The sequence below is a fragment of the Gilvimarinus gilvus genome (genome assembly GCF_030518155.1).
GTDB lineage: Bacteria > Pseudomonadota > Gammaproteobacteria > Pseudomonadales > Cellvibrionaceae > Gilvimarinus > Gilvimarinus gilvus.
On the sequence record NZ_JAULRU010000797.1, the window covers coordinates 230,687 to 288,357 of the forward strand.

53 protein-coding genes, 1 other RNA gene and 1 pseudogene (2 of these 55 running past the window's edge) are annotated in these 57,671 nt (G+C 50.6%); 13 read left to right on the plus strand and 42 right to left on the minus strand.

Annotated features, from left to right (window positions below; translation table 11 throughout):
* The 21 genes from argJ to rsmI form a co-directional block, all read right to left on the minus strand.
* Positions 1–531: the 5' end (the start) of a bifunctional glutamate N-acetyltransferase/amino-acid acetyltransferase ArgJ gene (gene argJ, locus QWI17_RS21230; RefSeq protein WP_302724526.1), read on the minus strand. Its footprint begins 690 nt before the window's first position; 531 of the gene's 1,221 nt are visible here — the first part of the coding sequence; its start codon is at positions 529–531; its stop codon lies beyond the left edge, outside the window.
* Between the two features lie 11 nt (positions 532–542).
* A complete protein-coding gene (gene secA, locus QWI17_RS21235) occupies positions 543–3,278 on the minus strand; it encodes a preprotein translocase subunit SecA (protein ID WP_302724527.1) in 2,736 nt (911 codons plus the stop codon).
* 90 nt (positions 3,279–3,368) lie between these two features.
* A complete protein-coding gene (locus tag QWI17_RS21240) occupies positions 3,369–4,301 on the minus strand; it encodes a M23 family metallopeptidase (protein ID WP_302724528.1) in 933 nt (310 codons plus the stop codon).
* Positions 4,302–4,473: 172 nt separating this feature from the next.
* Complete coding sequence (gene lpxC, locus QWI17_RS21245; protein WP_302724529.1) at positions 4,474–5,385, minus strand: UDP-3-O-acyl-N-acetylglucosamine deacetylase; 912 nt, start codon at positions 5,383–5,385, stop codon at positions 4,474–4,476.
* A 260-nt stretch (positions 5,386–5,645) separates the two neighbouring features.
* Positions 5,646–6,797 carry a cell division protein FtsZ gene (gene ftsZ / locus QWI17_RS21250; protein WP_302724530.1) on the minus strand — a complete coding sequence of 384 codons (1,152 nt, stop codon included), beginning with the start codon at positions 6,795–6,797 and terminating at the stop codon, positions 5,646–5,648.
* Positions 6,798–6,833: 36 nt separating this feature from the next.
* The gene (gene ftsA / locus QWI17_RS21255; protein ID WP_302724531.1) at positions 6,834–8,069 is read right to left on the minus strand and encodes a cell division protein FtsA; all 1,236 of its coding nucleotides are present in this window, start codon (positions 8,067–8,069) and stop codon (positions 6,834–6,836) included.
* A 45-nt stretch (positions 8,070–8,114) separates the two neighbouring features.
* Entirely contained in the window at positions 8,115–8,930 is an 816-nt protein-coding gene (locus tag QWI17_RS21260) for a cell division protein FtsQ/DivIB (RefSeq protein WP_302724532.1), read from the minus strand.
* Complete coding sequence (locus QWI17_RS21265; protein WP_302724533.1) at positions 8,927–9,853, minus strand: D-alanine--D-alanine ligase; 927 nt, start codon at positions 9,851–9,853, stop codon at positions 8,927–8,929. Before QWI17_RS21265 ends, QWI17_RS21260 begins: the two co-directional genes overlap by 4 nt.
* Before the next feature lie 18 nt (positions 9,854–9,871).
* On the minus strand, positions 9,872–11,299 hold the full coding sequence (murC, locus tag QWI17_RS21270; RefSeq protein ID WP_302724534.1) for a UDP-N-acetylmuramate--L-alanine ligase: 1,428 nt from the start codon (positions 11,297–11,299) through the stop codon (positions 9,872–9,874).
* Entirely contained in the window at positions 11,292–12,362 is a 1,071-nt protein-coding gene (gene murG / locus QWI17_RS21275) for an undecaprenyldiphospho-muramoylpentapeptide beta-N-acetylglucosaminyltransferase (protein ID WP_302724535.1), read from the minus strand. The genes murC and murG overlap by 8 nt, the downstream gene beginning before the upstream one ends.
* Positions 12,359–13,558 carry a putative lipid II flippase FtsW gene (ftsW, locus tag QWI17_RS21280; RefSeq protein ID WP_302724536.1) on the minus strand — a complete coding sequence of 400 codons (1,200 nt, stop codon included), beginning with the start codon at positions 13,556–13,558 and terminating at the stop codon, positions 12,359–12,361. The genes murG and ftsW overlap by 4 nt, the downstream gene beginning before the upstream one ends.
* The gene (gene murD, locus QWI17_RS21285; protein ID WP_302724537.1) at positions 13,551–14,900 is read right to left on the minus strand and encodes a UDP-N-acetylmuramoyl-L-alanine--D-glutamate ligase; all 1,350 of its coding nucleotides are present in this window, start codon (positions 14,898–14,900) and stop codon (positions 13,551–13,553) included. Before murD ends, ftsW begins: the two co-directional genes overlap by 8 nt.
* 10 nt (positions 14,901–14,910) lie before the next feature.
* Positions 14,911–15,993: a phospho-N-acetylmuramoyl-pentapeptide-transferase gene (gene mraY, locus QWI17_RS21290; RefSeq protein WP_302724538.1), complete on the minus strand. Its 1,083-nt coding sequence runs from the start codon at positions 15,991–15,993 to the stop codon at positions 14,911–14,913.
* Complete coding sequence (locus QWI17_RS21295; RefSeq protein WP_302724539.1) at positions 15,993–17,369, minus strand: UDP-N-acetylmuramoyl-tripeptide--D-alanyl-D-alanine ligase; 1,377 nt, start codon at positions 17,367–17,369, stop codon at positions 15,993–15,995. The genes mraY and QWI17_RS21295 overlap by 1 nt, the downstream gene beginning before the upstream one ends.
* Positions 17,366–18,856: a UDP-N-acetylmuramoyl-L-alanyl-D-glutamate--2,6-diaminopimelate ligase gene (locus tag QWI17_RS21300; protein WP_302724540.1), complete on the minus strand. Its 1,491-nt coding sequence runs from the start codon at positions 18,854–18,856 to the stop codon at positions 17,366–17,368. The genes QWI17_RS21295 and QWI17_RS21300 overlap by 4 nt, the downstream gene beginning before the upstream one ends.
* The gene (locus QWI17_RS21305; protein WP_302724541.1) at positions 18,856–20,595 is read right to left on the minus strand and encodes a peptidoglycan D,D-transpeptidase FtsI family protein; all 1,740 of its coding nucleotides are present in this window, start codon (positions 20,593–20,595) and stop codon (positions 18,856–18,858) included. The genes QWI17_RS21300 and QWI17_RS21305 overlap by 1 nt, the downstream gene beginning before the upstream one ends.
* Before the next feature lie 3 nt (positions 20,596–20,598).
* Positions 20,599–20,868 carry a cell division protein FtsL gene (gene ftsL / locus QWI17_RS21310; protein WP_302724542.1) on the minus strand — a complete coding sequence of 90 codons (270 nt, stop codon included), beginning with the start codon at positions 20,866–20,868 and terminating at the stop codon, positions 20,599–20,601.
* Between the two features lie 12 nt (positions 20,869–20,880).
* Complete coding sequence (rsmH, locus tag QWI17_RS21315; RefSeq protein WP_302724543.1) at positions 20,881–21,813, minus strand: 16S rRNA (cytosine(1402)-N(4))-methyltransferase RsmH; 933 nt, start codon at positions 21,811–21,813, stop codon at positions 20,881–20,883.
* A gap of 8 nt (positions 21,814–21,821) precedes the next feature.
* The gene (gene mraZ, locus QWI17_RS21320; protein WP_302724544.1) at positions 21,822–22,262 is read right to left on the minus strand and encodes a division/cell wall cluster transcriptional repressor MraZ; all 441 of its coding nucleotides are present in this window, start codon (positions 22,260–22,262) and stop codon (positions 21,822–21,824) included.
* A gap of 310 nt (positions 22,263–22,572) precedes the next feature.
* Positions 22,573–22,935: RNase P RNA component class A (rnpB, locus tag QWI17_RS21325), an RNA gene on the minus strand.
* 32 nt (positions 22,936–22,967) lie between these two features.
* Positions 22,968–23,813 carry a 16S rRNA (cytidine(1402)-2'-O)-methyltransferase gene (rsmI, locus tag QWI17_RS21330; protein ID WP_302724545.1) on the minus strand — a complete coding sequence of 282 codons (846 nt, stop codon included), beginning with the start codon at positions 23,811–23,813 and terminating at the stop codon, positions 22,968–22,970.
* A 188-nt stretch (positions 23,814–24,001) separates the two neighbouring features.
* On the opposite strand from rsmI, the gene QWI17_RS21335 reads away from it, so the two are divergent.
* From QWI17_RS21335 to QWI17_RS21365, 7 genes are all read left to right on the plus strand, one after another.
* Positions 24,002–25,912, plus strand: a complete 1,911-nt coding sequence (locus QWI17_RS21335; protein ID WP_302724546.1) for a penicillin-binding protein activator — start codon at positions 24,002–24,004, stop codon at positions 25,910–25,912.
* Positions 25,913–25,917: 5 nt separating this feature from the next.
* Positions 25,918–26,295, plus strand: a complete 378-nt coding sequence (locus QWI17_RS21340) for a YraN family protein (protein WP_302724547.1) — start codon at positions 25,918–25,920, stop codon at positions 26,293–26,295.
* A 91-nt stretch (positions 26,296–26,386) separates the two neighbouring features.
* On the plus strand, positions 26,387–26,974 hold the full coding sequence (locus QWI17_RS21345; RefSeq protein WP_302724548.1) for an SIS domain-containing protein: 588 nt from the start codon (positions 26,387–26,389) through the stop codon (positions 26,972–26,974).
* On the plus strand, positions 26,974–27,549 hold the full coding sequence (locus QWI17_RS21350) for a BON domain-containing protein (RefSeq protein WP_302724549.1): 576 nt from the start codon (positions 26,974–26,976) through the stop codon (positions 27,547–27,549). The genes QWI17_RS21345 and QWI17_RS21350 overlap by 1 nt, the downstream gene beginning before the upstream one ends.
* Before the next feature lie 14 nt (positions 27,550–27,563).
* Positions 27,564–28,160 carry a LemA family protein gene (locus tag QWI17_RS21355; RefSeq protein ID WP_302724550.1) on the plus strand — a complete coding sequence of 199 codons (597 nt, stop codon included), beginning with the start codon at positions 27,564–27,566 and terminating at the stop codon, positions 28,158–28,160.
* A gap of 9 nt (positions 28,161–28,169) precedes the next feature.
* Positions 28,170–30,143, plus strand: a complete 1,974-nt coding sequence (locus QWI17_RS21360) for a M48 family metallopeptidase (RefSeq protein ID WP_302724551.1) — start codon at positions 28,170–28,172, stop codon at positions 30,141–30,143.
* A gap of 75 nt (positions 30,144–30,218) precedes the next feature.
* Positions 30,219–31,496, plus strand: a complete 1,278-nt coding sequence (locus tag QWI17_RS21365; protein WP_302724552.1) for an aspartate aminotransferase type Ic — start codon at positions 30,219–30,221, stop codon at positions 31,494–31,496.
* Between the two features lie 122 nt (positions 31,497–31,618).
* Here QWI17_RS21365 and QWI17_RS21370 read toward each other — a convergent pair whose 3' ends face one another.
* Together QWI17_RS21370 and dinB are read right to left on the minus strand one after the other, a co-directional pair.
* Positions 31,619–32,047: an ExbD/TolR family protein gene (locus QWI17_RS21370; RefSeq protein WP_302724553.1), complete on the minus strand. Its 429-nt coding sequence runs from the start codon at positions 32,045–32,047 to the stop codon at positions 31,619–31,621.
* A gap of 177 nt (positions 32,048–32,224) precedes the next feature.
* A complete protein-coding gene (dinB, locus tag QWI17_RS21375; RefSeq protein WP_302724554.1) occupies positions 32,225–33,277 on the minus strand; it encodes a DNA polymerase IV in 1,053 nt (350 codons plus the stop codon).
* A gap of 286 nt (positions 33,278–33,563) precedes the next feature.
* Here dinB and QWI17_RS21380 point away from each other — a divergent pair, with 286 nt between their 5' ends.
* Entirely contained in the window at positions 33,564–34,379 is an 816-nt protein-coding gene (locus QWI17_RS21380) for a hypothetical protein (protein ID WP_302724555.1), read from the plus strand.
* 89 nt (positions 34,380–34,468) lie between these two features.
* On the opposite strand, the gene QWI17_RS21385 is transcribed toward QWI17_RS21380, so the two are convergent.
* The 3 genes from QWI17_RS21385 to QWI17_RS21395 all read right to left on the minus strand — a co-directional run bounded on the left by QWI17_RS21385 (position 34,469) and on the right by QWI17_RS21395 (position 36,921).
* Positions 34,469–35,383, minus strand: a complete 915-nt coding sequence (locus QWI17_RS21385; RefSeq protein WP_302724556.1) for a hypothetical protein — start codon at positions 35,381–35,383, stop codon at positions 34,469–34,471.
* Positions 35,376–36,059, minus strand: a complete 684-nt coding sequence (locus tag QWI17_RS21390; RefSeq protein WP_302724557.1) for a flagellar brake protein — start codon at positions 36,057–36,059, stop codon at positions 35,376–35,378. Before QWI17_RS21390 ends, QWI17_RS21385 begins: the two co-directional genes overlap by 8 nt.
* Before the next feature lie 169 nt (positions 36,060–36,228).
* A complete protein-coding gene (locus tag QWI17_RS21395; protein WP_302724558.1) occupies positions 36,229–36,921 on the minus strand; it encodes a cyclic nucleotide-binding domain-containing protein in 693 nt (230 codons plus the stop codon).
* Between the two features lie 281 nt (positions 36,922–37,202).
* On the opposite strand from QWI17_RS21395, the gene QWI17_RS21400 reads away from it, so the two are divergent.
* Entirely contained in the window at positions 37,203–38,420 is a 1,218-nt protein-coding gene (locus tag QWI17_RS21400) for a TonB family protein (protein WP_302724559.1), read from the plus strand.
* A gap of 88 nt (positions 38,421–38,508) precedes the next feature.
* Here QWI17_RS21400 and QWI17_RS21405 read toward each other — a convergent pair whose 3' ends face one another.
* From QWI17_RS21405 to QWI17_RS21480, 16 genes and pseudogenes are all read right to left on the minus strand, one after another.
* Positions 38,509–39,060: a hypothetical protein gene (locus tag QWI17_RS21405; RefSeq protein WP_302724560.1), complete on the minus strand. Its 552-nt coding sequence runs from the start codon at positions 39,058–39,060 to the stop codon at positions 38,509–38,511.
* 75 nt (positions 39,061–39,135) lie between these two features.
* On the minus strand, positions 39,136–40,719 hold the full coding sequence (gene prfC / locus QWI17_RS21410) for a peptide chain release factor 3 (RefSeq protein ID WP_302724561.1): 1,584 nt from the start codon (positions 40,717–40,719) through the stop codon (positions 39,136–39,138).
* A 67-nt stretch (positions 40,720–40,786) separates the two neighbouring features.
* Positions 40,787–41,833 (minus strand): protein-glutamate methylesterase/protein-glutamine glutaminase, encoded by a 1,047-nt coding sequence (locus tag QWI17_RS21415; RefSeq protein WP_302724562.1) that lies wholly within the window; start codon positions 41,831–41,833, stop codon positions 40,787–40,789.
* A gap of 8 nt (positions 41,834–41,841) precedes the next feature.
* A complete protein-coding gene (cheD, locus tag QWI17_RS21420) occupies positions 41,842–42,450 on the minus strand; it encodes a chemoreceptor glutamine deamidase CheD (RefSeq protein ID WP_302724563.1) in 609 nt (202 codons plus the stop codon).
* Positions 42,451–42,455: 5 nt separating this feature from the next.
* Positions 42,456–43,289, minus strand: coding sequence for a CheR family methyltransferase (locus QWI17_RS21425; protein ID WP_302724564.1), 834 nt, complete (start codon positions 43,287–43,289; stop codon positions 42,456–42,458).
* A gap of 6 nt (positions 43,290–43,295) precedes the next feature.
* Positions 43,296–45,644 carry a methyl-accepting chemotaxis protein gene (locus tag QWI17_RS21430; RefSeq protein WP_302724565.1) on the minus strand — a complete coding sequence of 783 codons (2,349 nt, stop codon included), beginning with the start codon at positions 45,642–45,644 and terminating at the stop codon, positions 43,296–43,298.
* A gap of 33 nt (positions 45,645–45,677) precedes the next feature.
* Positions 45,678–46,187 (minus strand): chemotaxis protein CheW, encoded by a 510-nt coding sequence (locus QWI17_RS21435; protein WP_302724566.1) that lies wholly within the window; start codon positions 46,185–46,187, stop codon positions 45,678–45,680.
* A complete protein-coding gene (locus QWI17_RS21440; protein WP_302724567.1) occupies positions 46,184–48,151 on the minus strand; it encodes a chemotaxis protein CheA in 1,968 nt (655 codons plus the stop codon). Before QWI17_RS21440 ends, QWI17_RS21435 begins: the two co-directional genes overlap by 4 nt.
* Before the next feature lie 20 nt (positions 48,152–48,171).
* Positions 48,172–48,537, minus strand: coding sequence for a response regulator (locus QWI17_RS21445; protein WP_302724568.1), 366 nt, complete (start codon positions 48,535–48,537; stop codon positions 48,172–48,174).
* An 8-nt stretch (positions 48,538–48,545) separates the two neighbouring features.
* On the minus strand, positions 48,546–50,216 hold the full coding sequence (locus tag QWI17_RS21450) for an ATP-binding SpoIIE family protein phosphatase (RefSeq protein WP_302724569.1): 1,671 nt from the start codon (positions 50,214–50,216) through the stop codon (positions 48,546–48,548).
* Between the two features lie 4 nt (positions 50,217–50,220).
* Entirely contained in the window at positions 50,221–50,499 is a 279-nt protein-coding gene (locus tag QWI17_RS21455; protein ID WP_302724570.1) for an STAS domain-containing protein, read from the minus strand.
* A gap of 19 nt (positions 50,500–50,518) precedes the next feature.
* A pseudogene (locus QWI17_RS21460) lies at positions 50,519–51,124 on the minus strand (methyl-accepting chemotaxis protein); the annotation flags it as partial.
* Positions 51,125–51,175: 51 nt separating this feature from the next.
* On the minus strand, positions 51,176–51,703 hold the full coding sequence (locus QWI17_RS21465) for a hypothetical protein (protein WP_302724572.1): 528 nt from the start codon (positions 51,701–51,703) through the stop codon (positions 51,176–51,178).
* Positions 51,704–51,928: 225 nt separating this feature from the next.
* The gene (gene cysQ / locus QWI17_RS21470; protein ID WP_302724573.1) at positions 51,929–52,720 is read right to left on the minus strand and encodes a 3'(2'),5'-bisphosphate nucleotidase CysQ; all 792 of its coding nucleotides are present in this window, start codon (positions 52,718–52,720) and stop codon (positions 51,929–51,931) included.
* A 16-nt stretch (positions 52,721–52,736) separates the two neighbouring features.
* Entirely contained in the window at positions 52,737–53,360 is a 624-nt protein-coding gene (cysC, locus tag QWI17_RS21475) for an adenylyl-sulfate kinase (protein ID WP_302724574.1), read from the minus strand.
* A gap of 34 nt (positions 53,361–53,394) precedes the next feature.
* Positions 53,395–54,753, minus strand: coding sequence for an MATE family efflux transporter (locus QWI17_RS21480; RefSeq protein WP_302724575.1), 1,359 nt, complete (start codon positions 54,751–54,753; stop codon positions 53,395–53,397).
* Between QWI17_RS21480 and QWI17_RS21485 the strand changes: the two genes are divergently transcribed.
* The 4 genes from QWI17_RS21485 to rimI all read left to right on the plus strand — a co-directional run.
* On the plus strand, positions 54,752–54,874 hold the full coding sequence (locus QWI17_RS21485) for a hypothetical protein (protein WP_302724576.1): 123 nt from the start codon (positions 54,752–54,754) through the stop codon (positions 54,872–54,874). The two genes, QWI17_RS21480 and QWI17_RS21485, sit on opposite strands and share 2 nt — an antisense overlap.
* 81 nt (positions 54,875–54,955) lie before the next feature.
* On the plus strand, positions 54,956–56,503 hold the full coding sequence (locus QWI17_RS21490) for a 2-isopropylmalate synthase (protein ID WP_302724577.1): 1,548 nt from the start codon (positions 54,956–54,958) through the stop codon (positions 56,501–56,503).
* A 6-nt stretch (positions 56,504–56,509) separates the two neighbouring features.
* The gene (locus tag QWI17_RS21495) at positions 56,510–57,274 is read left to right on the plus strand and encodes a hypothetical protein (RefSeq protein ID WP_302724578.1); all 765 of its coding nucleotides are present in this window, start codon (positions 56,510–56,512) and stop codon (positions 57,272–57,274) included.
* Positions 57,261–57,671 carry the 5' portion of a ribosomal protein S18-alanine N-acetyltransferase gene (gene rimI, locus QWI17_RS21500; protein WP_302724579.1) on the plus strand. The gene runs 93 nt beyond the window's last position, so 411 of the gene's 504 nt are visible here — the first part of the coding sequence; its start codon is at positions 57,261–57,263; its stop codon lies beyond the right edge, outside the window. The genes QWI17_RS21495 and rimI overlap by 14 nt, the downstream gene beginning before the upstream one ends.

Sequence of the window (57,671 nt, forward strand, 5' to 3'; positions counted from 1 at the left end):
TATTCCATTGACAGTCACCGCAACGCCATTCAATTCGAGCGTGCAGGTCGCACCTTTTGGTCGGGTGTCGGTTGTCATTATTGCCTTAGCCGCTGCGGCCCAGGCATCTTCAGTAACACGTGCAATTAATTCAGGTAATGCCTGCTGCATCTTATCTACAGGCAAATGCTCGCCTATGACTCCGGTAGAAAACGGCAGCACGGTTTCTTTTGCCAAACCATATTGTTTGGCCAAACTCTCGCACAACTGCAATGCATCTGTGCGACCGCGCTCGCCGGTACACGCATTTGCATTTCCAGAGTTAATCAGCAAAAAGCGCGAACTACTCGTTTGCAAATGTTCGCGACAAATTGTAACCGGCGCTGCACAAAAAGCATTTTGAGTAAAAACACCGGCTACCGTAGAGCCTTCGGCGACTGCGAACAACAGCATGTCGTCGCGACCTTGCTTTTTAATGCCAGCGCCTACCGTACCAAGGCTAACGCCGTTAACCGGCGGCATATCAGGAAATGGGAACTCACCTACGGCCATAATGCTCTCCGCTAGCCCAGCTTGCCATGGCACTGCTTGAACTTTTTCCCCGAACCACAAGGACACGGATCATTTCGCCCAACTTTCCGACCGTCTCGCGTCATGGGCGCAGCACCTGGCTGACCGGTTGCAGGCACGTCACTTTGCTCGCCCAATGCCGATGCTTGATCATGCTGCATTTGCATTCGGCCGCGCGCCTGCTCCTCTGCTTCACGTCGACGTTGCTCCATCTGCTCCATTTGCTCTCTGCTAACAGGCTCGACGCGTGCTAGCAAATTAATGGTTTCGCGCTTAACGGTATACAACATCTCCTGGAAAAGGTGGAAAGCTTCTCGCTTATACTCTTGCTTGGGATCTTTCTGTGCATACGAGCGCAAGTTAATACCCTGACGTAAATGATCCATACTCGACAACTGCTCTTTCCAGGAATTATCCAATACCTGCAGCATAATCTGCCTTTCAATCTCACGCATCGCATTGGGATCGCCAACGGTGTTTCCAATCCGCTCACACTTAGCGTCATAAGCACCTTGTACGGTAGTCGATATACGCTCGCGCAAGGAGTCTTCATGCAGATCATCTTCCGCGTCCAACCATTGTTGAACCGGAAGTTTCATTCCGAAATCTGCCTCTAGCTGTTTCTCTAGGCCCGCGACGTCCCACTGATCTTCAATAGACTGAGGTGGGATATGAGTATTGATAAGATCTTCGACGACATCGGCGCGAACGTTTGTAATAGTGTCCGAAATATCTGCCGCTTCCAGTAGATCATTGCGCTGTTGATAGACTATTTGCCGTTGATCATTAGCAACATCGTCGAACTGCAACAACTGCTTACGAATGTCGAAATTGCGCCCTTCAACCTTACGTTGGGCTTTTTCAATTGCGTTGTTCACCATTCGGTGCTCAATGGCTTCACCTTTGTCCATTCCCAGGGCTTGCATAAAATTACGCACACGGTCAGAAGCAAAAATTCGCATAAGATTGTCTTCTAACGACAAATAGAAGCGCGTCACCCCCGGGTCGCCCTGTCGACCAGAGCGACCACGAAGCTGATTATCAATACGACGTGACTCGTGACGTTCGGTACCAATAATATGCAAGCCGCCCGCAGCAATGACCATTTCGTGACGTTCTTTCCAGTCGGCTTTAACCTTTTCTATTTGCTCTGGCGTTGGGTTTTGGAGTGCCGCAACTTCAGCCTCCCAATTACCACCAAGCACAATATCGGTACCGCGGCCCGCCATATTGGTAGCGATTGTGACTGCTCCCGGCTGTCCCGCCTGAGCAATAATCTCGGCCTCTTTTTCATGGTATTTTGCGTTCAACACCTGATGCTCGATCTTGGCCTTCTTCAGACGCTTAGACATCTCCTCAGACGTTTCAATGGACGCTGTACCCACCAAAACCGGTGCATTCTTACCGCGAAATTCCTCTACATCATTGACGATTGCGTCGAGTTTCTCTTCCACTGACAAGTACACTAAGTCATTTAAGTCTTGACGCTGAGCGGCGCGATTGGTTGGTATCACCACAACATCCAAACCATAAATTTCCCTAAACTCGAATGCTTCGGTATCGGCGGTACCTGTCATACCCGACAAAGTTGAATACAAGCGGAAATAGTTTTGGAAAGTCGTTGACGCCAGAGTTTGGCTCTCGCTTTGAATTCGAACGCCCTCTTTCGCTTCAATCGCTTGATGCAATCCCTCTGAAAGGCGGCGACCAGCCATGGTGCGGCCAGTATGCTCATCGATAAGCACAACTTCATTGTCTTGAACAATGTACTCTACGTCGCGGCTGTATAAAGCATTCGCTCGCAGGGCTGAATTGACATGGTGCAGTAAGCTGAGATTAGCCGCAGAGTAAAGGCTATCCTCTTCGGCCAGCAGGCCGGCTTTGATCAGCAGCTCTTCAACATGTTGGTGACCTTGCTCAGTGAGCTCTACTTGTCGGCTTTTTTCATCCACATAGTAGTCACCATCATCATCTTCTTCATTTTGTCGCGTTAGGCTTGCTATCAGCTTGTTCATACGCTGATACATTTCCGAACTGTTCTGCGCCGGACCGGAAATAATCAAAGGCGTACGCGCCTCATCAATCAGAATTGAATCAACTTCATCCACTACCGCAAAATGCAATGGCCGCTGGAACTTCTCAGCTTTTGACAAAGCCATATTGTCACGTAGGTAGTCAAACCCAAACTCGTTGTTGGTACCGTAAGTTATGTCCGACTGATAAGCATCGCGCTTACGCTCTGGATCCTGTCCAGAAACGATTGCCCCCACCTGCATATCCAAAAAGTTAAACAGTGGGGTCATCCACGCCGCATCACGCCTCGCCAGGTAATCGTTCACCGTCACAATGTGCACACCCAACCCGGTCAGTGCACGCAAATAGGCAGGTAAAGTCGCCATCAGGGTTTTACCTTCCCCAGTGCGCATTTCAGCAATACAGCCTTCATGCAACGTCATACCACCAATAAGCTGAACATCGAAATGTCGCATGCCCATGGTACGCTTGCCTGCTTCACGCACCGTTGCAAACGCCTCAGGTAGCAGCGCATCCAGACTTTCGCCATTTTGATGCCGCTGTTTGTATTCCGCTGTTTTCGCCTTGAGTTCAACATCGCTGAGTGCCTGCATTTGCTCTTCTAACGCATTAATGCGAACAACGGTTTTGCGCATACGTTTCAGTACACGATCATTTTTTGAACCCAAAATTAGTTTGGTTATCTTGCCTAACATCTAACTCATCCGTACATAAGAATAATGAAAAGGGCAGCACCGACGCAGTGGTGCTGCCTATTGCAAAGCCATGAAATCAACAGGAAGGTATTATCGCAATGTGCGATGGATATAGGAGGAAGGGTCTACGGCGCGGCCATTTTTATACACTTCAAAGTGTACATGAGGGCCCGTTGAGCGTCCGGTCGATCCCATTAGAGCTATAGACTGCCCTTTTTTTACAACATCGCCAACATCAACGGTATTGCTTTTATTGTGGGCATATCGCGTGGAAAACCCATTGCCGTGGCTGATCTCAACCATATTGCCATAGCCATGGCGATCACCAGACCAGGTGACCACGCCTGAGGCCACAGCGATAATATTAGAATCTTCTTTTCCTGCGAAATCTACGCCGCCATGCCAGGCAACTTTACCGCTAAACGGATCCGTACGACGACCAAAGCGAGACGACATCCAGCCCTTTTCCACCGGGCGGCCAGCTACGAAAATGTCCTCTTTAAGACGTCTGTTTACCAGCAGGGCGTCTAACGTTTCTAGCTGTTGTTCGCGATTCTCTATTTGTTTAGACAAATCATCGATGGCAGCGAGAAAGTCGGGGGTGGCATAAGCATCGCCCAGCAATTCGCCTTCGGGGCCACCAACGGCGGGTTTCTGACTGAAATCAAACTCCCCTTTGTCCAGCTTGGCAATGGTTGTCAGCCGCTCTCCCAACGCATCAAGTCGCACGAGTCTCGCCTGCAGCTCGGCGACCTTTAAAGTGAGCGCTGCCACTTCCGCTTGCGCCTGGCGACGACTTTCAAAGACTTGCTCTTTCTGCTCAGCGAGTGCCACTTGCCAAGCTTGACGGGATTCGGCAGAAAATAAATCGCTGTTATTCTGGGCAACTAAAAAATGGTAACCAAGCACACCGGCTACCGCCGGCAGCCCCAAAATGCACACTGATAAGACCGCACGCGTCCACCCACCCAGCGTAATGCTGCGTGTATGACCGTGTCTTTTACTTACCAGAATAATTTTCATGATTATATTTTCTTGGCCAAAGGATAAGTAAGCACTTACTTGCACACCCTCCTATAAGCTCAACACTTATATGGACCTTAGTTTGTTATAGCAACAAATTACGGCAATTTCCGCCAACTATATAAAAAAGGCCCGCTAAACACAATCAGCGGGCCTCTATTTCCTCTACATCCTAGATTGCCAGAAGCGGCTTCATGTAGGAGATGGGGGCCGCATTTTCGTCATCAAAGGTGACAACTTCCCATGCGTCTGGCTGAGCTATCAGTTGTCGCAGCGACTTATTGTTTAAGGCGTGACCCGACTTATGTGCCTTAAACTCGCCGATTAAACTGTTGCCCAGCAGGTACAAATCACCTATGGCATCCAGCACTTTATGCTTTACAAACTCATCGTCGTAGCGCAGCCCATCTTCGTTCAGAATACGATACTCATCGACAACGATCGCATTATCGACGCTACCGCCTTTCGCTAGTCCCTTTGAACGCAAATATTCAATTTCGTGCATAAAGCCAAAAGTGCGAGCCCGGCTCACCTCCTTGACAAAGGAAGTACTGGAAAAGTCTACTGAAGTTTCCAGAGCTCTATCTTTAAATACGGGGTGGTCAAACTCGATAGAGAATGACACCTTAAAGCCTTCAAATGGCACAAAACTCGCCGTTTTGTCACCATCTTCGACCGTCACAGGTCGTTTGATACGAATAAATTTCTTCGCCGCAGCCTGCTCCTGAATGCCGGCAGACTGAATCAGGAAGACAAATGGACCTGCACTTCCGTCCATAATAGGCACTTCCGGCGCACTGACCTCGACAATGGCATTATCAATGCCGAGGCCAGCCATGGCTGACAACAAATGCTCTACGGTCGATACCTTGACATCATCCTTGACCAAACTTGTAGAGAGGGTGGTATCGCCCACATTTTCAGCTTTTGCTTCAATTTCCACCACAGGGTCAAGATCAACCCGGCGAAAAATAATACCTGTATCAACTTCGGCAGGGAGCAACGTGAGGAACACCTTCTGCCCGGTGTGTAGTCCCACACCCGTGGCGCGGATAGCATTTTTGAGCGTACGCTGTCTGATCATTGTTTGAGTCTGGCTCTCGTTTTCGATGATAGGACATACATCTTGGGCGGGCGCGACCGCCCAACACCGTGTTACTGCCCCGAACTCATGGCAACAGTATTCACATGCTTAAGCAATATCGCCCGGAATCTGTGGCTATTAAAGCAGCGAACTATAGCACAAAATGCCTATTATCCACCAGCAACAACCACCCAGCCGCCCAAATGTGGTGCACACCTCACTTTTAACTCCAAATCTACCGGATTCATAGGCAGTCAATATCAATCAGCCTGCCGGCGTAAAAAAGCAGGTATATCAAGATATTCCATGTCGCGATCCGCGGCGGGAGAGACCTCACCTTGTCCCGTCGTACCATTGCGCATTACGGTTGGGCGGTCTAGCGCTGCATAATCCATTTGGCCATCGGGACGGCGTGTATTGTCAATAACAACTTTGGTCGGTGATTTCGCCGCATGGGCCGCACCTAAACCCGTTGCCACCACTGTGACACGCAACTCGTCGGTCAGTTCCGGATCGATGACCGTACCTACCACAATCGTCGCGTCATCCGACGAGAACTCCGCAATAGTATCGCCCACTTCCTGGTACTCACCCAAAGACAAGTCCATACCGGCTGTGATATTCACCAAAATGCCGCGAGCCCCCTGCAAGTTAACATCCTCCAGCAGTGGGCTACGGATAGCCGCCTCCGCAGCCTCGCGCGCTCGGGTTTCGCCCTCAGCATGAGCCGTCCCCATCATAGCCATGCCCATTTCAGACATAACTGTGCGAACATCGGCAAAGTCGACGTTGATCATACCCGGGCGAATAATCAAGTCGGCAATACCCTGTACCGCCCCCTGAAGAACACTGTTGGCCGCCTTAAATGCATCCAGCAGACTGGTCGCCTTACCCAGTACCGATAAGAGCTTTTCGTTGGGTATTGTAATTAACGAGTCAACGCGATCTTGCAGCTCCTTGATACCAGCATCGGCTATTTGCATACGCTTGCGCCCCTCAAAAGGGAACGGTTTAGTCACAACTGCAACCGTTAAAATGTCAAGGTCACGCGCCACTTCGGCCACGATCGGTGCGGCACCCGTTCCCGTGCCGCCGCCCATACCTGCGGCAATAAAGACCATATCCGCACCACTTAATACCTCAGCAATGCGCTCGCGATCTTCCATCGCAGCCTGACGGCCCACCTCCGGGTTCGCGCCGGCACCTAAGCCCTTCGTCATACTGTTACCCAGCTGCAATGCAACTCGAGCATCAATATCTTTCAGCGCCTGGGCGTCGGTGTTGGCACAAATAAATTCAACACCTTCAACATTATTGCCAATCATGTGCTTAACGGCGTTGCCACCACCACCGCCGACACCGATCACTTTAATGACTGCATTTTGTGGCATGCTATCTACTAATTCAAACATGACATTTCCCCTCTCTTCCATTAAAAGTCTAAAAAATTAAAATTCACCTTGAAACATTTTTTTCAGCTTGGCGAACAACGTCGGTTCACTTTCACTGGCCGGTGTCGCTGAATGTTCGCCCTGATGTTGCTTCAGGGCGTACTGCAAAAGTCCCACACCGGTGGAATAAATTGGATTATTAACAATATCGGACAATCCCGTAATATTTTGCGGAGCTCCTAGACGGACTGGCATATGGAATATTTCTTCAGCCAACTCCACGACCCCCTCCATTTTTGCTGTGCCGCCAGTCAGTACAATACCGGCGGGAATCATATCTTCAAAACCACTGCGGCGAACTTCCGCCTGAACCAGAGTAAAAAGCTCGTCATAGCGAGGCTCAACCACCTCCGCCAGTGCTTGACGGGATAAATTTCTCGGAGCACGCTCACCAACACTGGGAACCTTAATCGTCTCTTCCGGCCCAGTAAGCTTGGCCAGAGCACAGGCGTACTTAATTTTAATTTCTTCAGCATTCTGGGTTGGTGTACGCAATGCCATAGCGATATCGTTAGTCACCTGATCGCCAGCAATGGGAATGACACCCGTGTGACGAATAGCACCATCGGTGAATATCGCGATATCCGTAGTACCACCCCCGATATCAACAATACAAACTCCAAGCTCTCGTTCATCATCTGTCAAAACAGAATAACTTGAAGCTAACTGCTCAAGAATAATATCTTCAACATCCAACCCACAGCGTCTAATGCATTTGTCAATATTCTGCGCCGCATTCACTGCACAAGTTACCAAATGCACCTTAGCTTCAAGCCGAACACCACTCATTCCCAGTGGCTCTTTAACACCTTCTTGCTCATCGATTAAAAACTCTTGAGGCAAGATATGTAAGATTTTCTGATCAGCAGGAATAGCAACGGCCTGAGCGGCGTCAATTACTCGGTCAATATCCTGCGTGTAAACTTCGCGATCCTTAATGGCAACAATGCCATGAGAGTTCAAGCTGCGAATGTGGCTACCCGCTATTCCCGCATACACGGAATGAATTTGGCATCCAGCCATGAGTTCAGCCTCTTCAACGGCTCGCTGAATGGAGTGGACTGTCGATTCAATATTTACCACCACACCTTTTTTCAACCCGTTGGAACGACAAGAACCAATACCTACAATTTCCAGGTCCCCTTCAGGTGTAATTGCTCCGACAATGGCCACCACTTTCGATGTGCCAATATCCAGCCCTACAATCATTTTGTTATCGCTAGAGCCTGCCATCACTTGGACCCCTTTTCCTCAATCCTAAAATTGTTGTCATTGCTATTAGCCCGCCACATCCACAGACACTTCATATTGATCTGACCAAGCAACAGCCAAACCATTGGCATAACGCAAATCGATACGCTTGACTGCTTCAAAATGCTGCACAAGATACTCATCGTAAACCGTCAAAAAGCGCTGCACCTTTTCGGGGAGCTCATCTTTGCCCAATACCAGCAGCGCCCCCCCATCTAAACTCAATGTCCAGCCACCCAACTCGTCGACCCATAGCTTGCGAATATTCAGATTTCTCGAACGAACCATCTGCGACAGATCTTGAAACTGCCGCATAATTTTTTCAGAGATCCGCTCATCACCATCCAATACTGGCAACGCAGTTAGCCCATGGGTTTTATCGGTATGAATCACTTCACCGCGTTGATTCATAAAGCCAACTGCCCCCCACAAGGCAATAGGAGCTTGCTCAATAATGGTAACGGTCAACGTCCGCCCCAAACCTCTGGACACCACCACTCGCTCTATCCATGGGTGCCGTTCCAGGCTCTGTTTCAATTGCTTTATATCCAGCTTCACAAAGTCACGATTAATTGCCTCACTTATCAGCGCACTCGCCTCGCTTTCTGATAATTGGACAAACTCTCCTTCCACCTTGACGGAGTCCACCGGCTGCTGAACATCAAACTGCCAAAGCTCACCACCATACAAGTACAAGCCAACAGCACAAGTCACAAGCACGGTAAAAACGCCCGCTCGCCACAGCAAGACTGCAACATTGCTCCACGACGTCGCCGGGCGTTTTATCCCTCCTATTGGAGTAGCTTGGCGCACGTTTCTAGGTCGCTTAACCGGCTGACTCATATCGAAAAACTTTCATCCAGTATGGCTAGAGTTAGTGCGTCAAATGACAATCCATGCGCTTTCGCCGCCATTGGCACAAGCGAATGATTTGTCATGCCCGGTACAGTATTAACCTCTAGCATGTAAAATTTTCCGGCTTCGTCTGTCATCACATCAACGCGCCCCCACCCCCGACAGCCAATAGATCGGAAAGCTTCTAATGCCTGCTCTTGCAACTGAGCCTCTTTCTCCGTACTCAGGCCGCACGGGCATAAATACTGCGTATCACCGCTCACGTATTTCGCATCAAAATCGTAGAAGCTGTGCCCAGTTTCCAACTTTATAGGAGGTAATGCCTCGCCCCCCAATATTGCCACGGTGTACTCTGCACCCACGATCAGCTTTTCTGCGATTACAACGCCATCATAATTTGCTGCCAACTCATAAGCCTTTTGTAAAGCCTGTGCGTTATCCACTTTTGACATGCCAATGCTCGAACCTTCATGTACTGGCTTGACCATTACGACACCACCAAGCTCATTGAGCACCAACGACCAATCCGTCTGCGAACTTAGTATCCGGAATGCTGGAGTCGATACATCCATCGCTTGCCACAACTGCTTAGTGCGAAGCTTATCCATACCAATGGCCGAAGACTGCACGTCGCTGCCAGTGAATGGAATACTTAGATACTCAAGCACAGCCTGAATTCGGCCATCCTCACCGCCAGTCCCATGCAAGGCAATAAAAGCTCGATCCAACTGTGCTGCCTGCAAGTCAGCAATGCTGTTTTTACCAATGTCTATGCCTATGCAATCAACCCCTTGTGCAATCAATGAGGCTTCTACAGCAGCGCCACTTTTCAAAGAAATTTCACGCTCCGCCGAATGCCCGCCGTAAAGAACGCCAACCCGGCCATATTTCTTTGTATCTAAATTCGACACAGATAATGTCCTTCAGTATTAATCGATCAACTTGCGTTTAGCCAATTCAGCGGCCAATGCACCAACGTTACCTGCGCCTTGAGTGATGACGATATCGCCAGCCTTTACGATATCGCGGATCACACCAGGCACGCCGTCTACCCCCTCTACAAAGATAGGGTCGACCAAGCCCCGATTGCGGATGCTTCGGCAAAGATTCCGACCATCTGCCCCCGGCACGGGCTCTTCTCCCGCGCTATATACTTCTAACAGTATCAAAGCGTCAACGCCGGATAGCACCTCAACAAAATCTTCGAACAAGTCTCTTGTACGAGAATATCGGTGGGGCTGGTACACCATTACCAGACGTCTCTCGGGCCAGCCGTCGCGAATTGCCTTGATGGTTGCAGCGACCTCACGAGGATGATGTCCATAATCGTCAACCAACATTGCATCACCGGCCGCTACGGGATAATTACCGTAAACTTGAAATCGGCGACCTACGCCGGCAAAGTTTTTCAGACCGGCAACAATAGCTTCTTGGCTGACGCCCTCATCCAATGCAACGGCAATAACCGCTAGCGCATTCAATACATTATGCTCACCAGGAATATTGATCTGCACTGCCATTGACTGACTAATCCCAGCACCGACCACCTCGAAACGGGAGCGCATTTTTTCTTGTTGGATATTGATAGCACGCAGATCGCACTGCTCAGAAAAACCGTATGTCACAATGGCTCGTGACACATCGGGCAAAACCTCCATCACAACGGGGTCATCGCCACAAACGACAGCCAAACCATAGAATGGCAGATTGTGCAGAAACTCGACAAATGTCTGTTTAAGCCTGGAGAAATCACCATCATAAGTATCCATATGATCGGCATCTATATTGGTTACCACCGCTACCATGGGCTGCAGATGCAAAAAGGAAGCATCACTCTCATCAGCTTCGGCCACTAAATAACGGCTCTCTCCTAGCTGAGCGTTACTTCCTGTACTATTGACCAGACCACCAATAATAAAAGTTGGGTGCCGACCCGCTGCGTCTAAGACAGAAGCCATTAGACTCGTTGTGGTGGTTTTACCATGGGTTCCGGCTACCGCAATCCCGTGGCGATATCTCATTAGCTCGGCTAACATTTCTGCACGTCGCACGACTGGGGTACGATTGTCTCGTGCAGCAATCATTTCCGGATTGCGCTCATCAACCGCACTAGAGTTAACGACTACATCTGCCTGGGCAATATTCTCCGCGCTGTGACCAATAAAAATTGTCGCGCCCATAGTTTGCAGGCGCTGAGTTACCGATGACTCCTTCAAATCTGAGCCGGAAATATCATAGCCCTGATTAATCAAAACTTCTGCAATACCACTCATACCGGCACCGCCAATACCAATGAAATGTATACGGCGGATACGGCGCATCTCTGGCACTTCGTAATAGGTTATGGATTTATCCATGTGCCAATTCCTCAATTATTTTTGCAACACGTTGCGCGGCATTTGGGCGGTCAACTTTCCGCGCGCACTCAGCCATTTGCATAAGTTGCTTGCGATCCCCACAATGAGTACGGATCAAATCCGCCAGCTTTGCAGGCGATAAATCTTTCTGTGGCACACTCAACGCAGCCCCCACGCCAGCCAATACTGCAGCGTTATGAGTTTGATGGTCGTCAATAGCCGTTGGCAGCGGCACCAATAAAGAAGCCACACCCGCAGCTGACAGTTCAGCTATCGTTAGAGCACCCGCCCGGCAAATGACAAAGTCTGCCCATTCGTATGCAGCAGCCATGTCATCAATAAATGGCTCAATAGCCGCTTGCACCTGAACCTTCTTATACGCCGCAGCGGTAACCTCACCATGTTTCGCGCCACACTGGTGTCGCACATGAGGGCGCTCATTGACATTCAGTAGCGCCAAGGCCTGCGGCAGCAACTCATTTATCGCGAGCGCACCTAAACTGCCGCCAAGCACTAACAATCGCAAAGATTCAGCGTTACGCACCTTGTAACGATCCGCAGGCTCAGCCAATTTCGTTATCGACTCTCTAACTGGATTACCAACCCATTCACCTCGCTCGAAAACGCCATCAAATCCCGTCAATGTTCGGGCCGCCACGCGCGATAATATTTTGTTCGTTGTACCGGCAACGGCATTCTGTTCATGTACCACCAGCGGAACACCCAAAATTTTCGCCGCAATACCGCCGGGCCCAGATGCAAACCCTCCAAAGCCTACCACCACATCAGGTTTACGCTGGCGCAATACGCCAAGCGCCTGTAACACCGCCAACCCCACTAAAAATGGAGCCTTGATTAACCCAATGACGCCCCGACCGCGCACACCCTGCACACTCATAAAATCGAGTTCAATATTAGCGTCGGGCACCAACCTTGATTCAATTCCCCGGCGAGTTCCAAGCCAACTCAACTTAACTTCAGCGCCGCGTAATTCATTCGCCACCGCCAACGCCGGAAAGACATGGCCGCCCGTACCACCCGCCATAATCACAACACGTATCATGCGACACTCCCCGTTGTGGCGGTTGTTGGTCGGACCCGAGAAGAGTTAGTCACTGCAGTGCGTGTCGCAGGCACAACCCTTACTTCCATACTTGCCCGCATAACCAGCGCTAGCATTGAACAGCAAACAATCAAGCTACTTCCACCGTAGCTGATAAACGGCAGCGTAAGCCCCTTGGTAGGCAACAACCCACAAGCGACGCCAATGTTAATAAACACCTGCAACGCAAATATTATCGCCACACCAAAGCATGCGTAGGAATAAAACAATAACCCCCGGCCGTAACAACGCATGGCTACAAGTAGAATTCGCTTAATAAGTAAGGCAAACAAAGCCAATAGAACCACGCAACCGATCAATCCCATTTCTTCTGCGAATATGGAAAAGACAAAGTCGGTATGGGCCTCGGGCAAGTAAAATAACTTTTGTACACTGTTACCTAAACCTACTCCCAGCCATTCGCCACGACCAAATGCAATCAATGACTGCGTCAACTGGTAACCGGAATTGAATTGATCCGCCCAGGGGTCCATGAACGTCACTAGACGCTTCAACCGATACGGACTCGCCACAGCCAAAACGGCCAGAACCCCGATTGCGCCCATTGCCATCGGCAGAAAGTATCGCAACTTCAGCCCGGCGATAAACATGATGGCAATACTGGTGGCACCAATTACGACCGTACTACCGAAATCTGGCTCCATCACCAACAGCATTAAAATCATTCCCAGCAGGGCAATAAGCACTCCAAATTCTTTCCAACTATTCACTGTCGACGGGTGGCGCTTGGCAAAATAGCTGGCGAAAAAGACAATAACCGCAAACTTGGCCAACTCCGATATCTGTACAGCAAAGAAGCCAAAACTAATCCAACGTTGCGACCCGTTTACTTTCTTACCAACACCAGGTATCAGAACCATTACCAGCAGCACCAGTGCCAAAACCATCAAGGGCACACTCAACGTTTTCCACAGCGAACCTGGAATAAGAAAGACTACCGCGCTGCTCGCCACACCCATTAAAAGAAATATTAGATGACGCTCGACGAAGTAAAAAGTGTCACCATACTGCGCCGCAGCGAAAGCGATCGAAGCGGATGCAACCATCGTCACACCAATCGACACCAACACTGCCCAAAGCGTAAGCAATGTCCAATCCGGCTCGGCCGATGGAAGTATGAGCTGCCACTTATTCATTGGCCGCCTCCTTTACCCAGCGGGTAAAGACCTCTCCACGCTGCACGTAATTGTCAAACTCGTCGAAACTTGCACAGGCCGGACTCAACAAAACGGTGTCACCAGGCGCTGCTAATAACCGGGCTTGCTCACAAGCCTGCAGCATTGTGTCTACACGTTTAATCTTGGAAAACTGGCACAATGACTCTTCCAGTATTCGAGCGTCCCGACCATACACTACAATACTTCGAGCATGCTCTATTAAAGCTGGCAACAACGCGGAAAAATTTGCCTCTTTGGCGATACCGCCAAGCATTACCACCAACTTTCCATCGTTTTGCGACAAGCCATTGATAGCGGCTAAAGTGGCGCCGACATTTGTACCTTTAGAGTCATCAATAAATCCAACACCGCCAACTGACATGACCCACTGACAACGATGTGGCAATCCCTCGAAGTTCCGCAAAGCGCTCAACATAGCGACACGCTCAAATCCTGCAGCCTTACCAATAGCCAAGGCTGCCAATGCATTGTCAACATTATGCGCACCAACAATTCGAAGCTCGCTGACCTTCATAATTGGCTCAAGCTGATCACACAACCAAAGCACGCCGTCGCGCATCTGGGTGCCCATATTCTTAAAATCTGCACTGCCACCAAACCCCGATACTATTGCATCGGCTGATAGTGGTGGGTGCGTCAAAACATCCCTGCGGTTAACCACCACCTGCTCAGCGCCAAAATAGACTCGCTGTTTAGCTGCATGATAGGCCTGCATCGAGTCATACCGATCCATATGGTCGGGGCTGATATTCAAAACACTGGCAACTTTTGCGTTAAGCTTTGTGGTAGTTTCCAGCTGAAAGCTCGAAAGCTCCAGCACATAAAGCTCTACACTCTCATTCAACAGATCTAGCGCGGGCGTTCCCAAATTACCACCGACGGCTACGTGCACTCCCTGTTGCGCAGCCATATCTCCCACCAAAGTCGTCACCGTACTCTTTGCGTTAGAGCCCGTAATAGCAATAATGGGTGCTTTTGCATAACGTACAAACAGGTCAATATCCCCAATCAGACTCACCCCTCGCTCTTTGGCGCTGACAAGCTGAGGCTGTTTGAGACTAACTCCGGGACTAACCACAACTTCATCCATGGAGCACAATAAATCCTCATCCCACCGACCAAATTCACAGTGTATTTCAGGATATTCCTGAGCAATAAGCTCAGCATTCGGCGGCCGTACTCGCGTATCAAAAAACGCGAAGCGAACTTGCAAACCTTGCAAAAAGCGGGCAACAGACAAACCGGTAACTCCGGTGCCTACAATCGCCACGCATTTGCTTGTTGCAATCAGTCCGCTCACAATTCTCGCCTCAACGTAGTTTCAATGTCGCCAGGCCAAAAAGCACCAGCATCACAGTAATAATCCAGAACCGAACAATCACACGTGGCTCGGGCCAACCCTTGAGTTCAAAATGATGATGTAGCGGTGCCATTCGAAATATTCTTCTACCCGTTAGTTTGTAAGAGCCAACCTGTAGAATCACAGACACGGTTTCCATGACAAAGACGCCACCCATTATGAAGAACACTATTTCGTGACGGACAATAACCGCGATTATTCCCAGTGCTGCCCCCAGAGAGAGCGCACCGACATCTCCCATGAACACTTGAGCGGGATACGTGTTGAACCACAGGAACCCTAACCCAGCGCCACACAGCGCCGCGCAAAAAACAACCAGCTCACCACTACCAGGCACATGCGCAATGTGTAGATACTGAGCAAACTCAAAGTGCCCGGTCACGTAGGCAATCACCCCGAGCGCAGCCGCAACCATCACTGACGGCATAATGGCGAGGCCATCCAGTCCGTCCGTCAAGTTCACAGCGTTACTTGAGCCAACTACAACCAAGTACGTAAGCACGACGTAGAACAGCCCCAGCTCCAAAGCTACACTCTTAAAGAATGGCAAAAACAATTGTGTTTCGACCGCCTCGGTTGCCGTCATATACAAAAAGACGGCCGCCCCAATACCGGCTACTGATTGCCAAAAGTATTTCCAGCGGGCAGGTAATCCGCGAGAGTTTTTCTGTACCACTTTTCGGTAGTCATCGACCCACCCAACGGCACCGAACACTGCCGTAACCAGCAGCACCACCCAAACGTACCGATTGGCCAAATCAGACCAAAGCAGCGTACTGATAAAAATTGCTGCCAATATAAGAGTACCGCCCATTGTAGGCGTGCCCGATTTGGTTAGATGAGACTGGGGGCCGTCATCTCGTACTGACTGACCAATTTGCAACTGGTTCAGCTTGCGGATCATCCATGGCCCTAGCAGCAGGGATATCCCCAGGGCTGTCATCACGCTTAAAATTGCACGCAGTGTCAAATACTGAAACACATAGAATGCGCTACTGTATTCCTGCAACCGCTCAGCCAGCCAGAGCAACATTAGAGTTCATCCTCATCAATCAATGCCCCGGCGACTAAATCCATCCGCGCGCTGCGAGAACCTTTTATAAGAACGGTACAATCGCTATCCGTAACGACCGAAAGTAAATGTTCGAGCAAATCTTTTTGATTCTCAAAATGTTTACTTGGCCCACTAAAATTTTCACTTACTGCACGGGCCATAGGACCAATGGTAAAAACTGCCTGCAACGCCTTGCCTGAGGCATACGCCCCTATCTCTGCGTGGTGTAAATGCGACTCTTCGCCAAGCTCTCCCATTTCCCCCATAACCAATATGTTGGCACCCTTTATATCTGCAAGCACATCAATCGCCGCTCGAACGGAGCCCGGGTTTGCATTGTATGAGTCGTCAATAATAGTGCTGCCGTTTGGCCCCCGGCAGAATTTCATACGGCCATTGACCGATGAAAATTTGCTTAATCCACACACAATAGCCTCATCACTTGCGCCTACCGCATAGGCACAACAAGTTGCGGCCAGTGCGTTTCTCACGTTGTGATAACCCCCCACGGACAAACAAATGGGTAGCGTTCGCCCTAACAGTTGAATTTCAAACTGAAGCCCAGTATCAGTCACTTCAATATTGGATGCGTAGCAGTGGGCCGCTGTGTTTTTCAGTGAAAAACTCAATAGTGTCCTATCTTTTAATTGTGCAAGCCACTGACCGGAGAACTGGTCATCCAAATTTACGACACAACAACCATCAGCTTTGACACCTTGATAGATTTCTCCTTTTGCATCTGCAACCCCCTCTAGCGAACCAAAACCTTCGAGGTGCGCGGGCATAACATTATTGACTAGAGCAACATCCGGCACAGCGAGTTCACACAGGTAAGCAATCTCTCCTATTGCACTAGCGCCCATTTCAATCACCGCGTAGCGCTCCTGCCCGGTTAGGCGCAGCAGCGTGAGAGGCACACCAATGTGGTTGTTTAAATTACCTTGAGTAGTCAACACCTCACCATGCTCTCGCAAAATACCGTCAACCATTGTGCGCACAGTGGTTTTGCCACTGGAGCCGGTAATCGCCACTACCGGCGAGTTAAAACGCGAGCGATTAGCGCGCGCCAACTCACCTAGCCCCAAGACGGTGTCATCCACTTGCAATTGCGCTAGTGAGCAAGTGGGGTCAATCGTATCCACCATGGCGCCTACAGCGCCCATTTCCTGGACCTGATGCAAATATTCGTGAGCGTTAAAGTTGGGGCCACGTAGCGCGACAAAAAAATCACCTGCCTTGATCGCCCTCGAATCCGTACAAACTTTCGAAAAAGGACCGCTATCGGCGGTCATAACCGTCGTGAAGAATCGAGAAAGCTGACGGTGTAACTGGCCAATCGACATAACTCCAATCACGCGCCTACCCTCCGCTTTGCCAATGCTTGCCGGGCGCAATCTACATCGCTAAAGGCCAATTCAGTGTCCGCAAAAATCTGTACCTGTTCATGCCCCTTACCTGCAATGAGCACGGCGTCGCCTTTGGCGGCCTGCTGCACGGCTAATGCGATGGCTTTATCTCGCTCCGCAATAACCAGACACCTCTCAGGACTGTGCATACCCCGGACAATTTGCGAGGCAATGACGGCCGGGTCTTCATTGCGAGGATTATCATTGGTGACAATAACGTAATCAGCCGTTTTCTCCGCCGCCCGGCCCATAACGGGCCGCTTGTCAGCATCGCGGTTACCGCCACAACCAAAGACACACCACAGACTGCCCTTGGTATGTTGTTTTACCGCACGCAATGCTTTTATCAGAGCATCAGGGGTGTGGGCATAATCTACGACAACCTGAATATCTTGAGCGCCGCCAATGGAGACCTGCTCCATCCGACCAGGAGCTGGCTTCAATGTCGGCAATAGGGGAGCAGTTTCCGCCAAGCTGTAACCTCGCAGCAAAGCGGCAGCCACTGCGGCTAGTAAATTGCTTGTATTGAACTCGCCAATCAATGGGGATGAAAATTCAGCCGTTTCGCCTTGGTAATGGACATAACCGCTAACCCCCTCGCACGAATAGTCGAGAGAGCTGCAAAATAAATCAGCCTTGGGGTTGCGTGTTGAGTAGGTCAGGCACGAGCCATTTCTAGCGGCGCGCGCCTGCAAACTTTGACACCAGGAATCATCGATATTAAGTACGGCATGACGAAAGTTACGACTCTTTAGCAGCTTAGCCTTGGCTTTGCCGTACTGTTTTATATCGCCGTGGTAATCAAGATGATCGTGGGATAGATTGGTAAAAACCCCGGTCGTAATACAAACATCCTTAACTCTATGCTGTATTAATGCGTGAGAGGAGACCTCCATAGCCAAACACTCAACGTTCGAATCTACAAGTTCGCGTATCAGTCTCTGAGTTGTAATCGGATCTGGCGTGGTTAAACCGGTCGCGACCAACGACTCCTGTCGACAGCCGTAGCCTAGCGTCCCCATGACAGCGGAAGATTTTCCCAACTGCTGCAAAAGCTGCGCAATGAGAAGCGTACAGGTAGTTTTGCCATTGGTTCCGGTTACACCAATGACATCCAGCTGGGTGCTCGGGTCACCATAGACAATACCGGCCAAGTGACTCAATTGCTTATCGAGCTTTTCTACCCAGATAACCTTGTCATCATCCAATCGCTTGTCGAAGCCGGCCTTATCCGCTAGCACCGCGACAGCTCCAGCTTGCAAAGCGTCATCAATAAAGTCAGTCGCATCAACCCGGGCACCTTTTAGCGCCACAAAAACATTGCCCGGTAGAACTTTCCGGCTGTCCTGCGTAATGCCATTGAGTACCTCAGCGGCGAGACCTTGGTCCAGCTCGCTCACGAGCGCTTCGAGTGGCAACGGTTTAACACTGGCCATTACAACGCCACCCCACTGCTCGCCACTTGCTCGGAAAATTTTGAGTGAACCGTTAGGCGGGATGCGCTCGACTTAGGCGGCTCCTGCAACAAACGCAACGCGCCCTCGGTAATGCTAGCGAAAACGGGAGCGGCAACTTGCCCACCGTGATACTTCGTATCGCGCGGCTCATCAATAACAACAGCGACTATAATTTCGGGGTCATCAAGTGGCGCAACCCCCACGAAAGAGCCGATATAAAGATGATCAGCATAGCCACCTGCGTCCGCCTTATGCGCCGTACCTGTTTTGCCAGCGACCGGATATGCATCAATAAAAGCTCTGCTGCCAGTGCCGTCATCGCTTACCACCTTGCGTAACATTTTCATTACGGCCTGCGCATGCTCAGGCGCCACCACGCGCTGAGTTGGCGCAGGCTTATCGGTTCGCAGCAAACTGACAGGGCGCCGAACGCCTTCATTGGCGATTACCGCATAAGCCTGAGCCAACTGCAGCACCGTTAAATTGAGCCCATAACCGAACGCATATGTAGCTTTCTGGATCGGTTTCCAATGGTCGTATTCAGGCAGAACACCCACCGCCTCGCCCGGAAACCCAGTACCGGTTCCTTGCCCCAGACCTAACCGGTAATACATATTGCGAACAACATCCGGCTCAAGCGCCAATGCCATTTTGGTCATACCCACCTGACTCGATTTTGCAATTACCCGTGTCAGATCGAGCTCACCATAGTTCACCGGGTCCAGTAAGGTTTTACGCCCCACCTGCACATAACCTGGAGTGGTGTCGATTACGGTATAAGGCTTGAACTTACCACTTTCGAGAGCCGCCATAACCGCGAACGGCTTGATCGTTGAGCCGGGCTCAAAAACATCCGTAATGGCGCGATTGCGCAGGCTGGCCGTGTCAATATTGCTGCGATCGTTGGGGTTATATGAGGGCTGGTTGGCCATTGCCAACACCTCGCCGGTCTTGGCATCAAGCACAACCACGGAACCAGCTTTAGCACCAAAATCGCCAACTGCCTGTTTCAATTGCCGATAGGCAAGATACTGCAGGCGCAAATCAATACTGAGCGCCATTGGTTGGCCACTGCGCGCCGATTTAATCAACCCCAGCTCTTTGATGGTGCGGCCACGCAAATCCTTCATAACTTGCTTGGCACCCGACTCCCCGGCGAGCCAGGCGTCGTAGGCCAGCTCCATCCCCTCCTGACCGCGATCATCAATATCCGTCATGCCGACCAAATGCGCCGCGACCTCGCCCGCCGGATAATAGCGGCGGTATTCGCGCTGGCTGTAGACGCCGTCCACACCTAAATCGAGGATTAGCCCTGCCTCGTGCGGCGGCAAATGACGCTCCAGATACATAAATTCTTTGCCGCTGAACTTCGCCAAACGCGATTCCAGTGTGGCATTGTCCCAGCCCAAAGCTTGCGACAGGCGAGACCAATCTTTGGGGTGCTGCAATAACACCTTGGGGTTCGCCCAAATTGATTCGACTGGTGTACTTACTGCCAGCGGCTCGCCATTGCGATCGGTAATCACACCGCGGTAAGCGCTGATCGACTCAGTCCTTACGGTACGCGCCGCACCTTGCCCCTGAAGAAACTCGAACCCGCGATCGGCGTCAGGAAGTACCTGCAAAGAAGCCATGCGCCACAACAAGACGGCAGCCAGCAGCAGCATGACGACAACCACGCTGTAAAAACGCCACGACTGTAAGCGCTGCTGCTGCATTTATTATTCCTTCCCCACAAATATTATGTTCTCTGCCGCAGGTACATGCATATGCAGTACCTGCTCCGCTTCCGAATGCACTCGCGAGTAAGATGCCCAGGTGCTTTGCTCCAACAAAAACTGACCCCACTCAACCTCTAGCTCTGCAGACGCTCGCCGCAAACTTTCCAGCTGATCGGTTTCTCGTCGCACCTTATGCGTCACATTGACCACCATCAACGCTGACACAACACACATCACCCAAAGCGTCACGACCAACCAGCGACCTGCCATTAATCGCCCCGTCTACGCTATTTTTTCAGCCACGCGCATAACAGCACTGCGTGATCGAATATTTTTCTCCAACTCCTGCGAGCCTGCCTTTATCGCTTTGGAGCGACTTTTCAAGCGGCGGTTGAGCTGATCGTCCATCAAAGGCACCCCGCGCGGCACCGGATCACCTTTTTCCTGACGACGAATAAATCGCTTCACCATGCGATCTTCCAGCGAGTGGAAGCTGATCACCACCAGCCGACCGCCGACCGCTAAAACTTCAAGTGCCTGCTCTAGGGCAGCCTCAAGATCAGTCAACTCATTGTTAATATGTATACGGATTCCCTGAAACGCCCTTGTCGCTGGGTGCTTACCCTTTTCCCATGCAGGATTAGCATCCTTGAGAATTTGTGCCAGACGCCCGGTGCGCTCAATAGGCGATTGAGCGCGCTCACGAATCAGAGCTCTCGCCATACGTTTGGCAAAACGCTCCTCACCAAACTCCTTCATGACACGAGCCAACTCTGCCTCACTGGCCGTATTGACCCACTCGGCAGCACTCTGGCCACGGCTGCGATCCATCCGCATATCCAACGGACCGTCATGCAAAAAACTGAAACCTCTATCGGCGTCATCGAGCTGAGGCGACGACACCCCCAGATCCAATAACACGCCAGACACCTTTCCCATCAAGCCGCGCGTTTCGACCAGACTCCGCATATCGGCAAAACTGCAGTGAGCGATTTCGAAGCGGGACTCTCCGCCAAAACGCTCAGCTGCAACCGCGATCGCATCGGTATCCTTATCAATGGCCAGCAAACGGCCGGCCGGCGCCAATTTCTGAACGATTTGTGCTGAATGGCCGCCACGCCCGAAAGTGCCATCGATGTAAAACCCCTCTGGCTCCACAACGAGCGCTTCTACCGCCTCTTGCTCGAGCACGGTAATATGAGGCTGCTGATCCATAGGGCCTCCTAAAGCACCAACGATTGCAATTCTGCCGGAATGTCGTCATCGCCCGGCTCCTCCATCAGAGCCGTCCAAGCCGATTCATCCCACAATTCCAACTTGTCACCCAATCCAGCCAACATCAGCTTTTTATCCAGACAGGCATGACTGCGCAGGGTTGGCGGCACCAAAATTCGTCCGTTGCCGTCCAGCTCTAACGAGCATGCATGACCAATAAGCAGGCGCTGCACTCGACGCGCCTGCCGGTTCATCGCGGGTAGAGCCTGAATGGCGGGAAGGATTTCCTTCCAGCGAGACTCCGGATAAACCAACAAACATTTATCTTCGGTGTGCGCAGTAACCACCAAACGACCGGCACACAGCTCCACCAACCCCTCTCTAATCTTGGTCGGTATGGCCATGCGCCCTTTGGCGTCCATATTGATGGAATAGTTACCTGTAAACACGATTCACCACTTTTTGGGGCGTGGAGTCCACTAAAAACCACTATTACCCACTTTTCTCCACATTGGCACACTATAAATCGGGTGGAGCCAAAGTCAAGCAAGCGACTTAGAAATTGCGGCTAAAATTCACAAAATGAAGGGGATAATGCAGTAAACAGACGATAAGTGGGGTGCTTCTTGCCAGATGATGCAAGACCTTTCCTAGCATTTTCAATGCGATAGCGCGCACTCTTAAGAAACCACTTTAAGTTGGTGATTATTTGGACGTAAAGGAGGGTGTATATTAGATAGTAACGCTATAAGAAAAGTAAATCGGAGTCGGCCTGTAAGCCGGGTTCTGTCGTGGACAATCATTCATCTGGGATGCGCGTCACCGCACACCTCATGCGACCTACCCGAATCCAGTGCGGGCCACACCAATGGATTCCTATTTGGTCTTGCTCCGAGCGGGGTTTACCATGCCACGAACTGTTACCAGTCGCGCGGTGCGCTCTTACCGCACCCTTTCACCCTTACCGGCCACAATACATGTGACGTAGGCGGTCTACTCTCTGCTGCACTTTCCGTAAGCTCGCACTTCCCAGGCGTTACCTGGCGCTCTGCCCTATGGAGCCCGGACTTTCCTCCACCTTAACACCAGAGGTGATAAAGCAGCGACTGCCGAGCCGACTCCGAAGCGTCACCATACCGCCGGACAGCTAAAAGTCAAGCCTTTACATTGTCCAGCGCCCACTGATAGAGCTCATTTTTGCGTAACCCCGTCAAGCGCGAAGCAAGTGCGGCGGCTTTTTTGACGGGCAATTCTTCTAACAGCACACGCATTGTGTGCGCCACACCCTCATCAATAACCGCCTCTCGCTCAGGTGCGCCGCGCACCAGAACTACAATTTCACCCCGCTGCTGGTTACTGTCCCCAGCAATCCAATCACACATTTTTTCGAGTGACATCCCAGCTATGGTTTCGAATGCTTTACTTATCTCGCGAGCCAAGACCACCTCCCGCTCAGCACCAAACACATCCCGCATGGCCGTCACACTCTCGAGTACACGGTGTGGAGCCTCATAGAATATTATCGTTCGGGGCTCTGTTGTCAGGCGCTCCAAACGCTGCCGACGCGCTTGCGCCTTAGCAGGCAAAAAGCCTTCAAATATAAATCGATCAGAGGGCAAGCCAGCTGCACTTAATGCCGCAATCACGGCACAGGCACCGGGGATGGGGACCACGCGAACACCCTGCGCTCGCGCCTCGCGAATCAATCGATAGCCAGGGTCGGAAATAAGCGGAGTTCCTGCATCGCTGATTAATGCCAAATCTTCGCCCTGCTCCAGCATTGCCAGAAGGCTGGCCGTTTTTCTGTCATCGGAATGATCGTGATAAGCCGTTGTCCGTGTCTGAATGTTAAAATGATCCAGCAATCTGGAGCTGTGTCGAGTATCCTCACACGCAATGAGACTGACAGACTGTAAAGTCTGTATTGCGCGCGGCACCATATCGGCCAAATTGCCAATCGGCGTAGGCACGACATAAAGTGTTCCCTGTGAGTTGGTCATATGACATTTCCGCCCAGACAAAACAAGCAGTTTAACATTCACCGAAGAGAACTCTAATAATCTTGGGTCTTGGCACCGACAAAGATCGCGACAAAGCAGCGGGCTTCAGTGGACACTGCCGCCCCTCACAGCGATAATCTCCTACGCCACATACTGACCCAACACGTAGGCCCAACACGAGCTACTCCATGCAGACAAAATTAGCCTTAATCCTTGCCACCACAGCAATCGCACTGTTGCTCGCCAGCTGCTCAACGCAGGTAGAAAAGGGTAGCACCTCTGCGCCAGACAGTGCACTGAACCAAAATGCACTGGAGCGTCAAATCAACAACCTGGTCCGTCAAGCTCGGCAGGCGCCAGCGCGCGAAAGACCACAGATTCTGCTACAGGCTGCGCAACTGCTGCTTGAGCAAAACCAAAATGACTGGGCCTACAACCTTATTCAGACAATTGATCCGGCGCTCATCGGCGACTATACCTTTATCACCTACACGGACGTTTACAGCAAAGCCGCTATCAATTCGGGGCACTTTATCGGCGCGCGCAAAGCTCTCTCTGACCCTCGACTGGAAGCTGTTTGGCACTTACAGACGGCGGCCCAACAGCAGCGTACACTCGAACGGCGCGCTGAAATTGAATCTTTATTGGGTGACTATCGTCAAAGCCTTACCGCCCGCCTGCAACTCGGCCAATACCTTGCTGATGACAGCAGTCAGCAATTTAACAACGAAGCAATCTGGCAAGATCTGATGAGCCTTCCCACCGAAGAGCTCGATGCATTGCGTCAAAGCGAGCAACCCGAGCTGCGCGGTTGGAGCGAGCTGGCATACATCAGTCGCAATAACGCCGCCAACTTAAATGAACAATTGCGCAGCGTTGAACGCTGGCAAAATAACTGGCCTCAGCACCCTGCGAGCATCGACATGCCAAGCGATCTGCAGCTCTTGCGATCTCTTATATCCCAACAACCCAAGCAAATTGCCTTACTCTTGCCCCGCCAGGGGCGGCTGGCCGCGGCCGCGTCTGCCGTGCTAGACGGATTTCTCGCGGCTTATTACAATTTGGGCAAAGACGAACCTCACCCAGTAATTCGTCAGTACGATAGCAGCAGCACCGACATTAATACGCTGCTAGATCGCGCCGTGGGCGACGGCGCCGAGCTCATTATTGGCCCGCTGGCGAAGGAAAATGTCGACATTCTCGCTAGCCGAGCACAGTTGCCAGTACCGGTTTTAGCGCTTAACTACCAAGACAGCCAAGCCGACAAGCCCGCCTCCCAACAACCACTGGCCGCTCCCAACATGAACGGTGCCGCACTGTTCACGCCTGAACTATACCAATTTGGCCTGGCGCCAGAAGATGAAGCCAAACAGGTGGCTCACCTCGCCCACTTAATGGGGCACAAACGGGCAATGATTATTGCCCCTGACATAAGCTGGGCAGAGCGCAGTGTTGCAACCTTCATTGAGCAATGGAAATCATATGGCGGCGAAATTATTTTAGACAGTCGCTACATCGGTGCTGGAGATTTCTCCGATGTGATAAAAACAGCCATGAGAATAAATAACAGCGAAGAGCGCCACAAACAGTTGCGGACAATAATCTATACCAACATGGAGTTTGAGCCTCGCCGCCGCAAAGACATCGACGTGATTTTCCTAATTGCCACCCCCAAAGACGCGCGGCAAATCAAGCCCACCCTGGCTTTCCATTACGCCGGCAATATACCCGTTTTTGCAACCAGCCAAATATACACGGGCGAAACCGACCCCAAGGGTGATCGCGACCTGAACGGAATTCGTTTTAGCACCTTACCCTGGCTGTTTGATCAGGGGGCGGAAGCGAGAGATATTGATACATACGCAGACGCGCCGCAAGCCTACAATCGTCTGCACGCATTGGGTGCCGATGCCTTCCACTTATACCCCCGTCTACCACAACTAAAACGGCTTCCACAAACCCGACTGAATGGAGCCACCGGAGTGCTAAGCATGAAAAGCAACAAACAAATTAGTCGCCAACCAGTGTGGGCAGAATTTCGCGAGGGCATTGCTCAACAACTATCAACCCAAGCCCTCACTCCGGCAGCCACCGAATAGCAGACATGAAGTGGCTTAAAGCCAAGAGGGCTGGTAACAGCGGCGATCAGGCCGAGAATTTAGCTATGCGTTTTTTGCGCAATCAGGGGCTGAAATTACTCGATCGGAATATTCGCAGTACGTACGGCGAAATTGATTTAGTCATGAGCGATGCTGGGACAGTGGTCTTCATTGAAGTCCGACTGAGAACAAATCAGCGCTACCAAAGCGCCGCTGAAAGTGTAGTTCACAGTAAACAGGCCAAGCTATGGGCTACGGCGCAACATTACCTGCAGAAGGAAAACTTAGCAGATAAGGTACCCTGCCGCTTTGATGTGGTAGCATTGAACTCACTGGATAAAAACGCCTCTATAGATTGGATCCGCAATGCATTCAACCTATGATGCGGTCAAAACTTGCGAACATTATCGGCCTGCATTGGCCCCAAACAGCCAGCTCGCCACATCACGCGGCACTATGTAGATTAGGTCAACTATGGAACAGCGGGTCATAACCCTCTTTCACGAAAGTATTGAAGCGAAAATGCAGTCCGGGGAGCAGTTGGCGCCGTTAATTGCACACGCCTCTGAGTTGATTGTCGAAAGCCTTCTCCATGAAGGTAAAATTCTTACCTGCGGCAACGGTGCCAGTGCGGCGTTAGCGCAAACCTTTACGTCAACGTTAATAAATCGCTTCGAACACGAAAGACCTAGCCTGCCAGCATTGAATATTGGCGCCGACAATATCACCCAGTCGGCGATTGCCCAAGATTACACTTACAACGAAATTTACGCGAAGCAAATTCGCGCACTAGGAAACCCAGGCGATATCTTGATCCTGCTTAGCGCTGCCGGTAACGCCAGTAATTTGCTACAAGCCATCAGTGCAGCTCATGACCGTGACATTCCTGTAGTCGCTCTGACCGGCCGCGATAGCGACGACATTGTCGCATTACTGGACAATCGCGATGTTGAACTGCGAGCGCCAGAAATGTCCTACGCCAGAACCCATGAAGTTCATTTACTAAGTCTATTTTGTCTTTGCGATCTGATAGAGCAACAACTATTCGGAGGTCACGAATAATGTCCTTTAGGCTGATCACCTGTGCACTGTGCATGTTGGCGATACTGAGCGCTGGCTGTACGACAATTATAAGTGCCACCACCGACGAGCCCATTACGATTGACCCTGGCAAGCGCTCACTCGGAGTAAAGATCGATGACAATCAAATAGAAACCATTGCATCAGTCAATATTGACAAGGCACACCCGATGCTCGATCAGGCACCGGTTAGCGCCCACAGTTTTAATGCGGTTGTACTACTGGTAGGACAAGTGCCAACCAACGAAATGCGTGAACTGGCCGGAACCACGGTCAAAAAGCTGCCCAACGTTCGTCAGGTTCACAATGAACTGCAAGTGCAGGCCCCCATTTCGTTACTGGACGGCGCCAATGACAGCTGGCTGACGACAAAAATCAAATCTAAACTATTAGCAAATCGCGAGATAGACGGTGGCCGCCTGCACATCGTGACCGAAAACAATACCGTGTTCTTAATGGGCCTGGTAACGCGGACGGAGGCGGAAACAGTTACCAATATCGCCCGCCATACCGGGGGAGTACAAAAAGTCGTCAGGGTTTTTGAATACATCGATTAAACAGGGAATCTATTATGGACATTTCAACCATTGTTTTTCTAGTCGTCATCGCCGTTATTGTTTTTTACGCCATCGGCATTTACAACAAGCTAGTCAGCCTTAAGAATCGCTTCGAGAACTCCTTCGCTCAAATTGAGGTACAGCTTAAGCGTCGTTACGATCTAATCCCCAACCTTGTGGAAACAGCCAAGACCTATCTCGCACACGAAAAAGACACCCTCACGGCCGTAACAGAAGCCCGCAATCAGGCCATGGCAGGCCTACAAGCGGCATCTTCCTCCCCGGGCGACGCCGGCGCGATGGCACAATTGGCAGGCGCTGAGGGCGTACTTTCCAATGCGCTGGGCCGACTCAACATGGTGATGGAGGCTTACCCCGACTTAAAAGCATCCGCCAACATGCAGCAAGTGTCAGAAGAGCTCACCAGTACGGAAAATAAGATTGCCTTCGCACGTCAAGCGTTTAACGATTCAGTAATGAATTACAACACCTACAAGCAAAGCTTCCCACCCGTAGTCTTCGCGAACATGTTTGGACACTCCGAAGATGCCAGCCTACTGGAGTTTGAAGATAGCGAACAGATCCAAGAAGCACCCAAAGTTCAGTTCTAAGGCCAGCCAATGAACTTCTTTGAGCAACAGGATATTGCCAAGCGTAACACCCGCAAACTAGTCGCCTTGCTGCTGCTGGCCATACTATCGCTGGTTGCGGTAACCACAGCGCTCTTTGTCGCGGTTACCTATTACCTCCAGACCGGCAACAGTGTTTTTGTCATGGAGACAGCCGGCATGAACTTTTGGCAAAAGGTCGGCACCCTGATCAATTGGGAAACTATTGCTGGCATTGGTCTAATTGTCATAACGGTTGTCATTCTTGGCGGGCTCTACAAATATTTACAGTTAGGTCGGGGCGGAAGTGCCGTTGCCGAGGCACTCGGTGGACGCTTAATCAACCAAGACAGCACTGACGGCGCAGAACGACGCCTCCTCAATATTGTCGAGGAAATGGCGATTGCTTCGGGCACCCCGGTACCTCCTGTATATGTTCTTGAAGAGAGTGCCATCAACGCATTCGCCGCCGGGCACACGCCACAAGATGCCGTTATTGGCGTTACCCGTGGATGCATCGAAACGCTCAATCGCAGTGAGCTGCAAGGTGTGATCGCCCACGAGTTTAGCCACATTTTTCACGGTGATATGCGACTGAATATGCGACTAGTCGCTCTTTTGAACGGCATTTTGTTACTCGGGTTGATTGGCCAGTATATGCTGCGCGGCTCGATGTACAGAAGCGTGGGCCGCTCCAGCAAAGACAACTCTCAAGGTGCAATAATGGGCGCCGGCCTGGCATTGATGGTTATCGGCTACGCCGGTACTTTTTTTGGGAGCCTGATTAAAGCTGCCGTTAGCCGCCAACGCGAATTCCTCGCCGATGCCTCGGCAGTTCAATTTACCAGAGACAATCAGGGCATTGCGGGCGCTCTCAAGAAAATTGGCAGCGTCCCTTCCGGGAGTAAACTTGAAGCTCAACACAGTGCCGAATTTAGCCATATGTATTTTGGCCAAGGAGTCTCCACTGCATTTAATAGCTTAATGGCAACCCACCCGCCACTCAGCGAACGCATAAAACGCGTACAGCCAGACTGGGACGGTGAATTTCCAGCCGCCACACACACAGCAACTGCTGAAGCAGCGCCTGCGGAAGCAACATCGCACAGCAGTACCCACTCAGCACACGCGGGCTTTAGCGCTGACCCAGCCGCTGCTTTTCACACCGCACAAATGGCAGCCGCTGTCGACCACATTGGCCAACCGAATACCGAGGACATTGCACAGGCTCGCTCAACAATGGCCAGCATCCCAAAGCCACTATATGTGGCAGCGCACGATGGCTACTCCGCTCGTGCGGTTATCTTCGGTTTACTGCTCGACCAGGACAACGCGATACGCGTACAACAGTGGCGGGCTCTTACCCAACACTATGCAAACGCCGAACTAAACGACTTTGCGGATACGGCCAAATCGGCTTGCAGGCTAGCAACCCACCTGCGCCTGCCCCTGATCGAACTATGCTTGCCCGCCCTGAAAACACTGAGCGACTCACAATTGAGTGACTTTCTCGCCGCCATGGATACATTAATTGCCGCCGACCAACAAACCAATGTCATGGAGTGGGCCGTAAGGCGGATTACCCGTCACCATCTGGGGTTAATCTCACACAAGAGTGGCTCGCTCAATTTACGTCAGCTGCGTGAAGAGTGCAGCGTACTCTTATCATTTATGTGCCACGCCGGCAGTCAGGAGCACAGCGAGTGTACACGAGCATTTAAAGAGGCCAGCGACGTTCTGAGACTTAGCGAACTGCCTCTGGTACCGTTGCAACAACTGGAAACCCAGACGCTTGACCGTGCGCTGGAAAAGCTTAATAAGGTCAAGCCCCTTCAGAAACCGCTTTTACTCAAAGCCATGATGCGCGCAATTGAGGCAGACGGCGTAATCAGTATTGCCGAAGCCGAACTGTTTCGCGCCATTGCCGACAGCCTGAATTGCCCCGTCCCGCCTCTGCGAGACGATCTAACACGTGAGCGCACTTAAATCTTGTTCGCTGTGCCGCTATAATGGTTGCACCTGCGCCCCGCGCGCTTTGCAACCAATATTGAGGTGACCCCATTGTTACTGGATCAAGCCACAGCTGAACAACTCAAAGCCTTGGAATCAGAACTGACCGCAGAATATAACGCTATTCTCGGCAAAAACCTCTCCCTCGACGTTACTCGCGGCAAGCCTTCCGCCGAACAACTGTCTTTGTCCGATGCGATGGATGGCATTTTAGACGGGAGCTACAAAGCCGGTGACGGTACCGACACACGCAACTACGGTGGCATTGACGGAATTGCTGAAGCCAAACAATTGGGTTCGGATTTAATGGAGGTACCAACCGCAAATATTGTCGTGGGCGGTAATTCCAGCCTCACACTTATGCACCAAACGATGATGACAGCCTACCACTTTGGACTCACCGGCGCCGACAGCGCCTGGAAAAATATCGACACGCCCAAAGTCATTTGCCCGGTCCCAGGCTACGACCGCCACTATACGGTGTGCGAGCAGCTTGGTATTGAGATGGTAACCGTCCCCATGACCGCCAGCGGCCCCGATATGGATGCTGTAGAAGCACTCATTAACGCTGACGAAAGTATTCGCGGCATGTGGTGTGTACCTAAATACTCCAACCCTACGGGCGTCGTTTACTCTGACGAAACCGTCGAACGCATCGCCAAACTGGGGCAAATTGCCCACAAAGACTTTCGCGTGTTTTGGGATAACGCCTATGCGGTGCACGATTTAATCGACAACCCGCCGCAACTGGCCAGTGTTTTTGAGCTGACCACCAAACACGGTACCGAGAACAGCGTTTTGCAGTTCGCCTCCACCTCTAAAATCACCTTTGCCGGTGCGGGCGTTGCGTTCACTGCCGCCAGCAGTGAAAACCTTGCTGGCCTAAAGAAGTTTTTAGGAGCCTGCACCATTGGCCCCGACAAGGTTAACCAGTTGCGCCACGCGAAATTTTTACCCAGTCGCGAGGCCCTGATGAGCCACATGAAAAAGCACGCACAACTGCTTCAACCTCGATTTGATGCGGTTTTGTCTGCGCTCAGCAAAGCCTTTGACGGCTCCGACCTGGGCAGCTGGGAAACGCCTGTAGGCGGCTATTTTGTGTCTTTCGATACCCGCCCTGGGTGTGCGAAAGCAACGGTAAAACTCGCCGCAGAGGCCGGGGTTAAGTTGACCCCTGCGGGCGCCACCTTCCCCTACGGTAATGACCCCGAAGACCGCAATATCCGAATCGCGCCTTCGGTACCCTCTATCGAAGAGGTGGTCGGAGCCATGGAGGTTTTTGTGGTGTGCGTTAAACTCGCCTCGGTGCGACAAGCGCTGGCGGCCTAAGCTAGTTCCGGCCCAACGAGCCCATTGGGCCGCTTTGTCGGCCTATCAAGCCTGTACAAGCAGAAGGCACAAAAAAAGCCACCCGAAGGTGGCTTTTTTTGCACTAATACATTTATTCAGTATCAGTTATTTTCCATCGGCACCAGCACAACACTAGGAGCCTTGGCCGCGCGCGCCGCGTCAGCTACAGCGACGTAAACCCCGGCATCAGCCTCGTGATTGGCTTGAATAATGACGGAGGCTTTAGGCAACTCGGCACGCATTTGTGCGATATTCGAGCGCACAGCCGACTCATCGATACGGCGCAAGCCATTATCTCCGAACATCCAAATCTGGTTGTCAGCGGTAATCTGAACCAAAATGTTTGGATCCGCATTGGGCGGTGGTGGCTCGTCATTTTCTTCCGGGACGTTGACATCGAGGCCAATTTCCTTAACAAAAGACGCGGTTACAATAAAGAAAATCAGCATGATGAAGACCACGTCCAGCATTGGCGTCAGGTCGATTTCACTGCTGTCTTCAGAGCTACGGTTTTTCTTTCTACGACTCACCGTACACACTCCTATTTTTATAGCTGGTGACTGGTAATATTTTCGAGCGCCAATACTAGCAGTTTGTTTTGCCGTTGACTAACCATTTGGCCGACTTTTACACGTAAATACGTCTAAAAAGTCCTCCTGTATAAATTATAGACGAATCAATGGCACCATTTTGGTGCAATGCAATACTTATAGTAGCGCTATCTGCTCTACCTGCGGGGCCGCAGGCGCCAGCCTAACCCCCAACCCCATTAAACGCACCTGACCATTGCCACGAGCGTAGGCTAGAGCAAGTAATCCCCGGAAGTCTTCAACGCTCCACTGGTCACCACCGCGCTCGAGTGTAGTTTGGCTAAAATCAGAAAACTTAATTTTGACGAACCCTTTTTTAATCTGAGCAATTGCAGGCGCTTTTGCTAGGCGAACAGACAAGCGCTGCCACAATTCTGGCAATGCTGACTCACACTCAGTTAACGTTAGAATATCGCGGGAATAAGTCTGCTCTACGCTAATGGATTTTCGTTCACGTGAAACTTTTACTGCCCGATCATCTTTACCGCGACTAAAGGCAAAAAGTCGCGCCCCAAAACGACCGAATCTCGACTCAAGTTCACACTGGGAATACCGGTGCAGATCCTCACACTTAATCACCCCCATAAATTGCAGTTGATCAGAGGTGACTTTTCCTACGCCAGGAATACAGCGAACTGGCAGCTCAGCCAAAAATTTCGACTCCGCCTCTCGTGCCACCACAAACAATCCATCGGGCTTGTGCCAATCACTTGCTACTTTTGCCAAAAATTTGTTCGCAGCGATACCAGCCGAAACAGTTATCCCTAGCTCACGATTTACGCGAGCCCGAATCTGTTCCGCAACCGCAGTAGCGTCCTGCAACGAAGCACAACACGCGGAAACATCTAAAAATGCTTCATCCAAGGACAAGGGCTCAACCAGGTCGGTGAAATCATGAAAGATTGCCATCATTTGCTCCGACACCTGGCGGTAAAGCAACATTCGGTGCGGTAAAAGCATCAAGCCTGGACATAGCCGCAATGCGAAGGCTGTTGCCATAGCCGAGCGAACACCAAACTTGCGCGCGGGATAGTTACATGTAGAAATAACGCCGCGCTTTGATGCGCTGCCACCAATTGCTAAAGGTCGATGCGCTAAATGCGGCCGGTCTCGCATTTCAACAGCCGCAAAAAAACAATCCGCATCAATATGAATTATGCATCTATTCAATTGTTCAAATCACCAAAGCTGTACATCCAGTCAGTATAACGCCATTCATCAAAATCAAAGTCAACCTGAAAACTTTATTGTTATTTTCGATTTTCTTTCTCTATAAACGCATTTTTAATGGAAAAGCGACAAAAAAACGGGAAAAATGCGATTAATTTTCTATTTTCTGCGTTTTTTTCATAAAAAATGCTTTAAAATGGTTGAAATTCCCCTGTAAAGTTTTAACGTATTTACAGCGGAAAGAATCCGTTCACTTTTTTGTTCACAACAATAAAGGAAGCTCACCATGGCTGCTCGTAAAACCAAAACTGTAAATACAGTTGCACAGTTGGAAAAACAGCTGGAACAGCTGCAAACCCAATTGAGTAAGGCTCGCGCTGCTGAAGAAAAGGCCGCAGCAAAAGCCGTTGAAACTCAGCAAAAAGCGGTAACCAAAGCAAAGAATGCACTAAAAGCAGCCAGAAACAAACTGGCCGCCGCGAAAAAGAAAAAGAAAACACCAGCATCAACCAAGCAAGTTACTGCAGCTAACGCAGCTGTGAAGAAGGCTCAATCAGCTGCCAGCAGTGAAAGTGCGGCCTTGGCCAGCGCTAAAGAAGCACTTGCCTCTCTCAAGCAATCGAATAAGGTTGCGTCTCAGTTTGCTGCAGCACAAGCGAAAGCACAGCGCGAAGTAGCTAAAAAGCAAAAGGCTGCTGACAAAAAAGCCGCTGCCAAAGCGAAAGTAGCCGCCAAAAAAGCCGCAGCAAAGCAAAAAGCCGCAGCAAAGAAAGCTGCCGCCAAAGCCAAGCTAGCAGCCAGAAAGGCCGCTGCCAAGGCCAAAGTGGCCGCCAAGAAAGCTGCCGCCAGGCAAAAAGCCGCTGAAAAGAAAGCTGCCGCCAAAGCGAAAGTAGCCGCCAAAAAAGCTGCCGCTAAGCAAAAAGCTGCCGCGAAGAAGGCTGCCGCTAAGGCGAAAGCCAAGAAAGCTCCAGCCAAGAAAAAGGCTGCAGCGAAGAAAGCGCCAGCTAAGAAGAAAGCTACCGCTAAAAAAGCGCCTGCCAAGAAAAAGGCAGTAGCGAAAAAAGCGCCAGCCAAGCGCGGACGCAAGCCAAAGGCTAAATAAGGCTCTCGGCTCGCAATAAAAAAACCGCCTTTAAGGCGGTTTTTTTATGTTCGCTGAATATCCCTGTTAACGACTACTACGCTACGTATCTATTCCGCCGGCAGCGCCTTTTCTGTACGGGCCTCCTCTAAAGCTCGCGGATGTATGCTCAACTCCAGCTCACTCTCACTGTGCGCAGTGCAATAGGCGCGATAATGCAAGGGTTGGCTGTATGGATCTAGCGCATTGAAGTCCAGAGTAAAACGTACTCTGAGCTCCGGCTGTCCTCCATTGTCATCCGCTATTTGCTTGTGTTCAGATGCCGTTGCAACATCACTGCTTTCAGAGCTCGCCTGCAGCAGAGTTGAACTCGCGTCATCAACACCGCCATTGCTCGACGAAGGCGTGCGCTGAGGGCTATCAATAGGCTCGAGTACTTCAGCGTTTGGCTCAGTTTGGGTTAACAGCTCAACCTCTATCATGTTGCGTGTTTGAGTCTTGAGAAGCTCGCGACACGCCAACCAAATTCGACTGCGTCTTCGCTCTTCCCGTAAACGCGCCTCCTCCTGCCTACGCCGTTCCTGCTCTTCTTGCCGCTGGCGCTCCACCTCCATGCGCTGGGCTTGTATTTCCGCCAACTGCTTCTGGCGCTCAGCCTCAAGCGCCCGCTGACGTGCCCTTTCTGCCTCTATTTCTGCCTGTAAATCAGTAAAACTAATACGACCTTGGGGGCGAGTTTGGTCGAGAATAGTAAGATCCGTGCCGTCCACTAGCCAACGATAAGTCAACAGCTCGCTATTGCGGCAAGCATAAACAAAAATTGGGTGATCCAAACTACTGGCATCCGTTTTTAATGTGCCAGACAGAAATTTATGACACTGCTCGCTGGCTTCCATCAATCGGGCTCCATCGAGCAATTGTGGTAAATAGCGCAGGTAACTCTTGGGTAAATGCAGCTGCTCAATCTCTACGGCAGAAACAGGCCCACTTAAGGCGCTGAGTAAAATCAAGGCAGGCTTAATCACTGTCTTGCGGGGTCTGGTCAGCAACGATCTGAGAATATACATAAGCATAAAGTACTAGTAGGCTTTCTTGCGCATTTTCTACAAATTCGACTCCATAAACTGCGGGCAGTGCCTGGTTTTGCTCCTGCGTACTGCGCTCAACTCGCGAGCGAACCACGGCCCTTATCGACCAGTCCAGATTTAGGTTCTCGACAGGTACTTGAGTTCGAACAACAATTTCATCCCCAATGTCAGCCACCGCATCTTTTAGCTCCAGGCGCGCCCCCGACACACTAACATCAGCCATTAAACCTTTACTGTTCTCACTGCTTATTGTACTGACATTCTCCACCGAGATAGGCAATTCCACAGCAATCCGCGTGGATTTTCGTATACCTTTAAATTGTACGGTCTCCGGATAACTTACGTAGAGCAAAGGAAAAGGTTCGCTGGACTGAGCCTCTACTGTAGCGGCAAACACTCCCACCCCGTTAGCCACCATCATTCTCACGGCCATACGTTGTCCCGGCCTAAACCTTGCCAGCTTTCCCGCAGCCCGGGGAACCGACAAGATCAAACTGCGTCCGGGCAGTGCTCCGACAAAACGGCTGGCAAAGCTTTCCGGTTGGCCCGAGCTGTTTGTGACGCGTAATTGCAAAGATGTCCCATGCGGGAGCTTAAGTTCTGCGAAATCCATAAATTCTCATCAATCGTAATCGCCGCCATTACTACGCGGCTTAGATAATTGAGCCACAAAGACAGCTCAGGTAAGGCAAAAGCGTTACCTGTGGCACAATTTTTTATATTTTCAATTTGGAGTATTGACGAGATTTGCCGTAAGAGCAACCGACTTGAGTAGCCTAAGCCTACCGGTCGATAGCGCTCATCAACTCTGAGTCTTCTGAGTTTTGTCCGTCGGCCCCCAGCGATCCGAATCGGTCGTTCCAGGCCACCAATAAACTCGCAAGTTCGCGAGCTTGATGATGCAGCGACTGCAACTCTTCGGGAGTGTCCTTAGGTCCCATAAACAATTTGATCGCCCTGTGGCGATTGGCCAGCGCGTCGGTAGGGTGCTGGGACCGATATACCTCCAGTTTCCAGCGTAGGTTATGGACAGTATTTCGATAATAGAGCAATTTAGTTTGCAGACTGATAGGGTAGGTCGACTGCAGGTTATCTAACTCGCTAAAATCAGCGCAAAAAACCATTGAGGTACGCGCTGCGTTATCCGCCACAATGGTGGCCGAACGAGGCCGGTGAGTAAGACGGGCCAAATCGCCAAACACTTCGCCGGGAGTAATGTAGTTAACCGGCTCTGTGCGTAGCCCCTCTCCGGGAAAGACTGCCAGGCGTCCCTTGAGTAGAAAGTAAAGACACTGGTCGCCGTCCCCCCGCTGCAATACCACCTCTCCAGACAGATAGGTAATAATACGGGAGTACTGCAAAAGCACGTCGAATTGACTGGCATCCGCTTGCTTAACCGCCTTGAAAAACGGAATTGCTGACAACAATTGGTCAATTGTTTGCCGCCCCATTGTTTCGATGCGCTTAATTTCCATACATTTATGCCAGTCGGTCCACTAATTTGCTCTTCGGAGCCATTCTAAAGAATAATTCCCAGTAGTTCACTATCAGTTCTTTACACTTTATAGCCTTTCCGCGCGCTAAGGGCAACTTAAGCAGATAAATCACCATTTATCAGATAATTGGCTTGCAAATACGCTTTTCTGGCGCGTGCTTTTTAGGTACAGTTAACGGTCATAGATTAATAAAGCACCAACAGCACTACTTTTTCAGTACTTCTACGCATATAAATTTATAGCAACAAGTGAAGCCATGTATGCAAAAAACTAAAAAACACCCGACTTGGTTAGCCTACTTAGTGCCGTTAATAGCGGGCCTACTCATCGCAACAAAGCTGCACGCCGAACCGCTACTTAACGGGGTGGCAGTTCACCAGGAACTCGGCAAAGACCGCTTTATTGGTGCCATATACAGTGAAAACCTTACCGAGAGTGCGGATCTGCTCCTCGCGTCCAATATACCCATGCGACTAGAAATGAAAATTACAGCAGACCGCGGCATGTCTGCTCGGCGCTTCAGCCGTATGTGGATTGAAGGTATGGCTATCAATATTCGCTCGGATGCATTGGCCGAACAAGCTGACAACATGGTTGCTTTCACCAAGATATTCCAAGATCGCCTGCTGGAAAATGATCACATTGTAATGTCCCTGACCCCAGGGGACGGCGTCGCCATTTCGGTGAATGGCGTAGAGCTCGGTCAGATCGATAATGACGCTTTTTTTGGGCTCTTAGCAAGCACCTGGGTGGGGCGTGTACCTTTGTCGTCGAACTTTAGAGATCAACTCCTTCAGGCCGGCGATGTCAGCACCAGCCTGCAGGCCCGTTATGAAGCGATTACCCCCTCTGATGAGCGAAACCAGCAAGTGGCTGCCTGGATAGCCCCACCGCCTAGACCAGAGCCAGAACCGGAGCCAGAGCCTCCCGTTGTGGCTACCCTAGCCGCGACAGAGCCCGCAATTGCGCCGCCTAAGCTGGATTTGCCGCCAAGCACACCCGAGCCTGAACCGAGTTCAGCTCCAGTCGCGAGCGTAACAAGCAGTAGCGAGGCGAGCAGCAGTGTAGCGGCCTCCTCCAGCTCAGAAGCATCGCAAAGCAGCGTAAGTGATATTGCAGACACCTCGGCAATGGATGAGTCGGATGAGGATTTCGTGCCTACGTTTACCGCCGAGTCACTGCTGGCGAATCAGCGTTACTTCTCAAATTTGGTACGCAAAGTTCAACTTGAAATTAAATACCCACGCCGCTCTTTGCGACGAGGCGACCAGGGTTTTGTACGTATTGCCGTTATGGTTGACCGCGGCGGGAATTTGCTAAATGCAGAAATGTTAGAAGAAAGTGAGCACTCGCTACTGAACAAGGAAGCCATGAGCGCGGTAGAAGATGCGGCTCCGTTTGCCGCTATCCCCAACGTAATTTCGGGGCGCCGTCACGAATTTACAATTCCGATTACATTCGCCTTAAGCGAAGGCTGAGGGTAAGAGTTTGGCACCCGGGCGCAGCGTTCGTTCTGCGCCCTCACTTTACCTCTTTTAGGTATGCATTCGGACTAAGCCAGGCAAACTAGCACAAGCTGTGAAGATGGCCCTCTATCACTTTGCGTATGCCAGTTCGCTCCAGCGCGGAGTGCTCTTCCAGTCGGTCTATATGAATAAAGTGCAAATGCAGGCATGGAGTAGATGCATCAAGCTCGCGCAAGTCTCCTTTCATAAGCACTGGCAAGAAGGATTTCCCCACAGGTAAACGTTGCTCTACCATGCGCAAACCGACTCGTAAGGGAACCTTTCGATAGGCCTTACTGCCGCGCTTTAGCGGCAGAGTTAGCTGCAAAGCACCCGTAACGTCGGGCACTATGTGTAACCCTGTGGCGGTAACTGACCGCGTTGGGATGCCATTGTAGGTGTCATGAGGTGCGTAGGGGTTAGGTAAAATCACCAATTTACGCGATTCTTCTTTGGGAAAGAATATATTGTAATTCGTGTAGAGCTGCTCAACCGAACTAGAATACACACAGAGTTTATTTTCAAACCCCATGACAAAGCTCGCAGCTAACTGGCGCTGACTAAAAGAATCCAGATCCCAGACAAGATCTTTGTTATCACTCGCAGCTTCCACTAACACCCCTCTTTAAGGGAAAGGGCGACATGCCCTGCCCTAAACAGTATAAACCATGCCGCCCTATCTGCTGATTTAATGCTCTCGCGTCGCCCTAAAGCGAACCTCCGGATACCGCTCTTCGGCCAGAGACAAGTTCACCCGGGTTGGCGCCAAGTACGTCAGGTGACCACCACCGTCGATACACAGATTGTCTGCACACTTATTTTTGAATTGTTCCAATTTTTTAGTATCGCTACACTCAACCCAACGTGCAGTGGCTACATTAACCGGTTCATAAATCGCTTCAACCTTATATTCGTCTTTAAGGCGATAGGCAACCACCTCAAACTGCAGTACCCCAACGGCTCCAACGACAATGTCATTATTATTGAAAGGAAAGAAGACTTGTGTCGAGCCCTCTTCTGACAGCTGCTGCAGACCTTTTTGCAAGGCTTTGGTCTTGAGCGGGTCTTTCAGGCGAATACGACGAAAAAGTTCAGGGGCAAAGTGCGGAATGCCGGTGAATTTTAACGCACTACCCGAGGTAAACGTGTCACCGATTTGAATAGTACCGTGGTTATGCAAACCAATAATATCGCCCGCTACAGCTTGTTCTACGGATTCGCGATCCCCCGCCATAAAGGTGACGGCATCGGACACTTTTACATCCTTACCAATGCGAACATGTCGCATTTTCATGCCTTTGCTGTAGACACCAGAGCACACCCGCATAAACGCAATTCGATCGCGATGCTTTGGGTCCATATTGGCCTGAATTTTAAAGACGAACCCGGAAAACTCTGGCTCAGTCGACTCGATAAAACGCTCATTGGTATCGCGACCAAGAGGTTGGGGGGACCACTCTACAAACCCGTCGAGCATTTCTCGAACACCAAAATTACCCAGCGCAGTACCAAAAAAAACGGGGGTCATACGACCAGCTAGATACTCTTCTTGCGAAAATTCATGGGTCGCCCCGCGAACCAGCTCGATTTCATCTCGAATATCGTCAATATATTCACCCAACAGTGCCTCGGCCTCCGCACTGTCGAGTCCTTCAATTCGAATATCCTCAGGAATAGTGTGACCTTGACCACTTTTAAACACATGAATTGTATCGGTATACAGGTTGTAAACACCCTTAAACTCTTTCCCCATACCAAGCGGCCAGTTAATCGGGGCGGCGGCGATTTTTAAAACATCTTCAATCTCATCCATCACCTCAATGGGGTCGCGGGTGTCACGGTCCATTTTATTGATAAAAGATAGTATTGGCGTATCACGCAAACGGCAAACATCCATCAATTTAATGGTGCGGTCCTCGACGCCTTTAGCGCCGTCAATTACCATCAGTACAGAGTCTACAGCGGTCAGAGTACGATACGTATCTTCGGAGAAGTCCTCGTGCCCCGGGGTATCGAGAAGGTTCACAACCCGCTCTTTATACGGGAACTGCATCACCGAGGAGGTTACGGAAATCCCGCGCTCCTGCTCCATACTCATCCAATCGGATTTGGCATGAGGCCCCTTTTTACCCTTAACGGTGCCCCCCACTTGAATAGCATTGCCGAACAACAACAATTTTTCAGTGATGGTGGTCTTACCCGCATCCGGGTGCGAGATAATGGCGAAAGTGCGGCGTTTTTCAATATTTTTAAGTAAAACTGTATTGGACATAATGGGATTCGACACTGGTTTAAAGCAGGCGCTATTGTCCATGAATTGAGGCAACTTCACAAACGCCCTACACCCTATTATCTCGCCCCTTACGCTGGATATGATCGAGAATATGAGCCCCCAGCTCGTCCAATGGTGCAATTGCATTTACCGCACCACGAGCGATAGCCTCTTTAGGCATTCCAAAAACAACACAGCTAGATTCATCTTGAGCTAGGGTAAACCCACCAGCCTGATGGATTTGATCCATGCCCTCGGCCCCATCTTTACCCATGCCCGTCAGTATGACCGCGGTGGTATTTGCCCCTACCGCGCGAGCTACAGACGCAAACATAACATCCACTGCCGGGCGGTGACGCTGCACAGGTTCAGCGTCTGACAGACGTGTGACGTAATCTGAGCCGTGTCGTTCCACCAGCAGATGCCAATTGCCGGGGGCTAGATATGCATACCCCGGTAGAATTCGCTCCCCACCTTTAGCCTCCTGTACGCGCATGGCGCTTAGCCGATCGAGGCGCTGAGCAAAAGACGTGGTAAAGCCGGCTGGCATATGCTGGGTGATGACAGTGCCTGGTGTATTCGTAGGCAGCTGACACAGAAGGTCCTTAATCGCCTCTGTACCCCCGGTGGACGCGCCTATAGCAAGCAGTTGCTCCGTGCCCTTTATTTCCAGATTGGCGGCGACCTTCGGCGCATGAGGGCGGCTCCGGCGAACGTTCGCCTTCGCCGCCATACGGATTTTCGCTAAAATTTGCTCGGAATACTCAGCCATCCCCTCTTTAATGCCTAGCTTTGGCTTTGCTACAAAATCAACAGCGCCTAGCTCAAGTGCCTTCAATGTGGCATCTGCCCCCTCCTGAGTGAGGGTGGAAATCATAATTGTGGGCGTGGGTCTGGCCCGCATCATTTTGTCGAGAAATGTCAAACCATCCATACGCGGCATTTCAATATCGAGCGTAACAACATCCGGTGCATGCTGATTGATGAGATCCCGGGCCACATAGGCGTCAGGTGCAGCCCCCACCAGACGCATATCCCGGGCAGAGTTTATGATCTCCGACAGCAAAGAACGGATCAAAGCTGAGTCGTCGACAATTAATACAGAAATACTCATATCGCCCTCTAAAACAGATCCACTTCACCGGATTTGGGCGCGGAGCGCATGCGCATGCGGTACTCGCTTTCCCGGTCAATAATGGTCGTGTTGTGCATATTTTTAAGCTTCTTAACCATCACCTTGGACGTAGCAGGAAAGTAGTAGACTTTGCGTGGGAAGCGATCCAACAGATCTTTAGCCAACAACGGAATGCCTTCATTGGCGAGAAATTCAATTACAAACTCCGCGTTGCGCTCCCCAATGTTGGTGTGTGTTATGCCCTGCAGAACATTCCCGCCGCCAAACACCTTGGCTTCAAGGTGGCTTTTGCGCGCACCGAGTTTAAGCAAATGGTTAATCAGCAATTCCATGGCATAGGCGCCGTACCGCGCCGATTCGTTTGCAATACCTTGCGATGCCTGGCCGTCATTGGGCAGTAAAAAATGATTCATTCCACCGATTTGTCGATCTGCGTCGTAAATACACGCAGCCACACACGAACCGAGCACGGTAACAATCAATTGGTCTTTGGTAGTGACGAAATACTCGCCCGGCAATATTTTTACCGCCTGACAACCAAAGTGACGATCGTGGTAGATGTTGGGCGCGAGGTGAACGTTGGCATCAAAATCCATTCCCGTTACCTGCCGGCCGGTTTAAATATTGTGCGACCCAAGGACTTTAACAGTCCACTCATTTCACTAAAGCTTTCTGAATGGCCGGCAACATATATTCCTTCATCATGAAGCATTGGCATCATTCGCCGAAGAATTTTCAGCTGGGTTTCCTTATCAAAGTAAATCATGACATTGCGACAGAAGATCGCGTCGTATGGGGGGCTCAATGGCCAACTAGCGCCCAATAAATTAAGCTGATCAAACTCGACTAGTGCCCTAACCTCGGGGCGAACCTTAACCATGCCACTTTGCCGGCCTTTGCCACGCAAAAAGAATTTTTTCTTGCGCGCTGCGTCCATTCGCTCAATACGCTCTTCGGCATAAACACCAAGGTCTGCGGTAGCAAGCACCTGGCTATCAATATCGGTAGCGGTTATTTCCACCGGAGGTGTATAGCCTTGAAAAGCCTCAATAGCTGTTATAGCTAAAGTGTAGGGCTCCTCACCTGTACTGGCAGCAGCGCACCACACTTTAAACTTTTTACCGGGGCGGTGATGCTGCAAGAAATAATCGCGCAAATAGTCAAAATGATGAGGTTCTCGAAAAAATGACGTTAAGTTGGTGGTGAGCGCATTAATGAACTCCTCCAACTCATGCTCGTTGGCTTGCAGGTGCTGCAAATAATCGCGAAAACGCTGCAGCTTCAGCGCCCTAATTCGGCGGGCTATTCGGCTATACACCAACTGACGCTTGCTGTCAGCCAGACGGATACCGGCGGCCTGATAAATCAGGCCGCGCACTACGTCAAAATCTTGATCTGTATACTCAAATTCCCGAACACTGGGGTCGTGAGACATAACCTACTAGAAGGTTTCCCACTCGTCATCGTCCGAGATACCGGGATTTGGCAGCTTACTCGAGCTGGTCGATGACGGCTTACTGGATCGACTTACGGTTCTGCTTGGCGGCGCCGACAACGCAGCCTGAGGCGCTAAACTGACGCTATCAGAGTCCGACAATTTGAATAAACTAACGTACCGATTCAGTTCATTGGCCTGAGATTGTAAACTTTCAGCAGCAGCGGCAGCTTCCTCGACCAAAGCCGCATTTTGCTGCGTCATTTCATCCATTTGGCTGACCGCGTTAGACACCTCCTCAATGCCAGAAGACTGTTCAACCGAAGCCGCTGCTATCTCCGCCATGATGTCATTAACGCGTTTAATCGAGGTCACAATGTCCCCCATTGCTTCACCGGACTGGCCGACCAACGAGTTGCCACTTTCAATTTTACTCACCGAGTCAGAGATTAAGCCTTTAATATCTTTTGCCGCGTTGGCTGAGCGTTGCGCCAGCGTACGAACCTCTGAGGCAACGACCGCAAATCCTCTGCCCTGCTCTCCGGCTCTGGCCGCTTCTACCGCCGCGTTCAAGGCGAGAATATTGGTCTGAAAGGCAATACCATCGATAACGCCGATAATGTCTTCGATTTTCTGGGCCGACTCGTTGATAGCAGCCATAGTATCGACCACTTCATTGATTAAAGTACCGCCCTGGCTTGCCATCTGCGTCGCTTGATCGGCCAGAACATTGGCTTGTTTGGCGTTGTCGCTGTTGGTGCGAACGGTCGACGTCAGTTCCTCCATGCTCGACGCAGTTTCTTCCAGGCTAGAAGCTTGCTGCTCAGTACGACCAGAAAGGTCGCTATTCCCTGAGGCAATTTCACTGGAGGCAGTATAAATTGTATCGGCCACGTTGCGAATATCGCCAATCATTGAAGTTAGGTTCTCAGTAGTTTGATTACAGTAGTTTTTCAACTCATCAAATGTGCCTTGGTAGTCAGCACTGATGCGCTCGGTAAGGTTGCCTTCGGCAAGCGCACCTAACACTCGAGAAACATCGTTAAGCCCACGCTCTGATATTTCGACCAATTTGTTGAGCCCAGAAGACAGCTCCAGGAAGAAACCTTCTTTGCCTTCCGTATTAATACGCGCGGTAAAATCGCCAGCGCTTGCAGATTCAACCAGGCGAGTAACATCGTTGCCGGTTGCCAATTCTTCGGTTCTATCAATCCACTCCACGATGGTACCAAGTCGAGTACCATTTTCAGCAAAAATTGGGTTCGCAATGAGGAGAAAGGTTCTTGTGCTCACCGTAATTTGTGCCCTATAGGTCGTCGTCAAATTGTCCAGCAGCGCCATTTGATGCGCCGGATTTTTGTGAAAACGATCCATACTCCCACCGATCACCTTATCGACAGAGAAGTCAGGCAACGCTTTTCTCAGGTCGGCCTCCGCATTGCGCAACATTCCAATGACCGCGGCATTCATATAAATTATGGTTCGGTCGGCATCGGCGATCATGATATTGGTAGATGTATTGTCGACGGCTTCTTTGATAATTCGGTTAAAAACAGCAGCTTTTTCGGCTTCTTCTTGTTGCGCCTCTAGTTCTTTTTCTTTAGTCAGATCCTGCCACTCAACCACCGTCCCAAGACGACGCTTATCTTCAGCAAAAACGGGGTTTGCAATAAGCCCGAACACTCTTCCCCCTACGGAAATCTCTGCATTGTAGGTGGTAGTCAATTCATCCAGCAAGCGCATTTGGTGAGCGGGGTTCTTGTGAAAGCGGTCCATACTGCCGCCAATAATATCTCGTACCGAGAAGCTGGGAAGGTCCTTGCGTAAATCAGACTCAGCCTCCGAGAGAAGATTGGTAACGGCTTCGTTCATATAAATAATTTTACGATCAGGATCGGCAATCATAATATTGGCACTGGTACTTTGCACAGCGCCCGATAGCGCAGCTTCAAAATACGCCTTCATTCTTTGTTCGGTAATATCCGTTGCGAACTTAATAACCTTGTAAACCCGGCCATTTTCATCCAGCAATGGATTATATGAGCCGTAGATCCAGATCTCACGATCGCCTTTGGCTATTCGTCGATATTCTTTGACAAAATGCTCTCCGCGATTAAGCGCCCGCCAGAATTCCTGATATTCATTGCCATTGCGTTCAGCAGGATCGACAAACATACTATGATGGCGCCCTACCACCTCATCGAGCCGATACCCCATCACCGCCAAAAAATTCTCGTTAGCATGCAATATGGTGCCGTCAGGCTTAAACTCAATTACGGCCTGGGTACGGCTTACGGCCTGCAGCTTATCTGTCAGCTCTTTAAGCTCAGATTTGTTTTTTAAAAAATCCAACATACCCTTATTCTCCTGTATGCGCACGGCTCGCAATTAGTGTTCATTAGTATTCAAATCTTTCGTTGTATCGCCATCAAACAGTGCCAGCTCTTCGCTGGTAATAAGTTCAGCTATATCTACTAAAATAATCATCTGATCATCAACGCTGGCCAACCCATCAAGATAACGACTGTCGAATGCCACGCCAAACTCAGGTGCAGGTCTTATCTGATCCGCTGTCAAGCGCACAACATCAGAAACGCTATCAACCACAATTCCGACTATTCTCGCGTGAATTTGCAGGACAATTACAATAGTAAATTCATTATAGGTGGGCTCGCCCACGTTAAACTTCATTCGCAAGTCAACGATAGGCACTATATCTCCCCGAAGGTTTATTACGCCCTTAATAAAATCGGGGGCGTTAGCAATTTTTGTGGTTTTTTCCCAACCCCGAATCTCCTGGACCTTCATGATGTCCACAGCGTAATGTTCGTCACCTAGGGTGAAGGACAAAAACTCTTGCGCCTCATCCGTTGAATTCTCGAGCAGTTCTGAAGTCACGCGATTTCCTCCATATTGACAGGCTCTGCCACAGAAGCTGAGAGTGACTCAACATCTAGTATCAAGGCGACACTACCATCACCCATAATGGTTGCTCCGGCAACACCAGGAATACGCCGGTAATGCTGCTCTAAACTTTTAATAACCACTTGCTGCTGGCCCGCCAATTCATCGACCATTAAACCGAATCGTTTTTTGCTGGTTTCCACTAACACCACAATCGAAGAAGCGGGATCTTCAACATCGGGCTCTACATTCATTTTTTTGTGCAGTGGCAATACGGGCCAATAGAAATCACGAACATGCAGTAAGGTATCATTACCTATCGTTTTAATGCTGTTAGCGGGCGGCTGCATTGACTCAACAATATTAACCAAAGGGATAATATAAGTTTGATCGCCCACTCGAACTCCCATACCATCAACAATGGCGAGAGTCAGAGGGAGTATAATGGTGAAGACCGAACCTTCGCCTGCCACAGAAGTCACTTCGATCCTACCACCGAGCGAACTAATATTGCGGCGCACAACATCCATTCCAACGCCTCGACCAGACACGTCCGTAACCATCTCGGCTGTTGAGAAACCTGGTTGAAAAATAAGATTCCAAACGTCTTCGTCTGACATTGTATCGGATACGGGAATACCGTTTTCCTCCGCCTTACTTAGAATTCTCTCACGATTCAAACCCGCACCATCATCGTGAATCCCAATAACAATATTACCGCCCTGCTGCGATGCGCTCAGGATGACCTGTCCCACACGAGACTTTCCACTATTGACTCGCACATCAGATGATTCAATGCCGTGATCGATACTATTGCGTACGAGATGGGTTAAGGGGTCAACCAACTTCTCGATAAGACTCTTATCAAGCTCTGTGCTACCGCCCTCGATTTCAAGATTGATTTCTTTATTAAGCTTACTGGAAAGGTCTCTTACTACACGCGGAAAGCGATTGAATACAAACGAGACCGGAAGCATCCGAATCGACATCACCGACTCTTGAATTTCACGCGTATTGCGCTCCAGCTCAGAGAGCACCCCTTGCATCTTCTCCGCCTGCTGTTCTTCAAGCTCGTTCCCCAGCACAGCCAACATCGACTGGGTGATTACAAGCTCGCCAACCAAGTTAATTAGCTTGTCGACCTTATCCACGTCGACACGAATAGATGAACTCTCCACGCTGGCTTTAGAATTCGCGGTAGTTTTTGGCTTCGTATTTTGTTTCGGTTTTTTCGCTGGCGTTGTAGCGTTAGCACCGGCTTTCGACGCGCTGTTGCTAGCGCTTGCTTTGGCCGACAATTCACTTGCCTCAGATATATCTTCAAAAAAGCCAAAAGCTGCCGAATCTGTTCCACTGTCAGAGTTGTTTTGAACACCTGATGTATCAAGCGGTTCAAAAAATCCAAAAGCCTCTGTTGCAGCGCCACCATCCCGATCAGCACTTACTGAACTATCGCTGACGACATCCTCGCCATCGAACAAACCCCAATTTTGCTCGGGCTCAGGCGGCAACACGGGGTCGTCATATAATCCATAAGGCGCTGACTTTACTTCTCTCCTGGAGCTGTCGCTGTCTTTAAGAAGTGCCTCGACATCTTTTGTTGCTCTGGCCACCAAATCCCAGTCTATCGCCTGATCGTTTGAGTAGCTTGCCAATAACCCACGGAGCGTGTCTACACCTTGCAGCAAACCATCGACCAGTTCGGTATCTGGAAATTGTTCCTCTTTACGAACACGATCTAACAGATTTTCCATTACGTGAGTAACACTGCCTAAGGCGTCAAAGCCAAAGATGCCACTGCCGCCTTTAATAGAATGAGCAGCGCGAAATATGCTGTTGAGTTCCTCAGCATCAGGAGACTCCAAATCCAGAGTCATCAACAGATGCTCCATGGTGTCCAGGTGCTCGCGACTCTCTTCAAAGAAAACTTGGTGAAATTGCTTTAGGTCTACACTCATGTTGCGGCTCCGTGCCTAACCTACCCCATAACCTTGGCGGCAACGTCCAACAGGCTTTTGGGGTCGAAGGGCTTAACCATCCAGCCAGTGGCTCCGGCAGCTTTCCCTTGGGCCTTCATGGCATCACCAGCTTCAGTGGTTAATACCAAAATCGGGGTGCGAGCGTATTGAGGCAGCTTACGCAGAGATTTAATCAAGGTTATGCCATCCATACGCGGCATATTCTGGTCTGTTAATACGCAGTTATACGATGCTTTCTGACAGAGGTTAAAGGCCTCCTCCCCGTCTTTAGCGGCTGTCACCGTGTAGCCAGCTTCCTTGAGCGTAAATTCAACCATCTGGCGAATCGACGCAGAATCATCAACTATCAATACGTGCTTGCTCATTCCCACTCCTAGTTATGAACCAGTTTTATTATTGCTTTGGCGATGTTCCCAGGCGCCGCCACCTCGAATTCATCACACAGAGATTCAATTAGTGCCAAGCCTCGACCTGAAAGCTCACCTTGCATTTTTTTATCCCCTACAAAGGTATAGCCTGCTCCGCTGTCTTTTACCAGAATAGTTAGCTGCTTTTGATCTAACTCAAGCTCAACACAAATATAGTCGGTATTCGCCAAATCACCAAAACGTAGCTCCCGCTCGCGCAAGTACACTTCAAAGTTTTCAGCGTCTTCCTTCAGACGTGAATCCAATCCCAAAAGACCGTGATCTAAACTGTTGTTGACCAGCTCCGTTAGAATCGTGAACGCGACCTGCTGTTTGTCTGCAGGTAGTAATGCGCTGTTCCATGCTTGGGAAGCAAGAGAGACTAGTGAGTTGTCCGCCAACTGCGCACCAGTTTGGGTCATCGACCAATTTAGGCACTTAACCGACACTACCGGAGCTAAACCTTCAACAGACTTTACGCTCGAGTGGTCCAGGCTGAACAAGCTGATATCGTCTTCAGGCTCGCCGGATAGTGGTCCCATCAAATTCAACAGTGCGCTAAAGCGGGCACCTTTTGCATTTTCTCCGAGAGTTCGACGAACCTGTGCCTCGGGTTTCTCGCCATTGGAGTACAAAATGTCCGTTACCCCATCACTCATAATAATCAGCTCACCGGCCTCTATGCCGCCAAGAGATTGTCCCGCCGAGGTAAAGTCCCCCCGCTCCACTACCCCTAAAGGTAAATTAGTCGAGGGGAACGCCGTAATTTCAGACCCGTCATCTGGAATCCAATAAGCGTCTGGCATCCCGCCATTCCAAACCCGCAAGCGTCCCCGTTGAATATCCAGCTCGATAGCAACAGCTGCTACAAACCGGTTATCAGGGGTTTCCAACAGTAGTTTCTCATTAATTTCACTTACGATAAGTGGCAGCGAAATCCCTTTGCTGGCCATAGTCGCAAACGCCGGAATGACGGGTATCATCGTCAGGGCAGCGGCCAATCCGTGACCGGTTGCATCGGCGACTAAAGCCAATACATTACCTGAGGGCGATGTCACCGAGAGGATCATATCGCCGGAAAAAACTGAGTGTGGAATAATGTTCGCCGTTATGTTCGGCAGAGGCTCATGGTAGCGACTCATTAAATGCTCATAGACAAAACGCGCCATTTCCTGGTCTTGACGAATATTCTCGAGAAGCGTTGACACCTGATTGTGACGACTTTCCAGTTGCTCCTGTAACTGCTGCTCGCGAAGCAAGGTATCAACCTTAAGCTTCAATAATTCTAAGTGCAGAGGCTTTACAATATAGTCGGCAATACCCAGTGAAAAACACTCTTCCAGCAAGCCCGAATCATCGCCGCCCCCAATCATCAAAACTGGGGGTTCACATGCAACTGACTTCTCATTCATCAGTCGCAACAAGTCAGTGCCGAAGCCATCACTCAGATACTGATCTAGTAATATTAAGTCGAAGTGTGTGTTAGCCAGCAAAGCTTTTTGGGCCAATTGGTAGGAGCTGGCAGTTTCAATGCGATATCCCTCATCGGCCAATACAGTTTCGATCAGCGTCAATAACAGTTCATCATCGTCAACCACCAAAATCTTCTGCTCTGCATGGCAATCCTGAACACTCATGCGTCTAGTCTATAGCGACGAGTTTATCTATATTCGCAAGTCTAAGCAGATCATCTGCCGTGCCATGCGCATTAATGATTTTCACCTTTTTTCCAGCGTTGTGGCATTTTTTATGCAGCATAATAACCATACCCAGCGCTGAACTGTCGAGATAAGTCACCTCACTAAAGTCTAGTACAATAGTGCCATCTCCCTTTTCAAGCGATTTATTAGAACGCTCGGAGAACGTACTGTGAAAACCAAAATCAAACCTTGCGGGTAATTTAATAGGTGTATTTTCCATTTCATTCTCCTAATCCCAACTAGAACAACTCTACTTCGCCACTTTCCATTGAGGTAGCCGAGACGGGACTATGTCGATATTCCCTCAAAGAATCTTCAACCTGATCAAGACTGTTGATGACACGAGTAAATGCTTCTACAGGCTGATCTGTAAAGGAGGTGGCGACTTGCAATCCTTTAAGTAGAGGAGCCAACAAACGCAATCTTTGCTGCTGATACTCCAGAGATTGTCCGGCAATATCGCCAAACTGAAGCCCGCGCACGGCAACGTGTGACGCCTGTACCAGCTCATTGGAGATGCTTTCGATTTGAGCGGTTGTGTGCTTGTCAGATTCTGCTTTATTAACTAAATGTGTAATGGCGTTCTCTACCTCTGACTTAGACTGCAATATATGCGTCATATCAGCCGCGGCAACACTGCCAATTTTCTGATGCAACTGTTTTACGGAATCATCAATGGCGGTTAGCTGAGCCTGGATATCGGTACTAAATCCACTGGAGCGGTTGGATAAAGCCCGTACCTCATCGGCCACAACGGCAAATCCCCGGCCTGCATCCCCGGCTCGAGCGGCTTCAATAGCGGCATTGAGCGCCAATAAATTTGTTTGATCGGCAATGGCATCGATCTCTCCCAAAGCCTTCAGAACATTGGGCATCATTTTGTCAATACAACTGACTTATTCTACCAGTTCCATAGTTTCGGTACTGATGTTGACCGTCGTATTGGCGACTTTATCGAGAGTTTTGGAGGTGTTCAGAGCAAACTGCTCCATACTGATACCCTCAGCCCCCTCCTCAAACGCCAGAATATGGGTAATATTATCTTGCTGACTTTTTAGCAAGTCTTGAATATCTGCAAAAGAGCGTTCCAGCGTAGTAACAGCATCTTGCTGAACTTGGTTTATTTCTGCGAGCCGGCTCTGCAGCAGAGCTTCTTCTTCCGCGATTACTGCGCCAATGCGCTGCAGTAAACCCAACGCTTGTTGTCCCAACGCAGCAACCTCCTGCTCATGCAGCGCTCTGGAGCTCACACCCGCGTCCCGGGCAAGCCTTGCACAGTAAGTGTGAAATACACTGGTGGCCACCACAGATGCCAGTACAGCGATTGCCGTATGCACCCACAGTGCAGCAGTGATGCCAAGCATTAGGATGATAATCAAGCAGGCCAGAAAGGCCGGTTTGTATGGTTTTAAAAGTAGACCCATTCCCGAAAGCCACTATCGACGTCGAATACAACAAGATTAGTTCATGGCGCGAGGAATGCAAAAATGACATTGAGGAACAAAGCGGCAGGACAGCTCAGGGGTAAAAAGAATATGGTTAAAGTGCAAAGTGAAGTCAGCAAACGAGGAAGCATCGCTCTACACTGGCGCCCAAATCACACAAGCCGATTTGAGCGCCCCCGCAGAGAACAAAGACCAGAGCGAGCTTTAAGGCGAAGGGCTCGCCTTGTAGTTCAGCGGAGCGGCCAGGAAAAAGGGGTTTAGGATATTCTCTTCTTGGTTGTATGCAAGAGGTTTTCCGCTATCCATTACAACCAATTTGCCGCCAGCGCCATTCAAAACTGCATGCGCCGCTGCCGTATCCCACTCACTGGTCAACCCCAGACGGGGATAAAGGTGTGCCTCGCCTGTGGCAACCAAACATATCTTGAGTGAACTGCCCATGCTGGTGATAGCCGGATTATCAAACTGACGGACAAACTCTAAAAATTCGTCGCTTTGATGCGAACGACTGCCGACGATACACCAACCCGTGTTCTCAACGGGAAGGTCTGCTACCTCTATTACCTTATCGTCAATGTCTCGTTTAAAGCTTTTGCCAATCGCCGTGCCGCCGTGATACGTGACCCCAAGCGCAGGCGCAACCACGACCCCCCAAACAGGCACACCATCGATTATGTGAGCAATATTAACGGTAAATTCACCATTCTTTTTAATGAACTCTTTAGTGCCATCCAATGGGTCTACTAACCAATACTCAGACCAGTCCTTGCGTGTCCCCCAGTCGATGTCCGCACTTTCCTCAGACAACACTGGTAATTTCACACTTAACGACCGCAACCCATTTTCAATGATGGCATGAGCCGCCAAGTCGGCCTCGGTTAACGGGCTGTTGTCTGCTTTGTGTTCAATACCAAAGTCGCGCTGGTAGACGCCCATAATTTCGTCACCCGCGGCGCTCGCAATGGCAATAACTTGCTCGTACAAGGCTTGCTGCAAAATATGTCTCCGTTAATTATTGGGCCAGTGCGCTCAAAACCTGTCTGACGCCCTCGCTCACACTTAATTTACTGGTGTCTATCACAATTTCTGGATTTTCGGGTTTCTCATAGGGGTCACTTATTCCAGTAAACTGCTTAATCACACCCGCACGAGCTTTTTTATAAAGCCCTTTTGGATCTCGGTCCTCGCAAATGGCTAAAGGGGTGTCTAAATACGCCTCCATAAACTGGCCATGTTTAAACATGGAACGCACCATCTGACGATCGCGTTTATAAGGGGAAATAAAGGCGCAGATAACCACCAGACCGGCGTCCACCATTAACTTGGCAACCTCGCCGACGCGCCGGATATTCTCCGCGCGGTCATTCTCGGTCATACCTAAGTCTTTGTTTAATCCGTGCCGGACATTGTCGCCATCGAGCAAAAAAGATTTAATGCCATTTGCGTGAAGGGTGGCATCCAATGCGTTGGCAATTGTCGACTTGCCCGAACCGGAAAGACCCGTCAGCCAAATGCAACGCGGCACCTGCTGCAGGAGGTCTGCTCTGTCCCCAGCACTTACGGTGCATTTGTGCCATACCGCATTAGAGGGAAGGTTAATGTCCTTTAACTCGTATGGCGTATCTGATTTACTCATAGTCGTCTCTTTATATTGCTCACGATATTGTGCCTTAGGTTACCTTAGCCACGCCAGAAGCTTGATCAATTCGGACCCGAAGCCAATTGTAAGCCCAAATTCCTACCATTGCATTGGTCGTCGCCGTTGCGATGAACAGCCCGCTAAGCCCCCAGAAATATCTCAGTAGCAGTGCCAATGGTAAAAACACAAGTATCACCCGGCAAGCCGAGAGCAGCATAGCGGGCCAGGGTAGCCCAAGTCCGTTAAAGGCCGCGTTAACCGACATCACCAAACCATAAAGGCCGTAGCTGACAGGGACAATCGACAAGTAAAGTACAGCCACTTCCAGTACTTGGCGATGCTCACTAAACAACCCAACAATGTACCCCCCAAAAACCCACATCAAACCGGTCAATAAAGCACCAAAGCCGACACAAAAAATAGTTATCGCCCGCAATGCTTCCTTCATTCGATGGTGCTGTCCAGCCCCATCGTTCTGGCCAAAGAAGGGCCCAACGACGCCACTTAACGCATAAAACGCAATAAGCGCCAACGGCTCTATGCGAACGGCGACGCCCAGGCCCGCGACCGCATCGGTACCGAAGCTTGCAACCATTATCACGACGACACCACTGGCGAGAGGGATAATAATGTTCGAGGCCATTGCCGGTAGCCCCACATGGACAATGGTGCGCCAGGAGGCATCTATTACGCTCAGCGGAGCTATCAGAGAACCCAGTAAACCGACTCGAACCTTCAAAATGTACAGCGCCACTAGCAGCGTGCACGCTCGGGTAATCAAGGTTGCCCACGCAGCTCCGGCAATGCCAAGCTCAGGAAAACCGAAGAGCCCAAATATCAGTAGGGGATCAAGTACGGCATTAACGAAGGCAGCCACACTCATCAACACGCCCTGTATTTGGCTCATTCCCATAGCCCTAAGTGAGGCCAAAGCGACCATCGGCACCAGCAGGCAGGGCGCGCTAAAGTACCAAATGCTCATATACTGCTGAATGAGTGGGATAAGTTCCCGGGGGGCACCCAACAGGGTAAAGAGGGGATCTATCGTAAACCATCCAAGCACACACACCGAAACCGATATAAGTAGCGTTAAGCTGACCGCATCGGTAGCCAGCCTCTGTGCACTCGAAGCATTGCCCGCGCCCAGTAATCGAGCCACTGCGGATGAAGTACCAGCGCCGAGCCCGATTCCAATACTGGTTAACACCATAACCACGGGAAAGGTAAAACTCATGGCCGCCAATTGACTATTACCAAGCTGCGCCACAAAGAAGGTGTCCACCACATTAAAGGACATAGTCGCCATCAAGCCCCACACCATGGGCAGTGCAAGGGTGCGCAGCTGGGTGGGAACATGCCCCTCGGTCATGGTGGCCTGAAGTGGCGGCATGAATCGCAACCTGGTCAGTGGTGAATGGAGCCAAACGGCCGGCGGCAAAGTATACCAGACGACCCGTTTTACTGCCCGCTTACCGACATATGCTGCCAACGGTGTTTTTGCCCGCAACTAAACCCTATAATAGGCGGTACCAGTATTGACTAAACATTAGCGCGGCCCAGGGCCGCACGATCGACCTTGAGTATTTGCGACCATGAGCAACAAAGATAAGCTGTTTATATTTGACACCACACTTCGCGATGGCGAACAGAGCCCCGGCGCTTCAATGACTCGCGAGGAGAAAATCCGCATTGCCAAGATGCTGGAAAAAATGCGCGTAGATGTAATTGAGGCGGGGTTCGCCATCGCCAGCAAAGGCGACTTTGAATCCATTCAGGCAATCGCCAAAGTGGTGAAAGACAGCACGATTTGCTCTCTGGCTCGCGCTGTTCCAGGTGATATTGAACGCGCAGCCGAAGCCATTCGGCCGGCCAACCGCGGTCGCATTCACACGTTTATCGCCACCAGTCCAATCCACATGCAGTATAAACTGAAGATGGAGCCACCCAAAGTGCTGGAACAGGCGGTTGCGGCCGTGAAACAAGCTCGCAATTATACCGATGACGTGGAGTTTTCACTGGAAGATGCCAGCCGCTCCGAATTTGATTTTATGTGCAAAATTATTGCAGCGGTCATCGATGCCGGCGCCGGCACCATAAACCTACCCGACACGGTAGGCTATAGTGAACCGGGCGAATACGGTGCCATGTTTGGCCGCTTGATTGAAGCGATACCTAACGCTGACAAAGCCATATTCTCAACACATTGCCACAACGACCTGGGACTGGCAGTCGCCAACTCACTATCAGCCGTAATGCACGGTGCCCGCCAGGTAGAGTGCACAATTAACGGGCTGGGTGAGCGCGCCGGTAACGCCGCTCTAGAAGAAGTTGTAATGGCCGTGCGCACGCGTCAGGACATGATGCCAGTCGAAACAGACATTGACGCCAGCCATATTGTCCCAACCTCACGCCTAGTGTCCACGATCACAGGCTTCCCGGTTCAGCCCAATAAAGCAATTGTAGGTGCAAATGCCTTCGCTCACGAGTCTGGCATCCACCAGGACGGCGTACTTAAACACCGCGAAACATACGAAATTATGCGAGCCGAAGATGTGGGCTGGAATACCAACAAACTGGTATTGGGTAAGCACTCGGGCCGAGCCGCGGTAAAAGCTCGCTTTGAGGCCTTAGGTATTACCTTCGGCACGCCCGAGGAGTTGACCGTCGCCTTCGAGCGCTTTAAAGATTTGGCCGACAAGAAGCACGAAATCTTCGACGAGGATTTACAAGCACTGGTTAGCGGGGTTGTCGCCCAAGAGGCTCCTGATATTTACGTACTCGGCGAGATGGAGGTTAATACCAAAACCGGCAACCAGCCCGAGGCACACGTATCACTTACCATTCACGGCGAAAATCACCGATGTTCGGCCAAAGGCAGCGGCCCGGTGGACGCGGCCTATAAGGCCATCGAGAGTGTTGTAAAAAGCGGCGCTACCCTAAAGCTCTATTCAGTCAATGCTATTACTCAGGGAACTGACTCTCAGGGCGACGTCACCGTGCGCCTGGCCAAAGGCGGCAATATTGTCAATGGCGTTGGAGCGGATACCGATATAGTGGTTGCTTCAGCCAAAGCGTACTTGCACGCGCTGAACTTGCTGGCTGCACCCGAGCGCTCACACCCGCAACGCGAAGGCATCTAAAACGCGATGAATGAGCTCGCCCGGCAAAAATATCTAAACGCTTTAGGTATTGATGGCTACATGCCTCGTGTGGTTTTGCCTCATGCCCCCGCGCCAATACCGTGTGCAATGCCGGAGTACGTTGAGCCTGCCCCGGCAGACACGCTGGTGCAACCTACTGCACCTAGCTCCGCACCTCAAGCACGAACAACGCCCACTGCAAGCGCAGAGCCAGTTGGCAAAGTACTCGCTGATATGGGCGTAAGCAGTGACCGCAAGCCGTTGCAAACGCCGCTGCGCCAAGCTGCCAGCGGCGTTAAAACACTGCACTTACACCTATGGCGCCCCAATGCCAACTTACTGGTGCTCGATGAACACGAGCCTGGCAGCGCACTACCCAAAGAGGCACTATTAACCAATATTCTCCGGGTCATGCAGCGTATTAACCGACCGATTGAGGCCGCGGAGCGAATTCGCTGTCCGATCAATGACGATTTGGCCAAATTGTATTCGCAAAGCGACCTGGAAGAAGAGCTCAAAGCTTGGCTAAACGAGGAGCTGATAAAAACCACCGACAGCGAGCTATGGATATTTGGTCTGCGTCCGGCCAAATACTTATCCACTGAGGCGAGCACACCCAAGGCCGCCTTCACTCACTTCCAGGTAGCCTGCTACGGGGAAACGACTCAAGAGCGCGATGCTCTGGCACTTCCCAGCCTCACTGAGCTGCTGCACAATCCAGAGCTCAAACGTCAACTTTGGCGAGCCTTGCAAGCCCGTGTCTCCCAGTAAACTTAACGCCACATTACTCAGCACCCAGCTATCACTCAATGGCCTGACCCTACATCTGCGGCCACTGGACGAGAGTGACCTCGATACAGTCCATGACATTGAACGAGCCGCGCACTCTCACCCTTGGAGCCGTCGTCTTTTTGCAGATTGTTTAGGCTCGCGCCAGTGCTGCCAACTTATATGCTGTGATCAGACAATTGTTGGCTATTTCGTTATAAGTGCTGCAGCCGGCGACGCGGAATTGCTTAATATTACGACGACACCCAAATGGCAGCGTCGCGGCATCGCTCAACACGTACTGACTTATTTGCTTGCAACACTTCCCAAGTTTGCGGACACCTTGTATCTGGAAGTGAGGGAGTCTAACTTGGCGGCTATTTGTCTTTACCAAAACATG

Excerpts from the sequence above, each read along its gene's own strand:
- QWI17_RS21490 (WP_302724577.1), top strand. The coding sequence starts at position 54,956 with ATGAGCAACAAAGATAAGCTGTTTATATTTGACACCACACTTCGCGAT.
- QWI17_RS21450 (WP_302724569.1), bottom strand. The coding sequence starts at position 50,216 with ATGAGTGTTCAGGATTGCCATGCAGAGCAGAAGATTTTGGTGGTTGAC.
- QWI17_RS21355 (WP_302724550.1), top strand. The coding sequence starts at position 27,564 with ATGGACATTTCAACCATTGTTTTTCTAGTCGTCATCGCCGTTATTGTT.
- QWI17_RS21260 (WP_302724532.1), bottom strand. The coding sequence starts at position 8,930 with ATGAGTCAGCCGGTTAAGCGACCTAGAAACGTGCGCCAAGCTACTCCA.
- QWI17_RS21400 (WP_302724559.1), top strand. The coding sequence starts at position 37,203 with ATGCAAAAAACTAAAAAACACCCGACTTGGTTAGCCTACTTAGTGCCG.
- QWI17_RS21480 (WP_302724575.1), bottom strand. The coding sequence starts at position 54,753 with ATGCCGCCACTTCAGGCCACCATGACCGAGGGGCATGTTCCCACCCAG.
- QWI17_RS21440 (WP_302724567.1), bottom strand. The coding sequence starts at position 48,151 with ATGAGTGTAGACCTAAAGCAATTTCACCAAGTTTTCTTTGAAGAGAGT.
- QWI17_RS21485 (WP_302724576.1), top strand. The coding sequence starts at position 54,752 with ATGAATCGCAACCTGGTCAGTGGTGAATGGAGCCAAACGGCCGGCGGC.
- mraY (WP_302724538.1), bottom strand. The coding sequence starts at position 15,993 with ATGTTGCTCTGGCTGGCTGAGCGGTTGCAGGAATACAGTAGCGCATTC.
- ftsL (WP_302724542.1), bottom strand. The coding sequence starts at position 20,868 with ATGGCAGGTCGCTGGTTGGTCGTGACGCTTTGGGTGATGTGTGTTGTG.
- QWI17_RS21395 (WP_302724558.1), bottom strand. The coding sequence starts at position 36,921 with ATGGAAATTAAGCGCATCGAAACAATGGGGCGGCAAACAATTGACCAA.
- QWI17_RS21430 (WP_302724565.1), bottom strand. The coding sequence starts at position 45,644 with ATGTTGGATTTTTTAAAAAACAAATCTGAGCTTAAAGAGCTGACAGAT.
- QWI17_RS21465 (WP_302724572.1), bottom strand. The coding sequence starts at position 51,703 with ATGGGTCTACTTTTAAAACCATACAAACCGGCCTTTCTGGCCTGCTTG.
- QWI17_RS21340 (WP_302724547.1), top strand. The coding sequence starts at position 25,918 with ATGAAGTGGCTTAAAGCCAAGAGGGCTGGTAACAGCGGCGATCAGGCC.
- rsmH (WP_302724543.1), bottom strand. The coding sequence starts at position 21,813 with ATGGATCAGCAGCCTCATATTACCGTGCTCGAGCAAGAGGCGGTAGAA.
- QWI17_RS21495 (WP_302724578.1), top strand. The coding sequence starts at position 56,510 with ATGAATGAGCTCGCCCGGCAAAAATATCTAAACGCTTTAGGTATTGAT.
- QWI17_RS21350 (WP_302724549.1), top strand. The coding sequence starts at position 26,974 with ATGTCCTTTAGGCTGATCACCTGTGCACTGTGCATGTTGGCGATACTG.
- murG (WP_302724535.1), bottom strand. The coding sequence starts at position 12,362 with ATGATACGTGTTGTGATTATGGCGGGTGGTACGGGCGGCCATGTCTTT.
- QWI17_RS21455 (WP_302724570.1), bottom strand. The coding sequence starts at position 50,499 with ATGGAAAATACACCTATTAAATTACCCGCAAGGTTTGATTTTGGTTTT.
- rsmI (WP_302724545.1), bottom strand. The coding sequence starts at position 23,813 with ATGACCAACTCACAGGGAACACTTTATGTCGTGCCTACGCCGATTGGC.
- QWI17_RS21425 (WP_302724564.1), bottom strand. The coding sequence starts at position 43,289 with ATGTCTCACGACCCCAGTGTTCGGGAATTTGAGTATACAGATCAAGAT.
- murC (WP_302724534.1), bottom strand. The coding sequence starts at position 11,299 with ATGGATAAATCCATAACCTATTACGAAGTGCCAGAGATGCGCCGTATC.
- QWI17_RS21345 (WP_302724548.1), top strand. The coding sequence starts at position 26,387 with ATGGAACAGCGGGTCATAACCCTCTTTCACGAAAGTATTGAAGCGAAA.
- ftsZ (WP_302724530.1), bottom strand. The coding sequence starts at position 6,797 with ATGTTTGAATTAGTAGATAGCATGCCACAAAATGCAGTCATTAAAGTG.
- ftsA (WP_302724531.1), bottom strand. The coding sequence starts at position 8,069 with ATGGCAGGCTCTAGCGATAACAAAATGATTGTAGGGCTGGATATTGGC.
- QWI17_RS21360 (WP_302724551.1), top strand. The coding sequence starts at position 28,170 with ATGAACTTCTTTGAGCAACAGGATATTGCCAAGCGTAACACCCGCAAA.
- QWI17_RS21380 (WP_302724555.1), top strand. The coding sequence starts at position 33,564 with ATGGCTGCTCGTAAAACCAAAACTGTAAATACAGTTGCACAGTTGGAA.
- lpxC (WP_302724529.1), bottom strand. The coding sequence starts at position 5,385 with ATGATCAGACAGCGTACGCTCAAAAATGCTATCCGCGCCACGGGTGTG.
- QWI17_RS21240 (WP_302724528.1), bottom strand. The coding sequence starts at position 4,301 with ATGAAAATTATTCTGGTAAGTAAAAGACACGGTCATACACGCAGCATT.
- QWI17_RS21300 (WP_302724540.1), bottom strand. The coding sequence starts at position 18,856 with ATGGCCAGTGTTAAACCGTTGCCACTCGAAGCGCTCGTGAGCGAGCTG.
- prfC (WP_302724561.1), bottom strand. The coding sequence starts at position 40,719 with ATGTCCAATACAGTTTTACTTAAAAATATTGAAAAACGCCGCACTTTC.
- secA (WP_302724527.1), bottom strand. The coding sequence starts at position 3,278 with ATGTTAGGCAAGATAACCAAACTAATTTTGGGTTCAAAAAATGATCGT.
- QWI17_RS21390 (WP_302724557.1), bottom strand. The coding sequence starts at position 36,059 with ATGGATTTCGCAGAACTTAAGCTCCCGCATGGGACATCTTTGCAATTA.
- cheD (WP_302724563.1), bottom strand. The coding sequence starts at position 42,450 with ATGGATTTTGATGCCAACGTTCACCTCGCGCCCAACATCTACCACGAT.
- QWI17_RS21445 (WP_302724568.1), bottom strand. The coding sequence starts at position 48,537 with ATGAGCAAGCACGTATTGATAGTTGATGATTCTGCGTCGATTCGCCAG.
- QWI17_RS21305 (WP_302724541.1), bottom strand. The coding sequence starts at position 20,595 with ATGCAGCAGCAGCGCTTACAGTCGTGGCGTTTTTACAGCGTGGTTGTC.
- QWI17_RS21415 (WP_302724562.1), bottom strand. The coding sequence starts at position 41,833 with ATGAGTATTTCTGTATTAATTGTCGACGACTCAGCTTTGATCCGTTCT.
- QWI17_RS21335 (WP_302724546.1), top strand. The coding sequence starts at position 24,002 with ATGCAGACAAAATTAGCCTTAATCCTTGCCACCACAGCAATCGCACTG.
- cysC (WP_302724574.1), bottom strand. The coding sequence starts at position 53,360 with ATGAGTAAATCAGATACGCCATACGAGTTAAAGGACATTAACCTTCCC.
- ftsW (WP_302724536.1), bottom strand. The coding sequence starts at position 13,558 with ATGAATAAGTGGCAGCTCATACTTCCATCGGCCGAGCCGGATTGGACA.